We start from the raw sequence: 57,671 nt of genomic DNA on the forward strand, positions 1-57,671 counted from the left end.
ATGGCCCTGGCGGCGATCGATCAGGCCGGCGAGGACGCCTCCCGAGCGGCGCCGTTTCGACTGCTGCTGGCACGCATCTACGACAAGGTTGGGTTCACCGCGGACAAGCGGGCCCAGCTGGCGGTCCTGGTCGGCGAAGCGGCGACCAGCCCCGACCCGGCTGAGGCAGAACCGGCTGAGGCAGAACCGGCTGAGGCAGAACCGGCTGAGCCGGAACCGGCTGAGTCGGAACCGGCTGAGTCAGAACCGGCTGAGTCAGAACCGGCTGAGTCAGGACCGGCTGGGGCAGCCGCGGCTGAAGTTTCGGGGCTGGACGCATCCCAGCGGCAGATCCTGAGCGATTTGCTCGCCGGCCTGCCGGCGGCACAGCCCGCGGCCTGGCCGCCCTACGTGGTCACCAATTGGAATACGCCCCAGGGTCAACGGCTGCGGGCGACACCGGTTCCGGACGTTCTGGAAGTCCTGGCTCGCCGCGGCCGACACCTGCAGGGTTGGCAGGTGATCAGTGAAAGCGGCCGAACGATTTCGCTGCGCGATCCCTATGGCAACGTTTCGTCGATCCCCATGTCGTTGCCCGATGCCCGCAACGAGGGCACTCGCAGCGCGCTGATCGACGGCGGCATTCTGGTGGCGGTGATGCCCTCGGAACTGGTGGCCGTCGACCTGTTGCGAGCGGCCGGTGGCGGCCGCGATGTGACGCTGTGGCGACATCCCTGGCGGAGCGAGCTGGGCGGCCGCATGGCCCGGGCCCGCAGCGTGGCAACACCCTTTGGCGATAATCACAAGACCTACGACATCGTCGATCCGCTGCGCCGCAGCCCGCCGGGTGAGTTCCGCGTCGGTCCGGTCGACGGCACGTGTTTGTACATTCTAAACGGTGCCGAACTACAGGCTTTGGAGGTGACCACCGGTGAGCCGCGGTGGGCCACGTCGGCCGCCCCGCCGCAAGGTCACGTCGTGGCCGGCGACGGCCGCGTTGCCGTGGCATCTCCGGCGGCCGGCTCGGGACGCGTCGATATCTTTTCCGCCGTCGATGGCCGCCGGTTGGAATCCCGTCCCTGGCCCGAGAAGGAATCGATCTGGTTCGCCTGCGGCCGGCACCTGCTGACCTACGAAGTCGCCGAGGGCAATCTTCCCACCGTGGTCCGCCTGCGTGACGTTTTCGAAGATCGGGTCGTGCTCAGTTATCGCCTGCAGACGCCCGAAGACCCCAGCGTCTCGGTCAAGGGACACATCGCCGAAGCCCGCTGGCTCAGTCTGCTGCAGCCCGGCGGCCAGGTCGTGCTGTGGGATCTGCGCGAGGGACGCCAGGTCGGGACGCATCAATTGCAGCCGATCGAGAAACTGAATGGACTGCAGACGGTTGTTCGCGACGACACCATCATCCTGTTGCCCGAAACCAGCCAACGCACCCAACGCGAACCCAATACCATTCCCAATATCGCTCAGTCGCGAGTGCATTACCGCGTCGATGGGCCTGTCCTGTGCATGGACCTGGGCGACGGAGCCGTCCGCTGGGAAACGGCTCTGGAAGATGGACCCTGGGGCTGCACGATCGGCCAAGCCACCGGTTCACCCCTGTTGATCTTCAGCCGCGCCCTGACCATCCATTCAATGACCGCTTCGCGCTCCCGCGAGCAGAAGCTGTCGATGATGGCCCTGGACATCGAAACGGGCCGACAGGTGGTCAACCGTGGCGGTTTGAAATTGCCCAGCTTCAACAGCAGCATCGTGACCGATCTGAACATCGACCCCGAGCAACAGATGATCGCGGCGATGGTCGGCTCGTCGTTCATGCAGTTCGCCTTTACCGACCAGAAACCCCCGGCGCCCAGTGAACCGGAGGACGCGTCCGAAGCAGAGGGGGCTGAGGGCGAAAAGTCAGGAAGTGCGCGAGCGGAACGTGGTTCGCCCGCCCAAAAACCAGCCATGGCGAAAGACAGGGCGGCCATCGACGAGCTCTTCGAACGCGATTTTTTCGGAGGCGGGCAAGAAAAACTCGCCCCCGGCGGCGCTGCCAAAGCCGCGGACCGCCCCAAAGCCGAGGGCGGTGACCAAGCCGGTGGCGGTGACCAAGCCGGTGGCGGTGACCAAGTCGAGGAAGACCAACCCTTCGATCTTTTCGATCCATAGGCACTGCGGGATGTCGTTGTTACATTGATCGGCACAGCCCTGTCATGTAACTCGTCTCTGCTGAGGTGCTTCGATGTCCACACCGTCCGATGGCTTTGGCCCCAACCCCGATGGCTTTGGCCCCAACCCCAACGTCCCGCCGCCCGACTCCGGAGGCTCGTCCAGTGCGGTGAAATGGGTGTTGGGCATTCTGGGCGGTCTGGCCGTGGTGATGCTGCTGTGCTGCGGCGGATGCTTTCTGTTGGCCAAGTTCGGATTGGACCAAGTGGGCAACCAAGTGGCCAGTCAGGTCCGCAATGATCCGGTGGTCGTCGAACACATCGGCCAGGTCGAATCGGTGGAGATGGACTTTATGGAGACCAGCCGCTATCAGCAGGAAACCGGCGATTCCGATGCCGTGGTGTTCACGATCACCGGCGACAAGGGCACCGGAGTGCTGAAAGGTTCCCAAGTCGGCCCCAATCAGATGGGCGATTTCATCTTGGAAACCGGCGGCGAAAGTTACCCGCTGGAGCAGTCCACGTCCGAGACGCCAACGATCGAGGTGGGGGAGCCCCAGCCGCCAGCAGCTGATCCGCAGGCGTCCGAGCCGGTGACTCCCGAGCCGTAGCCGTCGCGCGTGACGGCCGGGCCACGCGGCGGCGCCTGACGACGCTCGCCGCACCGCTCCTTGCCTTCCCTAATTTATTTTTCTCTAACGAGTACGTACTGCTGACATGAAAGTTGCAACTTTTGATACCGAGCGTGGGACGATCCGCATCGAACTGCACGACGACAAGACGCCCAAGACTGTGGGCAACTTTGTCAAACTGGTCGAGGACGGTTTCTACGACGGGCTGACCTTCCACCGCGTCATTCCGGACTTCATGGTCCAGGGCGGATGCCCGCAGGGTACCGGAACCGGTGGCCCGGGCTACCAGTTTGAAGACGAGTTCCATCCGGACCTCAAGCACGATTCCTCGGGCGTCCTGTCGATGGCCAACGCCGGTCCCAACACCAACGGGTCGCAGTTCTTCATCACCCATGTTGAAACGCCGTGGCTGGACAACAAGCACAGCGTGTTCGGCCGCGTGATCGAAGGGCAGGACGTGGTCGACAGCATCCAGCAGGGCGACAAGATCAACAAGATCACGATCGGCGACGAGTAATCGCGCCGCTTCAGTGGCGATGGGTCCAGGCCGCGGTCGCGTAACGCTGCCGGGCCAGGTCGCCGGTCAGCCGCTCGGGAATCGTTTCCAGCGGTGCTTCGGCGGCGAACACGCGGGCCAGTTCCTCGGCCAAGCGTTCTGGGCAGGCCGGTAGATTGGTGATGAACTGGCGGTGCGAGCGGCCCTGGCGGTAATCGGGTTGCCGCGGCGCGGTGGCCAGACAGCCCGCCACCAGGTCCAGGTCCGCATCCAGTAGCAGCGTGCCGTGATACAGCGAATGGTTTCGAGCCATCCGCAGGCTGTTGCCCGAGAACTTGCAATCGTCCAGCGTCAGGTCGCAGGTACCTTGAAACCGCAGCCGCTCCGCCGCGATCTCCGGCAGGCTTCGCTGCACCGCCAGCAGCACTCGCTGCATGACATAGGGGTGCACGTTATCGAGTTTGCGGAGCTGGGGTTGGGCGCGCAGATCGATCACCAGGCTGTACATCAAACACGTCGGCCCACCCACCACGCTCGCTCCGCCGCTGCAGCGTCGCAGCACCGGGATGCCGTGTTGTTGGCAGAACGTCAGGTCGACTTCATCGGCGATGCGCGAGCCGCGTCCCAGAATGACCGTGGGCGTCCGGAACTGCCACAGCCGCAGCACGGGCGGACCCTCATCGGCTTCGGCCGTCATCAATAAAGCCTCGTCCAGGGCCAGGTTCTCGGCCGGTTTCTCCAGGGTGTGACGCAACAGGTGAGGCATAAGGACGGGGGAGGGCAGGGGCAGTGGGTGTTGTGGAAAGGCAACGGTTGTAGCGTCGATTAAACAGGGCCGGGAAGATGGGGCAAGCTTGCCGGGGGTGGGCTTGCGAAAGTGCCGTTTTTACTAGGTTTTTTTCAATTTTCCCTAAGCGCTTGAAGCTACATTAGTTGGAGAGCGGTACGGGGTATGCATGGATTTGCATAAGTGTCGCCGGGTAACCAAACTTAGTAGGTACCGCGGCGTTTGCAGACCACGGCCCGGAAAGCGGAAACGGATCGGAGGCGGACCGGCGGGACCCGTGGCGGACGGATTAGAAATCGAATGCGAGAATACACAGTGAGACAATCCATGGAATATCGATCTCTGCGAGTGTTGCCGTTGGCTGTGGCGTCCGTGATCGCGGCCGGTACCTCCAGCGGTCACGCTAACGCTCAAGACGCCTGTTGTTTTCAGCCGGCTTATAACCTGCAGTGCGAAACCGTGCTCGAGCCGCAGACGGTGGCTCGGTATCGCCTGGAGTATCAAACGCAGTACGAGGAACAGGAAGTGGTCAGTTATCGACCGGTCCTGAAAAAACGCACCGAGCAGCGAACGCACCGCGTCGCCAAACCGATCACCAAAACCACCTACCGCGAAGAACGTTACTACGTCCAGCGGCCGGTTCTGGAAACCAGTTATCGCGACGAAACGGTTACACAGACGCGCTATGTGACCGAGACGGCCGAGCGTGAAGAGCAGGTCACCAGTTACCGGCCCGTCACCGAGACGCAGTATCGCGAAGAACAGTACAGTGTCCAGCGGCCCGTGGTCGAAACCCAGTACCGCGACCAACAGTACATGGTCCAGCGTCCGGTCACCGAGACCCAGTATCAAACCCAGCAGGTCACCGCCCTGCGGCCCGTAACAACGTATCGTCCGCAGGTCGTCGACCAGGGCGGCTACGTCCAGCAGCAGGTCGTCCAACCCGGGGCCTTGCAGTACGGCGTTGGGTACCAGCCCGACGTTTATCGTCCCGGTCCGTTCGGTTTGTTTGCGCGGCGCGTCGCCGGCGGGCCCGTCCTGGTGCCGCAGGTCACCCCGCCCACGGTGCAGACCCAGTTGGCGTACCGGCCCAATTACGTGACCCAGCAGGTCGCGGAAACCTCCTACGTGCCGCAGACCATCCAGCAACAGGTGCCCGTACAGGTCCAGCGGATGCAGACCGAGATGGTCACGCAAAAGGTTCCCGTGCAGGTCCAGCGGATGGAAACCGAAGTGCTGACCCGCAAGGTGCCCGTCGAAGTGACTCGCTACCAACCGGTCACCGAGGTCCGCAAGATTCCCTATCAGGTTCAAAAGCCCGTCACCGAAACGCTGACCCGCAAGGTTCCCGAGCAAAAGTATCGCTGGGTCACCGAAGAGAAAGTCCGCAAGGTTCCCGTGACGACGCAAGAAACCGTTTACGAGACCTCCACGCAGAACGTCGAGGTGCCGTACTACGAGTACGAGCGGGTGGTGAAGAAGGTCCAGGTGCCCAAGCAGGTTCCGGTATGGGTGCGTGTCGAAGAGCAGCGGATGGTGCCCAAGCAGGTCGTCCAGCGGATCCCGTTTGGTTACAGCGATCCGTTTGCCGCTCCGATCATGCAGGGTCACTCGTCCTTCGGCGACAGCATCGTCCAGCCACCGGCCACGACCGAATCGTTCAAGCCCGAGACTCAGCTGAAGTCGGTCGACATCGGTTCGGCCGATGAACAGGATTCGGATCAGCAGGACGACGGCAACGACGCCATCTTCGATGCCCCGGCCGAGGAGCCCAGCGAGTCGGCAGACAGTGCCGTCAGCGAAGTTACCGAGGACGCGGGCGAGGCATCGCTGCAGGGTCCGGATAACGGTGCCGGTGAGGACCAGCCCAGTGGCAACGGGGGCGACAGCGCTTCGCCCAGCGACCTGGACGACTTGGAAGCTCCTTCGTTGAATTCTCCGGCCGTGCACCGGATCCGCATCCTCCGCCCCACCAATCGCCAACCCCGCGAAGCCTAACCCGCACCAAACACGTAGCCGAACTCGCCAGAGTTTGGGACAACAGTGGCATAGGCTTCCAGCCTGTGAATCGCGGCACCCCCGTAGCCGAACTCGCCAGAGTTTGGGACAACAGTGGCATAGGCTTCCAGCCTGTGAGTCGCGGCACCCCCGTAGCCGAACTCGCCAGAGTTTGGGACAACAGTGGCATAGGCTTCCAGCCTGTGAATCGCGGCACCCCCGTAGCCGAACTCGCCAGAGTTTGGGCGCGCGGGCGCTGAGCAGAATGTTTGACCACTAATCTCCACTAATCCGAGTCGGCTGTTGGGATTAAGCACGTCGGCATGAATCTTTCGGTGAAACCCCGCGACAACACCCTCCCGCGCAGCGGGAGAGTGATGCCGAATTAAAGGTTGCGACGTGCTTAGTGTGCGATTAGTGCGGATTAGTGGTCCCAAAGTCTGGCGTCTTCTTTGATTTACCTCTCTTGCGGAACCCCTCATGAACGCCGCTGAACCGCTGCCCATCGAGATCGATGTCCATCAGGTCGCGCAACTGCGCCGCTCCGGCGAGCCCTTCGTGCTATTGGACGTTCGCGAGCAGGACGAGTGGGAGACGGCACGGATCGAGGGTGCCGAGCTGCTGCCGCTGAGCGAGCTGCAGGCGCGGGCCGGGGAGTTGCAGCCGCACCAGGGCCAGCGGGTGGTCGTGTACTGCCACCACGGAGCTCGGTCCTTGCAGGTCGTCAACCTGATGCGGAGCAGCGGTTTCGAGCAGGCGCAGAACATGACCGGGGGCATCGATCAGTGGAGTCAGGAGATCGACGCGGACGTGCCGCGGTACTAGGGTCGGGAAGGGCAGGGAAAACTTAACCGAACCCAGGCAAAAGGGCACTTGTCACAAACCCTGAGGATCGTTAATTTCTTAGCCGTACCACAACACAAGCGGATGTGGCGGAATTGGCAGACGCGCTAGATTCAGGTTCTAGTGCCCTTTACGGGCGTGGAGGTTCAAGTCCTCTCATCCGCACTAGCAAAAAACGGGGTTTTCGCGCCAGCCGCGAAGGCCCCGTTTCTTTTTGGCCTCACATTCCGAAAAGGAACGGGACGGCGGCGTTGAAGGCCAACGCATCAGCGGGCGATCAGGACGCTGCAGGGGCCGTGCCGGAGGACGTGTCGCGAGGTGCTGCCCAGCAGGACTCGCTGGACCATGCTCTGGCGCTGGTCGCCCACAATGATCAAGTCCGTGGCCTGCTTCCGAGCGTGCTCCGCCAAGGCCGCCCCGATATGCGGCGCTTCGACCAGTTCCGCTTCGACGCGGTGACCGGCCGCCGTCAGCGTCTCGGTCACCGTTTCAATGTGCTCGGCGGCCACGCTACGGACCTCTTTCCAGTAGGCGGAGGCGCTGCGCAACAGATCCAGTTCGTACTCCGGTCGCTTTTCCATGACGTATACCAAGTCGACTTGGGTTTCCGGGGCCAGCCGCAACCGTTCGATCCAATCGGTCAGGCGGCCGTCGGTCTCGGCATTGCCGATCCCGACCAGCACGCGCTGGGGCAGCATCGGGCTGGGCGGCTGAGCTTCGGGTGACGCTGCGACGCTCGAGAAGTCTTCGGGCGGGCGGACCACCAGCACCGAGCAGTCGGCGCTGGTGGCGACGTAATCGGAGACGCTGCCCAACAGGACGCGGGCGATAGCCGACCGGCCGATCGCCCCGCAGATGACTAAATCCGGAGGATGTTCGCTGGCAAATTTGACGATTTCCACGCCGGGTGCACCATTGAGAAGGTGGGTGCGGACGCTACGAAAATCCGCCCGGACCTTGTCCGCAATCTTTTCCAAGCGGCGACCGTCCGCGGCTCGTTGCGGTTCGATCAGTTGGGTGCCGTACTGAGCGTGGTTGGTCGCGACCCAAGCGGCCATCGACGAAAAGACGGTCACCGTGACCAGTGACAGATCGACGCGTTCGCGATGCGGCAGACGCCTCAAGGCTTCGATCGCATAGTCGGAATATGGCGATCCATCGTATGCGGCTAGGATGTGCACGACGGTCCTTCTTTCTATGGAAATGGCAGGGTGCGGAACACGGCCCCGTCGGGCTGTGCTGTTCCTCAAAGCATATCAGAGCCCGCGGTGTGAGTCAGACTCTCGGCATCGCTCGTTGTGGACCGCGCCTGGGCTTGGCAAGGCATGGGGGCCGCAAACGCCAGTTCGATGGCTCGGTCCAGTCGCTCGCGAAGTTGTTGCATTTGGTCGACGCTCCAACTCTGGCCCACCAGGCTGGCGAGGTGCAGTCCGAAGATGATCGAGGCACCGGCCGGCAGTGCCAACAAACCCCACGGGCTGCGGCCAAACATCCACTGGACGTAGCCGTAGATGGTCGCGGCGAACATCAGGATCAGCATCACGCCGTAGATCGCCATGAACATCGTCCAGATTTCCGGCCGTGGGCTGTAGCGAGCGTGCAGGCGACTGCCGTCGCCATGGGGTTCCACTTGGACGGAAAGTCGGGGTGACCAAAACCGTTGCTCCGTCGCCACGACCGGGAATTCCAAACACGTGCCAACGGCCATCACGTGCGCGCAAAGTTCATCGCTACGCGCGGCCGTCCGCAACCGTGCCGCCGCCTGCGGGGCGTCCAGCGGCAGGTCGATCGTAAAGGTCGGCTGCATTCTCAGAGGGTTCATGGCTGCGGCCTCGGCAAGCGGATCGTCGGTACGGACCGTGGGTGGATGGCCGCCATCAGTAGGCGGCTACCAATAGGTCGATGCCGGGCTGCATCGCCGCTCGCCACTGCTGTTCGGTTTCCGCCGTGTATTCCGGGTCGTGCTCTCGTACCGCCTGGCAAAGGGCATCGAGCCAGAGGGCGTACAGCGGCGGCGCGACGTCGACATGCTTCCGGTCGTGTCGCCGAGCCAGCTTTCGCAGTTCGCCGCGGACGCCTTCGTTACCCAGGCTGAGCATGATCATCATCAACAGCGACTCCCGGAGGGCGAGTTTCTGATGCGCAAAATCCGTGTGCGCGAACTTGTCGCGGACCGCGGGCGAGCTGCTGAGGAAGCCGTTGTAGAACGTGTCCAGGAAACCGTCGCCGTGCATACAGCGATGGTAGCTGGCGGTTACGGGATCGATATCGTCGGGAATCATGGCAAGCTCCTTCGAAGGGCCGGCTATTGAAATTGTACCACAGGGCTGGAGGCTGCGGAGCGACCGAGAGAGCTGCGAGATTGAGTCAAGGATGATTGCCGGCCGCGGTCGGGCTATCATGGGGCGTCACCGAAGACGATCCTCTGGCCTGTGTAGGAAACCACCAACAATGCAATCAACAATCACGAACCGCGACGATGCCACGGTGAGCTTGCGCGGGCGCGGATTCGGTGTGCTCGCTATCGGGATCGGCTTGATCGGTCTGGCGATTGGGTACGCCTCCACACTACCGGCGACGGCCCAGCAAACCGGAGCCGCAAACGCCGCGGAAAGTTCGGCGGCCGGCTCGGTGCGGCTGGCCCGCGGACCCTACCTGCAGTTGTCCACGCCGCAGTCGATTTCGATCCTGTGGCGGACCATCGGTACGGCATCGCCGCGAGTTGTCGTCGGACGCCGGCCCGATCAACTGGACCAAACCGTTGCGATGTCCTCGATCGAGGTGCGGACGACCGAGCAGGAGGAAGCGTCGGCTGATTCCGCCGGCGCGGTCGGCGGGCCGCCGCTGCACTCGGCACCGGCCGGAACCGTTCAGTACGAAGCGGTCGTGGATGGCTTGCAGCCCGATACTCGCTACTACTATGCCGTCTACGCCGGCGACCAACTGTTGGCCGGTGGCGAGAAGTTCTTCTTTCGAACGCATCCGCAGGTCGGCACTGCGCAGCCGGTGCGGATCTGGGTCGTCGGCGATTCCGGCACCGGCGACTCGCGCCAACGTTCCGTCTACCGGGCCATGCAATCGTTTGTGGATCGCCAGCAGAAACCGCTGGACCTGTTCCTGCACGTCGGCGATATGGCTTATCCGTCGGGGACCGACGACGAGTTCCAAAAGAAGTTTTTCGAAGTCTATCAGCCGACGCTGCAGCAGACCGTCTGCTGGGCGGCCATGGGCAATCACGAAGGCAAAACGTCCAAGGGCATGTTGGGCGTGGGGCCCTACTACGACGCCTACCGCTGTCCTCGGCGGGCCGAAGCCGGCGGTTTGGCGTCCGGCAGCGAAGCCTACTACTCGTTCGACTACGCCAATATCCACTTTATCTGTTTGGACTCGCACGATCTGGACCGGACGCCGGCCGGAGTGATGTCGCAGTGGTTGCGAGCCGACTTGGAAGCGACCCAGCAGGACTGGATCGTCGCCTTCTGGCATCATCCGCCCTACACCAAGGGATCGCACGACAGCGACAAGGAACAGCATCTGATTGAGATGCGCGAGTTGATCATGCCGGTGTTGGAAGCCGGCGGCGTCGATCTGGTGCTGACCGGTCACTCGCACATCTACGAACGTTCGATGTTGATCGACGGGGCGTATCAGACGCCGACCACGGCCGAGGGCGTCGTGCTGGATGACGGCGACGGCGACCCGCAGGGCGACGGAGCGTATCGCAAAAGCCAGGGTCTGCATCCTCATCAGGGAACCGTGCAGGTGGTCGCCGGCCATGGCGGGGCACGCGTATCTCGGCGGGGCACGTCGCCGGTGATGAAACGGGTGATCGTCGAGAACGGTTCCACGCTGGTCGATGTCCAGGGCGATACCCTGACCGGCATCATGGTCGACAGCGCGGGCCAACAGCGAGACCTGTTTTCGATCGTCAAACGCGGCACCGTCGAACCGAAAATCGTCGCGTCGCCCCGCACCCTGCCGCCTTATAGCGTGTCGGTCGACAAGCGGCCGCGCGGCTACAGCGACGCCACGCCGTTTCCGCCCAAATCGGACACGTTGATTCCGCCCAATGCCCAGTGGGAGTACCTGGCGGGAAAGCACCCCGCCGATAACTGGACGGCCATCGATGCGATTCCCGAAGCCAAAGATGGCTGGAAAGTCGGCCGAGTGAGTATCGGCTATGGCGACAACGACGACATCACCGAGCTGAAGGACATGCGGGGCAACTACACGGTCGTGTACGCGCGCACCGAGTTCGAACTGGCACCGGGACAGAAAGAGAACATCGCCGAACTGGGATTGGCGATCAGCTACGACGACGGCTTCATCGCTTACCTCAACGGCCAGGAAGTGCTGCGAGTCGGTGTGGGCGAAGGCCGCGGCGCTTCGGCCGGCGATGTGGACAGTCACGAAGCCGGACCGTACGAGTACTTTCCGCTGCCCGGGGCGACCGAGTTGTTGGTCGACGACGATAATATCCTTTCGATCGAAGGGCATAACACGAGCCGGGGCAGCAGCGATTTGACGATCGACCCGTACCTGTTGGCCGTGCCGAAAGAATGAGCTTTGTCGACAAACCTTTTTGCCGTTTTGCGATGCGACATCTCGCGGTTGTCGCGGGGCTGTGTCTGCTGGGCGGTGCCGGATCGGCTGCTGCACACGAAGGGCCCGAGCGGGTGCTGGAGCGTTTGAACCGCCAGATGGACCAGCAGGGTGTATCGGCCGACGTGTTGTTCCGCCGGGCGAGTATCTATCGTTCGCAGCGGCAGTACCAGTCGGCGGCCGCCGAGCTGAAGCGGGCTTTAGAGCTGGAGCCGGAGGCGGAGCTGATTCGGCTGGAGCTGTTGCGGATTCGGCTGAAGCAGTTCGAAAGGGTTCTGGTCGCCGCCGGGGATCGAGCCGGCATGCGGACGATGGCCGCGGGACTGCTCGAGCGCAGCGAAGCGTTGCTTTCCAGCCGGGACGCGGGCGTGCGAGCGGCCACACTGGCGGTCCGCGGCCAGCTGTACCGGCACCTCCAACAACCGCTCGAGGCCGCCACCGCTTTCGAGGCCGCGCTGCAGATCCAGCCCGATCACGTCCAGTGGGTGCTGTGGCGAGCCGAAGCACAGCAGCGGCTGGACCGCCACGGTGAGGCCGTCGAAGGGCTCGGGGCGACGGTGCAGCGGACGGGGCATCCGGTCCTGGAGGCCGCCCTGTGTGACGCGTTATTAACTTGGGCCGAGCGGGATGACCGGGCGTCCGAGGCGAGCCTGCGGCAGGCGAATCGCATCATCGACCATCGTCTGGCAGCCAGTCGGCTGAAGAGCGGCTGGCAGATTCGCAAAGCCCGAGGGCTGATCATCGCGGGACGGCATCAGGAGGCGGCCCCGCTGCTGCAAGCCGCCACGGCGGAGTTGGACCTGCGGATCAACGACACGCGGCCCGATCCAGAGCTGCTGCGGCGGCGAGCCGAAGTGAACGGGTTATTGGCGAAAACCCACCGCTAAGCTTGATTTGTCGACCCACCCGACGACCATAGAACCCAGCGGCTGTCGAACGACGTGAGGCGGCCCGAGTGTTCATACATCGCACGCATGGCAGGAAAGGGTGGCCAAATGACGCGTTTGCAAAATACCGCACTGGGAGGATGTTTCCTGGCGATCGTCCTGACCGCAACCACGGCGGCAGCCGTCGAGGTGGGTGACTGGGTGGCCGTGCAAAAGGACGCTTCGCTGGTCGCCTCGGGCCGGCCGGTCGATCGCTTGTTGCCCGGCCAGGTGTTGCAGGTTTTGGTGGTCGATCAGGGCCGGATCTGGGTCAGCCGTGGCCGACCGGGTTGGCTGGACGCGGGCAACGTGGTCCCGATCGCCCAGGCCGAACAGTTCTTCACCCAGTCCCTGGGAATCCGGCAGGGACCGCGAGGTTATCTGGCCCGCGGCCGCGTTCGGCTGGCCACCGGCAAGGTTGCCGAGGCCATGGGCGACCTGCGGCGGGCCGCTGAGTTGTCGGGACGTGATGCGGAGTTCCTGCAATCGTTGGGCTTCGGCTACCTGGCCAGCGGCGACCAGGCCGCGGCAATCCGTCAGTTCAGTGCCGCGATCGCCAAGCAGCCGAAGTCGCCGCTGGGTTGGATGGGGCGCGGTTTTGCATACGCGGAATCCGGACAGGTGCAGCGCGCCCAAGCGGATTACAACAAAGCGATCTCGCTGGACCCTCGGCACGCCTTCCCCCGCAAACATTTGGCCGTCCTGTTTCACGAAGCCGGTCGTCCCGAGGACGCCCGCAAGATGCTGGAGAAAGCGATCGAGCTGGACACACACGACGGCTTTGCCCGCAAGGCCATGGGACGCGTGCTATTCGATCTGGGCCAGCTCAACGCCGCCCGCGACTCGTTCACGATCGCACTGCAGCTGGATTCGGATGACCGCGAAGCTCTAACCGGTCGAGGCGTCGTGCGGCACGCGATCGGCGATCTTCCGGGAGCGATCGCCGATTACACGGCCGCCGCGGACGACGCACCCGAGACGGCCGACAACGCGTTTTTGTGGAGCAATCTGGGGCAGGCACAAATGGAAGCCGGGCAGTTGCAGGCCGCCCTGGTGCATCTCGACCGAGCGGTCGGTTTGGACCCGAAATTCACCGACGCACGGGCGCACCGCGCCCTGCTTTTCGCGACCCACCCCGAAGTCGCCGGATCGGCTGGCGAAGCGATCCAGCGGGCGGCCGCCGACGCCGCCGCGATCACCGCGGTCGCGCCACCAGAATCGTTCTGGGCCTTGCGTGCGTTGGCCGCCGTGCGAGCCGCCGAGGGTGACCAAGCCGCCGCCGTGGAGCTGCAGCAACAAGCGGTCGAGGAAGTCAAGCGATCCGGCCCGGCACGGTTCGTCCAGCCCGCCAGCGACGCGCTGAAACGTTATCAAGGGGAGTAGAAACTGCAGCACGGCGCGCGTAGCTGAAGTCGCCAGACTTTGGGCCGGTTCGCCCCCTTGCTCCTCTTAGCCCGGAGGGCGGCATAGCCCCTGCCGGGGACGTGAGTCCCCGGATCCGGGCCCTCAAAAACATGCTTAGCCCGGAGGGCGGCACAGGTGCAGACTGTCTGTATCGCCCCTCCGGGGCTTTTGTTTGTTCGCGGGGGCGTGCACCGGCGGTTGACACCGCCGGCAAGGGCTGTGTCGTCCTTCGGACTGCAGCGCGGCAAGAGTAGCTGAAGTCGCCAGACCTTGGACTGCAGCGCGGCGCGCGTAGCTGAAGTCGCCAGACTTTGGGCCGGTTCGCCCCCTCGCTCCTCTTAGCCCGGAGGGCGGCATAGCTCCTGCCGGGGACGTGAGTCCCCGGATCCGGGCCCTCAGAAACATGCTTAGCCCGGAGGGCGGCACAGGTGCAGACTGTCTGTATCGCCCCTCCGGGGCTTTTGTTTGTTTGGGGTGCTGTGGACAGGCCGTGACACCGCCGGCAAGGGCTGTGTCGTCCTTCGGACTAAAAAGGCCCGACGCTCGCTCGGCCATGGGCTTGGGGCCTACAAACCGAACGGGTTGTCGTCTTCGATTGGGGCTGCGGGCAGGTCGGCTGGTGCGGCCGGTGCGGGGTCGGCTTGCGGCGGTACGTAATAACTGTCGTTGGACGTCGAGGCGGGCGTCTGCGGCTCCGGCTGCCGACGATAGGACCCGCTCATCTTGCGGTCCTCTTTGCCTTCGCCCGCTTCGATCACAATCGCCGAGGCGTCGAGCAACCCTTCGGCTTTGACGTTGATCGCCACGCAGCGCGTCTGGCACAGCCCACAGCCGACACATTTGTCGGCCAGCACGACCGGGGCGGCCATGCCGGTGCCGGCGATGGGTTGGCCGTCGGCGCCGATCTCGGTGCCAACTTGCTTGAATTCGATCGCTCGATAGCCAGCCGCATTGCATTCCTGCACACACAGGTCGCACTCCCCGCGTCCGGCAAAGGGCAGGCAAGTCGACTCGTTGACGATCGCCAAACCCATCCGGGCCGCTTTCTTCTCTTCCAGCGGCAGCTGGCGGATCGCGCCGGTCGGGCAGACTTGCCCGCAGGCGTTGCAGCTGGATTCGCATCCCGCCCAGTCCGCGTTGACCAGCGGTGTCCACAGTCCTTCCAGCCCTTGCTGGAACCCTTCGGGCTGCAGCACGTGGTTCGGACAGGCTTTGAAACACTCGCCACAGCGGATGCACATCTCCAGAAACTCTTTCTCGGGCACGCTGCCCGGCGGCCGCACCGGACGAAAGGCGTCGGGGTCGTCCACGTTCGCACCCCAAGCCTTGGTCACACCGACCGCCACCGACGCGCCGCCCACAGCCGCCGCCGTGCCCGCGGCCAAGGACAGAAAGCCGCGTCGTCCCAAGGCGGTCTCACCGGTCGGCGGCTGGTTCGGCGCTTTTAATTCCACCACGTTCCAGCGGTCGACAAATTTGATCGCGTGCGTCGGACACACCCCGGCGCAGGATTGGCACAGCGTGCAGTCGTTGGTGCGGGTTGTGAAGTCGGGTTTGATCGCATCGAACGGACAGATCTCCACGCATTTATTACAGTGGATGCAGGACGATTCGACCTTCCGCTCGCTGACTCGAAACAGATTGCCCAGCGAGAACACCGCCCCGCTGGGACAAACGTACTTGCACCAAAACCGCGGACGCAGCAGTCCCAGACTGAGCACGGCCAGAAAAAGTCCGATCGAAATCCATTGACCCAGGTTTACCGGCGGCACCTGGTGCCAGCCGCGGGCGATGCCGGTTTGCAGCGGATCGAAGACGAACAACATACCGCGAGTGATCACCGGGATCGCCGCAACGAACCCCGAAACCAAGACGCCAAACACCGCGCACAGCAGCGTGCCTGCCAACAGGTAGTACTTGATGTGGACCCACCAGCCGTCGCCGGCTACGCGAAAGCGTTGGATCCGCCGGCCCACGGCCCAGTCGAACAGATCGATCGTCGTACCCAGCGGGCACAGGTACCCACAGAAGCCGCGGGGCACCAAGACGCAAATCAACAGAATGACCGCGGCCGAGGTCAGCGACCACACCCAGCTGCGAGAGGCGATCGCCGTGGATAGGCTGACCAACGGATCGATCACCAAAAACGTCTCGGCCGGAATCCACTGCTTGCCCGCCACGTTGTCGGCCAGATGGCTGGGCCAACGCTGGGGGTCTCGCTCGCTGAGCGTCCAGGTACCGGTCGACATCATGAAGGTGTCGAACAGGTCGGCGCCATAGTCCTCGGCCGGAGCCAACCGCACTTCGTCGTCGGTGGCCGAAACAAAGGAGAACGCTTCGACCACCGGATCGGGAATGGCCGCCGAGGCCGGTTCGGAAACGTAAACGGTCTGGCCAGCGGCCGGTTGCCAGGGCAGGGCGGTGCGTCCCTGAAACGTGAAGTCGCCGCTCGCCTGGTCGACGGCTTGAAACGTCCAGTCGGCACTGCGCTCGCCCGGTGGTGCGGGGCGGGCGTCGTAGGGCCACAGAACATAGAAGAACAAAATCAGAAACGTCAGCAGCGAGACGCTCTGTACCAACCGCCGGACCGGAGCCGACGACCACGACAGGCCCAGCCACCTGAGGCCGCGGCGCAGCGGTCCGCGGCGTTTGGTTGTCCAGTCCGACTGTAACCGCCCGGGCACCACGCGCCGCACCAGTCGGCCCAGGGCCGACCGCGAAGCCGTCTGGCCGCCACGCAAACGTTTGATCGCCGGCAGGAAACAATCCCAGCGGAACAGGGCGGCCGTGCGGCGATCGAAGTGAGCCAGCACCATCGCGGCCGCGACGACCAACAACACCCCGGCCAGCGTCCCCCGCAGCAGTTGCGAGGGCGTCAGGTCGGCAAACCACGGCAACGTGGAAGCCGCCGGCGAGGGTTGGGCAATCGCGGAACCTCCCGCCATCAAGACCGCCGCGGCCAACAGCGACAGGGCGAGCGCAACAGCCAGACGTCTCATTGGTTTCCTTCAGCCAGAGCTTGAGCCGTGGCGTTGACGATGGCCTGCGCGGTGATCGTCGCGCCGGTGGTGCCGTCGATCCCGCGGACGCTCTGTTTCTCGAGCAACTGAGCCGGTGTGTCGGTGAGCGCCGAGTAGAATTGTTTTTCCTTATGAGCGACCACTTTCACCGCTTCCAGTCGCCCGTCGGCCACGGTGGCCGCAACGGTCAGCTTGCCGTTGTATCCCGTGCTGCTGCCGCGATAGGTGCCGTCGGCGACTTGCGAGACGTCGGCCTGTTCGTACAGGCGAATGGTTTCCATGCTCTCGCGAGCCCGAGCCAGGAATCGTTGCTTGTAGTCTTCGTTGCGAAAGTTCTTGGAATCCAGGACGCGTTGGTAGTAATCGAGAGCTTCATCCAGTCGGCCGGCGCCGCGCAGGGCATCCGCCGCCAGGATGTTGGCTTGGTAGTCGAAGTTCGTGTTTTGGTAACGCTCGGTCAACCGCAGTGCCCAGGCCAGTTCGCCCATGTCGCCCAGCAACTTGATCGCGCCAATGTTGACCGGCCCTCGCCGCAACCGCTTGAGGGCCATCTCGCGATTGCCCAGTCGCCAATAGCACTCGGCCAACTGGATGCCATCGCGAGTGGTCATGTCCGGTCGGCCCTGCTGGTACCAGAAGGCCGCCCGAGCGTAGTCCTGCATCAAGCGGAAGTAGGCCGAACCCAAGGCGTTCATGTCGCGTTTCAAGAGCACCGGATCGTCCTGGTGCAGCGAGACGCAGTGGTGGATCAGTTTGATGCCCGAACGCCAACGCGGCGGGTTCTCGTTGATCACCGACCAGATGTACTGGCCCATGTTCTTGTGACTCTTCCAGCCGGGCGTCGGCGGTTTCAGCGGCCAGGATAGGTCCAGCGTTTTCGGGTAGTCCAGCGGCGTCGATTCAAACCAGTCGGGCGGCGTGGCGCCGGCGGCCGCGATCAGGGCTTTGACCTCCGCTTCGCTGCGCCCCTCTGAACCCTCCGCGGCGGCGTCCGCGGCGACCTTGGGAGTCAGTTCAAAGCGGTTGCCGCGATAGGTCACCGCGTGAACTTTGTTGAACGGGAACACCCGGGTGAACGTGCGGCCGCCCACGTTCATTTCGAAATCGAACTCGCGGTCCGCCTTGCGAATCGATTTGACCGTGCCGGTGGCCGTCGATCCGTTCAGGAACTCGATCAAGTCTTCGGCAGCGGCGGTGCTGGTGCAGACACAGCAAACCAGTGCCAGGGCCCCCAAACCGTCGCGGTACAGTCGTCTCATTGGGTCTTTGTCTCTGGGCGGGAAAAGCACGCGGCGAGCTCGCCGCAGCGGGTGGCTTGTACCAGCATATACATGTTTCGCAAGAACCGGCAACTTTTCGGGGCTCGGATGTGGCATAGGCTTCTAGCCTGTGGGGCGCAATCACAGGCTAAGCACGTCGCAACTTGTATTTCGGTATTACTCTCCCTCTGGGAGAGTCGGGCTCTCAGGCCCGGAGAGGGTTTTTACGCTACGCAGGCCCTTCCCGGGCCTACGAGCCCGACCCGCCCGCTGCGCGGGAAGGTGTTGTCGCTGGGGTTTTCGCCGAAAGATTTGTGCCGACGTGCTTAGTTGCCTATGCCACAGCAAGCGACGCTCACTTGACGATTCGCCAGCAGCGATGGATCCGCTTGTTGCGGTAGTCCTCCGGAACGGTTTGCTTGGAGATCTCGCGGATCTCGCTGGCGGGCACCGCAGCGGGATCGAACTTGAAGCGGCGGAAGTTGTTGGAAAAGTAGATCACGCCCCCGCTGCGGACCAACGGCAGCAATTGATTCAGCAGCGGCACGGCGTCGCGCTGCACGTCCCAATCCTCTTCGGTACGTTTGCTGTTGGAGAACGTGGGCGGGTCGTAGACCACCAGATCGTAGGCTTCGCCCGCCGGATGCTCGGCGATGAAACTGCCGACGTCCTGAGCGACGAAGCGGTGCTGTTCGCCGGCGAAGCCGTTCAGCCGCATATTGTCGGCGGCCCACTCGAGGTAGTTTCGCGACAGGTCCACGGTAACGGTCCGCCGGGCACCGCCGGCCGCCGCGTACACGGTGAACGATCCGGTGTAGGCAAAGAGATTCAGGAACGCTTTGCCCTCGGCTTCCTCGCGGACCATCTGGCGGGTCTGGCGATGGTCGAGGAACAGGCCCGTGTCGACGTAGTCGGTCAGGTTGATGATGAACTTCAAACCGCCTTCGCCGACCACGATCCGCTGATGCTCGTTGGCGATTTTTGTGTGCTGGGTCTTGCCACGCTGGCGCTCGCGACGTTTCAGGTAGACATGGTTCTTGGGAAGTTCAAGCGCCTCGGCCGCCGTGTCGGCCATCAGGTCCAGCCAATTGGCGTGTTGAGCGGGATCGCGGTCGTGGGGCCGTTCGTATTCGGTGATGTGCAGGTAGTCCTCGTAGCGATCGACGACCAACGGGATCTCGGGGATGTCGCGTTCGTACAGCCGAAAGCAGGTGATCCCGCGCCGCGTGGGCCAGCGGCGAAGATGCTTGGCCCGCTTCTTCAGCCGAGCGGTAAACAGGGCGGCCTGCTCGTAAGCCTTCTCGCCCAGATGTCCAAAGGCCGCCGGGCCGACCGCGTGCACGTAGGGTTTGGCCGCCGCAGGGTCGCTGGCCGCTGCGGCCGTCGCCTCCCGTTGAGCTGGCTCGTCCCGTTGAGCGGGCTCGTCCGGTTGAGCGGGCTCGTCCGGTTGAGCGGGCTCGCCCGAGCGGCCCCAGGGATTGGCGGCGGGCGGGACACCAGAAACGGCGGAAGCGTCGGAGCCGGCCGATGGGCTGGTCCCGGCGGCGGCGTCGAACTCGGCGGCGGCGTCGGGACGTTCACCGCGCACCGGTTTGGGGCCGTGGAACTGGTAGTAGGTGCACTCGATCCGGCCGTTGTACAGTTTGCGGCGGCGGTCCGCGCGGCGGCCGACGACCCGTTCAAAACCGGGGTAGGCGGTCAGGAAGTAATGCGACCAGGTGGTGAAGCCTCGCAGGGTGTCGGGCAGGGCGTGATACAGGTGGTCCAGCTGGCGCGCCTGTTCGCGATCCTGGCTGCCGATCCGTTGGCCGTAGGGCGGGTTGGTGATCAGGCATCCGAAGCGGCGGCTGCTCGATGCCTGGTCGACCGCTTGGACCTGAAAGTGGATGTCTTCGGCGACGCCCGCCCGGAGGGCGTTGTCGCGCGCTGCGGCGATCGCCCGGCCATCGATGTCGCTGCCCACCAGCCGCTCCTGGAGGGCCGGCAGCGCGGCCGCATCGGCGCGCTCGCGGGCCTCCTGCCACAGCGCTGCCGGAAACGCAGGCCAGGCTTCGCAGGCAAAGTTTCGCTCGCGGCCCGGAGCCAGGTTGCGACCCAGGCGAGCCGCTTCGATGGGGATCGTGCCACTGCCACAGAACGGGTCGAGCAACGGTTTGCCGGCCCGCCAGAAACTGAGCATCACCAGGGCGGCGGCCAGGGTTTCTTTCAGCGGGGCTTCGGTGATGTGGGTGCGATAGCCGCGGCGATGCAGGCTGCGGCCGGTGGTGTCGATCGTCAGCGTCGCCACGTCCTTCAGGATCGCCACGTCCAGCTTGTACTCGCTGCCGGTTTCGGGCAGGGTTTCGGTGGCGTGATCGCGGCGCAGGGCGTCGACGACCGCGCGTTTGACGGCTCGCTGGCAAGCCGGCACGCTGGTCAGGGTCGACTTGGCCGAGCGGCCGGTGACCGGAAAGCGGGCGTCGGCCGGCAGCAGTTCGCCCCAGTGAATGTCGCGGGTGGTTTCGAACAGGGCGTCGAAGTCGCCGGCGGGAAATTCCGCGACCCGGATCAGCACGCGATCCGCGCAGCGCAGCCACAGATTCGTTTGGCAGATCGTCTCGGCGGTGCCGCGAAAGTGCACGCGGCCGCTGTTGCCGATCCGAGCTTCGATCCCCAGCCCCTCGAGTTCGCGGCGCACGACCGCCTCGAGTCCAAACGCACAGGCGGCAATTAAATCAAACGAGGAACCGTTCACAACAAACAAACCGATGGGGGGCGAGGAGACGAGCGAGCACAGATCCGCAACCATAACCCGTGCACCGCCCCTTGGGTACGGTCCATTGATGGCGAGGGTAGGGTCCGATGGTGGCGCGTTGATGCGTGGGCGGAAAACATAAGGCCTCGCCTGGGCCTGTCCTGGCTATGGTCGATTCCGCATGTGTGGTAAGAACATTTGCGGAACGGTTGGTCGGGTCGCGACGAGAGCGGGCGTATGGAGTTGGTAGAGGGTCTGTGAAGTTCATCAATCGCATCATCGATGCTCTGGATATCCGCTCGTCGGGGCGGTGGTTTTTCTATTCCGCGTTGGTGGGGGTCGCGGCCGGGGTTGGGGCGATCGCGTTTTACCTGCTCAGCCAACTGGTCATTCGCTTTGCGCTCGCCCAGTTTGCCGGATACACCCCGCCGATGCCGGCCGGGGAACAGCCGCTGTTCCCGCCGGCCGAGACGCCCTTGATGCCCTGGATGATCGTCGTCGTGATGACCCTGGGCGGACTGGTCTCCGGGACGTTGGTCTACTGGCTGGCCCCCGAAGCGGATGGTGCCGGGGGAAATACGGCGATCGATGCGTTTCACAATGGACGCGGCGATATTCGCGGGCGCGTGCCGCTGGTGAAAATGGTCGCTTCGGCGGTGACCCTCGGTACCGGCGGCTCGGGCGGTCAAGAAGGCCCGATCGCGCTGATCGGTGCGGGCATCGGGTCGTGGCTGGGCGCCCGGCTGAAACTATCGCATCGCGATCGCCGGATCCTGTTGGCCGCCGGAATGGGCGCGGGCGTCGGCGCGATCTTTCGCGCTCCCCTGGCCGGCGCCATCTTTGCCGGCGAGATCCTGTACAGCGACGCGGATCTGGAAGCGGACGTGATCGTGCCGGCGGCGACCGCTTCGATCGTCGCCTACAGCGTGTTCACCCAGGCGCTGCCGGCCGAGACGCGATTTTTGCCCCTGTTCGGCGAGAACCTGTACCACTCGTTCTCCTCGCCCGTGGAACTGTTGCCCTATAGCGCGCTGGCCGCGGTGCTGATCGCCGGAGGCATCCTGTACGTCAGCAGTTTCGATCTGGTCGGGCGACTGTTCGGACGGCTGCCCGTCGTGCGGCATCTGCGACCGGCCATCGGCGCGTTGCTGGCCGGGTTGGTCGGCATCGGTTTGTGGTACGTCTTCGCCGGCGATATGCGAGCTCTGGCCGTGCTTGGGATCGGCTACGGAACCCTCCACGAGACCTTGAACGCGGCCTCGGGCCTGGGCATTCCGCTGCTGTTGGCCATCGCGCTGACAAAGATTCTGACCACGTCGCTGACCATCGGTTCGGGAGGCAGCGGTGGGGTATTCGGTCCGTCGATGGTGATCGGCGGATGTTTGGGAGCGGCCGTGGGGCTGGTCTTTCAAGCGGCGATGCCGGCGCTGGCGATCGAGCCCGAGGCGTTTGCCGTGGTCGGCATGGCCGGCTTCTTTGCCGGAGTCGCCCGGGCGCCGATTTCGACGATCATCATGGTCCGTGCACTGACCGGCGACTTCGGGCTGTTGGTGCCCACGATGTTGGTCAGCACGTTGACGTTCATCACCTGCAACCGCTGGAAACTGTATCGCATGCAGGTGCCGACGCGGATGGATTCCAAAGCCCACCGCGGCGACTTCCTGGTGGATGTCCTCGAAGGGCTCCGGGTCCGCGACGTGTGCCAGAGCGCCCAGCACACGCTGTTGATCGATGAATCGATGACGCTGGACGAGATCGTGCATCTGTTGGCCGAGAACCAACAGCACTACTTTCCGGTGGTCGACCGCCAACAGAACATGGTGGGCATCTTTACCGACGACGACGTTCGCTCCTACCTCTACAACGACGCGATCTGGCGGCTGGCGGTCGCCGGGGACGTGATGACCAGCCCCTTCGTCAGCGTCGCTCCCGAGGACGACCTCAATACGGCGCTCAAACGGTTCACTTCGCTGAACGTCGACGAGCTGCCGGTGATCGATCCCGAAAAACCCCGCCAGTTGATCGGGATGCTGCGCCGAAAAGAAACCATCGCCGCCTACAACCAACGCCTGATGGAACACAAGCAAGCCGCCGCGGACGCCTGATTCCAGGTAACGCGTGGCTCAGAAATCCACTTGGGCCCGCAGCGCCGTGATGTCCGCAACGCTATGGGTGCCGGTGGGATCGTCGAGGGCGGCGCGGATGTAGTTGAACTGGAACTTGGTGTAGGGATTCAGGTACCAGTTCACGCCCAGCGTGACGTTGTTCAGCCGTCCGCCGCGGATGTTCTGGTCGGTCAGGTCCAGGTAGGACCAGCGTGCGGCCAGTTCCCAGGCGCCGATGCCTCCCTCTTTGCCGACGCTGCGCTGCGGGCGGACGCGTCCGAAGACACCCTTGTCGGTCTTGTAGGGGTGGTGTTCGCCGGTCAGGGTGTAGGCGACTTGAGCATATCCCGAGGGCAGGGTCACCGTGGGGCCGGCTAATTGGTCGATCACGCTGTAGAACATTTCCGACTGGGCGTACCACGCTCCGTGCGAGGCGGCCAGTTCGACGTTGAACTGGTTGATGTCGGCCGTGGGGACGACGCCCGTGTCGACAAAGACGGGAACCGTGCTGGGCACGCCAAGTGGCACGGCGCTGCCGGATTCGCTGACCGAGATCTCGGGTTGGCTGCGATAGCGGACCGCGTCGTTGGCTGGATCGATGTAGCTGTAGCCGCCGCCCAGGTGCAGGACGCCTTGGCCGTCGCCGTGGTTGATCAGCAGCGTGGTCCCGCGAGCGGCCAAGCCGTAGCCGCCGTTGTCGCCGATGTTGCCGGCGTAGGGGCCGGTGGGAAAGCGAAAGGCGGACACGGCCCAGGTGCCGACTTCCTCGTCGCTGCTGCCGTACAGCATCAACCCCGTCTGCCGAAACGGCAGGATGGCAAAGGGCAGGGCACGCTCCAGGAAACGCAGTTCCTTGATACTGGTTTGCCCGTCCATCCCGAACGGTTGCCGAAAGTATCCCACGCGCAGGTTACTGGAACCGACCACCTGGTCGATGTCCAACCAGTTATCCATAAAGGTCGGCCGGCCACCGAGCCCAAAGTCCATCTCCAGAAGGTACCGCACGTTGTCCCAGGCTCGCCCGGTGGCGCCGATGCGAGCTCGGCGGATGTCAATCCCGTCCTGGATGTCTCCCAGGGGCGACCCGTTCACGATCGCGTTGCGGTTGGCCGCGTCCTGATGAAACCAAGCCACGTCGGCTTGGATCAGCCCGGTGATCCGAACCGTCGGATACTCGGGCTCCTTCTTCGGCGGCGGACAGTAGACCACCGTGGATGGGGACTGCTGGGTCGCCTGAACCTCTGTTTCCAGTCGGTCGATTTGCTGCTGCATCTGCTGGAGCCGATCTTGGACATCGACAAAGATGTCTGGCGACTGCCCGCGGGCCGGGTCCAAGGAGTAAAGCGAGACGGCTATTGCCACCAAGAGCAACCGCAGCGGTGGAGTTGGACGGGCGACCGTGCGGCAGTTCGGGTGGCAATCCATCGCCTTGATCTTTCGGAGCTTGTCGAAGCGAGCCGGCAGCGTGCCTTCCCTGGCGACGCCAATACGATAGAGATAATTCGGTCGCTGCCGGACCCCGGGGCCAACAGCCCGCTGCTGCGCCGCACAATCGTAGCATCCGGCAGGTTCGCGCCCTACAAGCGGAATGGATGTTAGATGGGCCCCGTAGCTGGACTCGCTAGAGTTTGGCGTGCGAAGCTCGGGTGCAGCAGCCACTCCGTGGCTACTCGCCGATAGGAAGGCTCCGACGGCCCTCGCCGATCCCCAGCCCGAATGGAACCGGCATGGGGCTGGCGCTGTGCGACAAGATCGTTCGTCAGCACGACGGCAGCATCTCTTTTTCGCAGCGACGGCGAGGGCACCGAGTTCACTGTTCTGCTGCCCCTCCCTTGAACCGGCGGAAAACTTTAGGGTGAGTGCCGATTACTCGCGTCCCAGCCATTTGCGTCCCAGCCATTTGGAGCATGCACGATGTCATCCGATCCGCCCGCCGAAGACGCCGCGTCTGGGGAAACCGCTGTGGCGTCGCAGCGGCCCTGGGAGCAGGTGCTGCGGCTGTCCCTGGAAAACCGTCCGCAAGAATTGATTTCGCGGCTCGACGAGCTGTCGACGGCGGACCAGGCCCTGGTGCTGAGCCGACTGGATGAGCGGCAACGTCAGCAGGTGCTCGAAGCCCTGCCGCCGGACGGAGCGGCCGAATGGATCCAGAACCTGAATGAAGCCCAGGCTGCGGACGTGATCGGGACGCTCGAGGCCAGCACGGCCGCGGCGATTGTTCACAGCCTGCCCAGCGATGATCAGGCCGATGTGCTGGGCGACCTCTCGGCCGAACAGGCCGAAGCGATCCTGGATGCTTTGCCGCAGGACGAAGCTCTGGCCGTTCGCGAGCTGACTTCATTCGCCGACGACGTGGCCGGCGGCTTGATGATCCGCGAAGTGCTTCGCTTTGACGTCCAGATGACCGTCGCCGAGGTCATCGAGCAACTGCTTGCCAACGAGGAAGAGTACCGCGATCTGGATGTCTGGTACGGCTATGTTTGCGATGGCACCGGCCGGCTGATCGGTGTCCTGCCGATGCGCAACCTGTTGTTCGTCAACCGTTCGGCCGCCGTCCGGGACGTGATGATCGCCGATCCCTTGGCCCTGCCCGAAACGGCGCCCCTGGAGGAACTGGTCGAGTTCTTCGACACGCACGCGTTTCTGGGCGTGCCAGTGGTCGACAGCCGCGGCATACTCAAAGGCGTCGTCCACCGCGAGGCGGTGGATCACGAGTCGGTGCGAGCGGCCGAGAGCGATTATTTGAAAAGTCAGGGGATCGTCGGCGGCGAGGAACTGCGGACGATGCCGGTCTGGCTGCGAGCTCGCCGGCGACTCAGCTGGCTCAGCATCAACGTCCTACTGAATATCGGCGCCGCAGCCGTGATTGCGCTGTTCCAGGATACCCTGCAAGCGGTGATCGCCCTGGCCGTGTTCCTGCCGATCATCAGCGACATGAGCGGCTGCAGTGGCAATCAAGCGGTCGCCGTGACCATGCGCGAGCTGTCGATGGGCTTGATTCGTCCGGCGGAGCTGCTGCGCGTCTGGGGGCAGGAGTTAAGCGTGGGGCTGATCAACGGAACGGCCCTCGGGGCCCTGGTCGCGGCGGTCGCCGTGGTATTCAAGGGCAATCCGTATCTGGGGGTCGTCGTGGGGGTAGCTCTGTTCGCCAATACGATCATCGCCGTCTCGATCGGCGGTACCGTCCCGATGGTCCTGAAACGCTTCGGCTTCGACCCGGCCGTGGCCAGTGGCCCGTTGCTGACCACGGTCACCGACATGTGCGGTTTCTTTTTGGTGCTGGGCTTGGCCACGATGATGCTAGCCCAGCTGACCTAACGGCCGCATCCCCATTGGACCGTCGCGCAAGGACGTAGCTGATATCGCCAGACTTTGGACCTGGTTCGCCGCCTCGGTCCAACCGCTCGGTCCAATCTCTGGCGAGATCGGCCCTCCCCAAACGCCGCGACAGGCGACAGCAAGCGTAACCCGCGATAGCTTGCGTCGCTGCCGTTTCGAACGCCAGCAAGGATACCCCTCTAGGCGGCATCCTGGGCGTGATTCTTCAGTCCGGCTTGCCGCTTGCTGGCAGGAGCCTGGTTGATTGCACCCTGTTCGCGGGCGGCTTTGTCGAGCGGTTCCAAATCACCGCGGCGAATCGCCACTTCCTGAGGTGCTTCGATACCGATCTGCACGCGTCCGCCACGAATGTTTGTGACTTTGATGACGACGTCCGAGCCGATCTGGATCGTTTCACCTGCTTTGCGACTGAGAATCAACATGGTTCCATCCGTGTGTTTTGAGGACAAGTAAGACTCAAGTATTGGCCGTTGCCAGGGATCCGGCACCGCAGTGCCGCGATCTGGCTCGCCAAGTCAAGCAAGTGGTGGGCCAAACTGGCAGCAAAATTGCTAGAGTTTGCGAAACCTTAGACAAACCGGCGTTTTTTGCCGATTTTCGCAGGGTGCGGACGTGAGCCAGCGAATGCTAGCGTAAACCCAGGTGGTCGCTGACTGGTCGAGAAATTTTCAGCTTGGACGAATGGCGACCATTGGGGATGGCCCATTTGCCGTCATCTCCTTGTTCTACGCGGTCGACGCGACTTGCCCGAATCCAAGCGGCAGGCCCCGCCGACCCCCTTCCTGATTGGACGTTTTATGCAGCCGGAAATTGATGTCAGTGCCTTTGAATCCGAAGTGGTCGTGCGGCCGATGCGGCTGGAGGACTACCCGGAACTGGTGGCCCTGCAGCACAAGTGTTTTGCCGACATGGAACCCTGGGGACGCGATCAGATCGAGAGCCAGCTGGAACACTTTCCCGAGGGTCAGGCGGTGATCGAGTTCGACGGGCATGTCGTCGCCAGCAGCAGCAGTTTGCTGCTGAACTACGACGACGACCTCGAGTGGCACGACTGGAAGAAGACCGCCGATGGCGGCTACATCCGCAACCATCGCAGCGATGGCGACACGATGTACGGGATCGAAATGATGGTCGATCCGCAGTACCGGGGGATGCGGCTGTCGCGGCGCTTGTACGACTATCGCAAAGACCTGTGCCGCCGGCTGGGCATCCGCCGGATGATCATCGGCGGCCGGATCCCGGGTTACCACAAGCACGCCGACCAGCTGAAACCGACCGAGTACGTCGAGCGGGTGATCAACAAGTCACTGTACGACCCGGTCCTGACCGCTCAGATCGCCAACGGCTTTGCCCTGCAGGGATTGATCCCCAACTACCTGCCCTCGGACGTGCAGAGTTGCGGGTATGCGACGTTTCTGGAGTGGAAGAATCTGGACGTCAGTCTGGTCAAGGGACGGCGCTTCCGCCGCAACGTCCAGCCGGTGCGGATCGGCGCGGTGCAGTACCAGATGCGGCCCGTAGCGAACTTTGACGAGTTCGCCAAACAGGCTCGCTACTTTGTCGACGTCGCCGGCGACTACAAGTGCGACTTTCTGCTATTCCCCGAGCTGTTTACGACCCAGTTGCTGTCGTGCCTGCCCGCCCAGCGGCCGGGGATGGCCGCTCGCACCCTGGCCGAGTTCACGCCGCAGTACCTGGAGCTGTTCGCCGAACTGGCCGTCACGTTTGACTGCAACCTGATCGGCGGTTCGCAGTTCGTCGTCGAAGAGGACCGGCTGTACAACGTGTCCTTTCTGTTTCGCCGCGACGGCAGCATCGAGAAACAGTACAAACTGCACATCACCCCCAGCGAACGGCGTTGGTGGGGAGTGATGGGAGGCAGTGCGATCGAGGTGTTCGACACCGACTGCGGGCCGATCTCGATCCAGGTCTGTTACGACATCGAGTTCCCGGAGCTGAGCCGCATCGCAGCCGACAAGGGCGCGAACATCCTGTTCGTACCCTTCAACACCGATACGCGTCACGGGTACGTGCGAGTCCGAACCTGTGCTCAGGCGCGCTGTATCGAGAACCATGTCTACGTGGCGATCGCCGGATGCACGGGCAATCTGCCGTTTGTTGAAAACGCCGACATCCACTACGCCCAGACCGCTGTGTTTACTCCGGCCGATGTGGTGTTTCCCCGCGACGGGATCGGTGCCGAGGCGAATCCCAACATCGAAACGGTGATCATCCACGACGTCGATCTGGAGGTGCTGCGGCGGCACCGGCAGACCGGGGCGGTGCAGAACTGGCGCGACCGCCGCGGCGATCTGTACGGCGTCACCTACCGCGACGGCCAGCAGGACCGCCGGGTGTGAGGCGAGCATGGAGGTCGCCTCAGGCAGCCGAGTTTGCCGGCGGGCGATCGCAAGCGATTGCCAGTTGCGAAGCAACGACCGTCGATAGCCTGGGATGCAAATCCCAGGTCGGCGACACCCCACCCATTGAAAGTCGCGGAGCGACGACATGTGGTAGCCCCGGGTGCGAACCCGGGGTAGCGGGGACTGTTGCGCCTCCAAGCCTCCCGTCTTACACAACCTCGCCTTACAGCGTGCTGCGCAAGGCGTCGTTGTCGGCCCAGTCCAGCAGCAGTTCGTCCTCGTCTTCGTCGTCGGCGAAGACCGCGTCGACGGCTGCGGCGTAGCTGGCGGCCGTTCCCACAGCGGCTTCCGCTTGACCGCCCTCGCCCTGGCCGCCGCGACTGCGGCGATTCAGGTCGTTGATGATCTGCAGCACATCGGTCGGATCGATCCGGCGGTTGCCGTCGACGTCCAAGAAGTGACCGTCGAAGGCCTGCTGGACGCGCAGGGCCTGGGAGGGCTGGGCGGAGGTGATTCCGCGGTTCAGCGCGTTGACGACCAACAGGGCGTCGTAGGGCGTCACGTCGCCGCTGCCGTCGACGTCCAGCGGATTGTCCAGGTTGGTGAACCAACCGGTCGTGTCCAGCGGGGTGACGTCGCCGACCGGCGGGTCGAAATTGCCCAGGATCGGCAGGGCGAATTCGTCGCCGAACTGCGAGATCAGGTCGTTGCCCAGCGGGGCCGGGCTGTAGTCGTCGAACACGTCGCTGGGCAGGGCGTTGACCGCCGGCGGCATGACGGGCAGGGCACCGAAGGCGGGCGGATTGTCCGAGGCCAGGAAGTGGAACTCGCCCGATTGCTGGGGCAGTTGACCGTCGCGGTTGGGAACCCACAGAACGATGTCGTCGATGCCGTCCAGGTTGACGTCGCCGGCGACCGGCTTTTCGCCAAAACCGCTGAAGAAGAACGATAGCGTGTCGTCGACGGTGCCGTCGCGATCCAGGTCGAACTGGAACTGGCCGGTGTCGTTGTTGAACGTGGCCAGATCGTCGTTGCCGTCGCCGTTGAAGTCGCCGACCACGGGGATCCCACGCAGCTCCGTAGCAAAACGCTCGGTGCCGTCGATCATGTTGTCGCCGTTGACGTCCAGGTACCAGTTCTGGCCGTCGAAGCCGCCGATTTCGTCGCCGGGATGCGCGGGATCGAAATCGCCAGCGACCGGCAGCACGTTGACCTGGAAGAACATCGCGCCGACGGTGTCGCCGATGCCGTCGTCGTCGGTATCGATGAAGAACTCGTACTGGCCGTTAAAGCGACCGAAGGTTCCCATCTTGTCAAAGCCGCTGGCCGTCGCCGCACCGGCGGCGGCAAAGTTGCCGGCGAAGTAGGCGTCGGTCGTGGTGCCGAAGTGATAGATAAAGTCGCGGTTGGTTGCGTCGTTGTCTTCTCCTTCCGGATCCCAGACCATGTTGCCGTTGATGTCGACGTACACCAATTCCTGGCTCCACACGCCGACTTCCGGACGGCTGTCGACGGTAAAGCGAGCGACGAAGTCACCCCCGGCCAAGCCGTCGCCGGAAGGAAACAGCGGCGTGCCGACCGGTTCGGCGGCGTTGGATTCGCCGTCCAGAGCGTTGCCGGCCGGGTCGATGATGCTGTCGAGAAGCGTCAACGTGAAACGATCGTCGGGCAGCGGCTGGGCGAACTGCATGGTGATAAATCCGGTGGCCGGATTACCCGGCACCAGCGGCTGGACACCGGGCGCGTTCAAATCGCCATCGGAGGTGAACGTGACGCTGGTGGCCGCAATGACGCCCGAATGGTCGCCGACCAACGTCACCAGGCCCAGCGGAAGGACGTTGGGAACGACGGCCAGATTGGAAATCGCCGGGTACAGGAATGCGGCTACGCGGTCTGGCAGATCCTGGACGTTGATCGTCAGGCTGTCCACACGCGGCGTCGGTTCGGGCGAATCGGGCTTGAGCGTAAAGATGTCGAAGTCCGGCCGATCGGTGATGAACACGTCGGTGACCTGCGGGCCGCGGGTATCGATAAAGATGTCCAGTTCAAACGCCAAGCCGTTGCCGGACAGGTTGCCGGCCTGGTCTTCCGCCTGCACCAGGATCTTGCGGTCGCCGTCCACGCCCAGAACGCCCAAGCGATTCGGGTCGTTCATGTTGACCGTGCTGGTGATCTGCCACTCGCCATTGGGCGACTGGTTGGTGCCATCGGTCGGGACGGCCACCGTCTGGCCGATCAACACATCGGGCGGGCTGATCACACTGTTGCCGTCGATGTCGACGTACAGTCGGACGATCGAGTTGGCTTCGGCGCGGCCGAAGAAGGTGGGCGTGGTGTCGTTGGTGATCCGGTCGACCAGGGTGGCGGGCAGGGCCGCATCGCCGCTGTCGCTGTCGGGATGTAGGCCATCGCCGGCGACCGCCGCGTCGCCGAAGGAGACCGGCGGCGTGGCGGTGTCGACGATGATCTCCATCGACACACTGCGCGGTCCGAATCCGGTGGCCGGCGTCGTGGTGCCGTTGTCGGCATCGTTGTCCGCCGGGTCGATCATCTGCACGCGGCTGCTGATGAAATGGCTGCCCTCGGCCAGCGGCGTGGTAAAGGTAAAGGAGTAGACACCGTTGAGGCCGGCGATCGGCTGGGCGAAGCCCAACAGGACCGGGTTGTGGGTGTCGGTCTCGTCGTAGATCGCTACGCGGTAGCCCGCGGGCAGACCCACCGGACTGGCGGCCGTGGAGGCGATGTGGGGAATCGAAATCACTTCGTCCGGCGGAGCGGCACCGGGCGTGCCCGCGGCATTGCCCGGCAGGTCGTTCAGCAGCAGAGCGTCGTCCAGCCGCAGGAGGATCGTGGGCGTATTGTCCTGAGTGACGTTGTCGAACTGGCTGCGGCCGCTGTCGCTGACGCCCAGCACGTTCTGGATCGCGATCTGGCCGCGGACTTCGCCGCCGGGGTTGGCCGTGCTGTGCACGTTGATGTACGTGTCGCCGGCCAGCAAGGCCGCGATGTCGGCCGCGGCGCCCGAGAACGGTGCGTCGTCCAGCCGCAGCCGGATGCCGGAGGGTTCTTGAACCCAGCCGCCGACCCCGGCCGAAAGGGTCACGATAACCGGGCCGTTCGCGCCGACCGCACCGCGGTGGATGTGAGCGAACAGCAGTTCGGGGTCGTCCGTCGTGTCGGCCAGTTCCAGGCCGGCGACAAACAGGTCCAGATCAAAGGTGTTGGCCGCCGCGTCGTACTGGAAGTTGGCCGTGCCGTTGGCGTTGGTCGCCACCGCGGGGACTTCCTGGTCGCCGGTCAGGATCGTCAGGTTGTCGGCCAGTTCCAGGTCGAACGGTGTGGCCGGGGCATCGTTGACGACCGAAACGTTGTAGGCGTTGATCGCTCCGCTGGCGTTCAGGTTATCGCCAGCGGGCAGGCCGGCTCCGACCACTCGCAGATAATACGTCTGGCCCGCGACCGCGGGGATCCGCACCCGTTCGTCGTCGTCGGTGTCGTTGGTGCCAAAGGCGCCGCTGCCGGCGATTGCCAGCGGGACACCATTGACCAGGCCGTCGGCATCGAACACGGCGATGTCCAGGTCGCCGGCGCCGGGCAGGCCCGCGCGGCCGTTGGCCAGGGCACCTTGCTGGTGGAAGTAGACCTGGAAATCCAGCGTGCCGGTCCGCTCGGCCACCACGCGGTACCAGTCCTCGTCGCCGGGGGTGCCGAATTCGGCATCGACGCCGGGATCGATGTTGGGATCCAGGTTCAGGGCGCTGTCGGCACCGAGGAAGGTCGCCGTCGGCAGGGATTGATTCTGTTCGAAGGGATCGTACTTGAACACGAACAGGCGGCCATTGCCATCGTCGCCCGTGCCGCCGGTGACCGGCAGGACCGGATGCAAGCTGGCGTATTCGACGTCGCTGTACACGACCGGTGGCAGCGGGATGATGGGGTTGGCCGGGTTGCCGCCTTGGTAGGCGTACATCGTGAAGGAGCCTTCGCCATCGGTTTGGCCGAGGCGTTGGACCGTGGTGTCGCCGTCGCCATCGTCGACGACGGTCAGCCGATCGCTGGCCCCGGGAGCTCCGCCCTCGACGGTGATCCGCAGCATGTCGGCCGCCACCCCGGCGGCGACCAGGGCGTCATCGTGAGCGACGCGAATCGTATCGTCGCCTTCACCGGCGACGATGCGAACCTGTTCGACGGTGTTGATCACCAGCGTGTCGGTTTCCGTTCCGCCGCCACCCAGGACGCCATCGAAACCGTTGATCGTATTGCCGACTTCGTGCCGCAAGGTGGTCGCATCGTCCTGCCGCACGTCGATGCGATCATCCGAAGCGAAGCCTTCGACCAGGATGGTGTCGAAGCCCATGCCGCCGTCGAAGGTGTCTGCGCCCGGGCCGCCGACCATGGTGTCTTCACCGGTACCGCCGAAGAACAGTTGGTCGCCGGTCGAACCGCGGAGGAAGTCGTCGCCGTCGCCACCATCGGCCGTGTTGAACGCACCGCTGAGGTGGTCGTCGCCCAGGCCGCCTTCGAGCGTGGTGACGATGACCGCTTCGACACCGTCTTCGACTTCGATCAGGTCATCGCCTTGGTTGCCGTCGACGGTCAGGCTATCCGCATCGGTCGTGTTGCTGCGCAGGATGTTGACGTCGTACTGCAGTCCGGTGACTTTGATCGGACCCGAGAGGGCGACCGCTCCCACGCCACCGGCTCCGCCGCCCAGGGCGGTGATCAGCTCGTCGGTGGTCGTGAACTGGAAGGCCGCCGGATCGATGATCTGCAAGTTGGGCAGGCTGGATCCGGTACCCACGCCATAGGCTTTGATGTTTACACCCATGCCGCTCAGCGTGGCGACTTCATCCGCGGTTCCTCCGCCGCCATCACCGTCGGACAGGAAGATCATGTTGCCGTTGCCCGGCGTCGTTCCCAGCGTCGTAAAGGTACTGATCGCAGCATCGAGGGCATTCTCAAAATCGGTGCCGCCACCACTGACCAGGCCGCTGAGGGCTTGTTCGACGTCCAGCACGCCATCGGCATCCGCGTCGGCACTGGGCGTGGTAGATGTCTGCACGCCGGGGGCGACGGGATCGAGATCGATGGCCGTTCCCGTACTGTTAAAGGCCACGATGGACACATCCGCGACCGTTCCCAAGCCGCGAGCGATCAACTCTTGGTTCAGCCGGATGAAGCCGGCGATTTCCGCGTCCAGAATCGTATCGGACGTACCGTCGCCATTGAGGTCGCCGACGGGCGTGCCGGCAAAGCCACTGCTGGTGCTGCCCGAAACGTCGATCACGAACACCACATCGGGCTGGTTGCCCAGGATCAGTCCGCCCGGTTGGCCGATCACGGCCAAGTCATCGGCGATCCCGCGTCCTTCGACGCGGATCGATTCCGTATCCCCGTCCGGGCCGTTGTCGACGTTCAGGATCTGCAGATCGGTGTGGGTCAGTTCATTGACCTGGACGTTCTCGACGCCCGTACCACCGACGATATCGATCTGTTCGACGCTGCCGATGTCCAGCTGCACGCCGCCTTGGGTGCGATCGAGCAGGATGCGAACGCTGTCCAGGGCAGGGGTTTGAGCACTGAGCGTAAAGTCCTCAACAGCCACTTCGGCCGCGGTGGCTCCGTTGAAGACGACCACGTCATTGCCGGTACCGCCTTCGTTCAGGTCGCTGCCGTCGCCCTGATTCCAGATCAATCGGTCGGCGTCCGCGCCGCCGAACACACGGTCGCTGCCCGTGCCGCCGGTGATCGTATCGTTGCCGTCGCCGCCATCGATCGTGTCGTCGCCGCCGAGCCCGGAGATCGTGTCGTTGCCGCTGCCGCCGAAGATCAGGTCGGCCAGCGGGCTGCCCACGAGGATGTCGTCGCCCAGGCCGCCGAAGATCGTCGCGTCCTGCATGGCCGACGCGTCGACGTTGTCATCCCCGGCACCCGCATCGATGACCTTGCGGACGCCCGCCAAGTCCAGTGCCAGCGTGATGCTGTCGTTGCCGCCGAGCGATTCGACGCGGACTTCGGCAAAGCCCGTGTCGCCGGCCGTCACGTCGATGCCGTCCAGGGTGATCGTGTCGGTGTCCGAGGTGAAGCTGTCGTCCGCTTCGGTGCCGACGACGCACAGCACATCCTGGCTGTTGCCCGCGGACCGTACGATCAATTCGTTGTCCAAGCCGACCAGATTGGTCGGGTGGATGCTGAACACATCACTGCCGAAGCCGTTGTCGAGCGTGACGTCGTTGAAGCCAACAAAGTCGATGGATTCGCGGTCGTCGATTTGAATGCGGTCGCCAAAGATCGGTCCCGCATCGACCGTCCACTGGTTGTCCGATGCGTCCTCATTGACGGTCAAGTTATCGGTGTCGCCGCCATTGGCTTGCAGGAGCACGTGTTCGATGCCGACGTAGGGAATCGCCAATGCGCCGCCGCCGGCGACATCGACTTGTCCGTCACCGCGATCGAAGGCCGGGGTGACCGTGAATTCCTCATCCGTGCCGGCTGCGCCCACCACCGTCAACACGTCACTGCCGCCGGGGCCACCGCCGAACACGTCGACCCCCGCGTAGGGCTGCGGAGCGTTGATGTTGAAGCGGTCATTGCCATCGAGGCCGTCGAGCTTCAGATTTTCAACGCCGGTCTGGGTCAGCGCCAGGAAAGTGGTCGAGGGCGTGACCAGCGAGATCGCTCCGCTGGTCGCGGCCACGTCGAACACATCGTCCGAGGCGGTGCCGTGAGCCACCAAATTGTCCGTGCCTCCGGTGTCCGACACCGTCAACGCAGCGCCGCTGCCCAGGTTTTGATAGTGGACGGCCAGGGTCGTGTTGACCCGCAGCGAACCCTCGTCGAATCCGTTGCCAGGCGTATGAGTGATCGTATCGTCACCGGCCGGGGCTACGATTGAGAAGCTGTCGCCGGCCGCTTCGCCGTCGTACTCCAGTCGCTCGACACCGCCGGGATCGGACGTGTAATCCAGTCCCGGGCAGACCACGTTGAAGGGGCCGATGGTGATCAACGAGTCCGCACCGCCGTTGACGCCATCGTCCAGGCCGTCGTTGTTGTCGTCGATCAGCAGCGTTCCGGTATCGCTGCCGGTGGGGGTGTAGAGGATCGTGTCGGTGCCGGGGGTTTCCAGCACCAGCCGATCGCCGTCACCGGGTTCGCCGTCGGAGGGCGCGCCACCGGCGACGTACACATCGACGTCCCAGGAAGCGTCGTTGGGGGCGGGGGTTCGCAGCACGATGTCGTCGTCGCCGGCAGCCGCATCGACGTACAGCTCCGGAGTGTCCAAGAACAGTACCATCGGTCCGGCGTTCACCGATACCGTAAAGTCCTGGACGCCGTCGGCGAGCGCGTACGTCGACGCGTCGCGGGCGATGACGGTGATGTCGTCGTCGGCGTTGGTGCCGAGGATCAGGGCCTTCATCGCGGCGACCGCTGCCAGAGCTTCGATGTGGTCGTAGCTGATCCGGGCCGAACCGGCGACCAGGATGCCGCCTTCGTCGTTCTCTGGTCCCGATTCGAGCGTCACCGCGGCACCGCCTGCGTCGACGTTGATCGTGTCGCCGGCCGAGCTGCCGACGGGATCGCCGCCGTCGATAAATACCGGAATTTGGCCCGGCGTGACGTCGAAGGTGTCGTCGCCTTCGAGGCCAAAGACGCCTAGCGATTCGTTGTTGACGTAGGTGACCGTGCCGTCGTTGCCGGCCAGCGGAGCGTCATCGATGGCGACCGTGCCGGTCGTGACATCGACGTCGAACGTCTGCGCCAGGGCGTTGCCGACCACGTTCAGGGTGTCCTCGCCGCCGGCGAGGTCGACGTTGATCGCGCTAGCGCCGGTGTTGGTGTAACGGACCAGCGGTGCGGCTGGGTCGGCCAGCGGTTGGCCCAAGCGGTTCATGGTGTAGCCGTGTTCGAGGCGGCCGCTGTTTGCATCCAGTACGGTCACCGTCACGTCGTCGTCTTCGCCGGTGGCCACCACGTTCAGACCCACGCCGCCGGCGTCGGCATTGAGGGTTTCGATGCCGCTGTAGGCCACCGCGCCGAATCCGGCTTCGGCAACCGTTTGCAGCCCCAGATCGACCGTCACGGTCGCCCCGGCGCCGGTGAAGTTCAACACATCGCTGCCGCTGCCGGGATTGCCACCTTCGACAAGGATGCCGGGACCGCCAAACACGCCTGGGAAGAGATGGTCGCCGGGAATATTGAAAAGATCGTCGCCGCTGAGCCCATGCAGCAACACGGCGCCGCTGGCCGAAAGGTCGATGGGAACCGTATGCCGATTGGCATCGGAATCGGTAATGACCAGCACGCCCGAAGCGGCGAGGTCGAAGACGTCGTTGTCGCTGGTGCCACGGATCTCCACGGAGTCGTTGCGTCCGCCACCAGCGTCGAGAATCGTTACCAAACCGTCGGCATCCAGGCCGGCAAACGCCAGCGGCATGAAGCTGACGAAGGGAACGCCTGCTTGGGAATGCCCACGGATCGTGCCCGCATCGGGCGTCGCTGCGGGCTGGTACACCAGGTTGTCACCACCTGCCGGCGAAGTGTAGGTCAGAATGTCGCCGTCCCCCTGACCATCGATGAGGGCCGATTCGATCGTGTCCAGCGTGATGGCGACGGGGCCTGCGCCGGTAATGATCGCGTCGTTGTCGCTGCTGGGAGCGAAATCGATCACGTCCGGCCCCGTGGTTCCGCTGACGATGACCCGATCGCTGCCGCTGGTCGGATCACCGCCGTTGACCGTGATGCCGGTCAAGCCGGTCGGGGTGGCCGGATTGTTCAGGCTGATCGCATCATCACCGGCCCCGGCGTTGATCGTCAGCGTCGTCTTGTTGGCGAACTCGATCGATTCGAGCCGATCGATCGTGACTCGGCCCCAAGCCGCATTGTTGGGGCTTTGGTCGTAGGTGATCGCGTTGTCGGCTGGGTTGGCATTGACGACCAAGGGACCACCAACCAGGTCGATCACCGGTTCGAGTCCGGTGAACGAGACCGTTTGCGTGACGCCGCCGATCGTGATTTCGCTGAGGCCCTGGCCGGGATTGGGGCCGGGCGAATAGGTCGACGAGGTCGCCATGCCGCCGAGGAGGGTGAGGGCATCGAAGTCCTGGTCGCCGTCGTAGTGGATTGCAATCGGGATCGCTCCATTGACACTGTCGACGGTCAACGTGTCGTCACCGAGGCCGCCTTCGACGACGATACGGTCGATCCCCGACGTGTCGATCGATCCGCCGACAAAGTCGGTGTAAACGGTGGTGTCGCCGTTGACGGTGACGACCAAATGACCGGCCGGGTTCAAGCTGATGTCGATCGCATCATCGCCGGGCGTGCCCGGCACGTGGATCGCATCGCCGATCATTCCGGCCCCGGCACCCACGGCGTCGGTGCCGCCGTTGCCGATGAAGCTGTCGTCGCCATCGCCGCCGTCCATCGACTGGTCGATCGGTGCCCCGACGAACGCATCGTTACCATCCTCACCGCTCGCCCTGTTGAACCAGCCGCTCAGCGTGTCATCACCGGCGCCGGCGAACAGTTCGGTCGTGATCAGGGTTTCAACGCCTTGGTTGACATGGATCGTGTCGCCACCGGCGTTGCTGGCGATGGTCAACCGGTCGGCGGTGGTGGCGTCATCGAGCGCGACGTCATAGGACAGGCCTTGCACGCTCAGACGAGTTCCGTCGGGCGTGACTTGCAGCGTGTCGGCGGTGTGGCGGCCTTCGATCCTGACGGCTTCGGCGTCTGCTCCATCCAGATCGATTCGAACGTTGATCACTTCGGTTGTGAACAGGTCGCCGACCAGATAGCTGTCCGTGCCGCCGCGACCTTGAACGATCACGTCCTCGACGCCATGGTTGTCGATCAGCGTGCCGCCGATGAAGGCATTGAAGTGGGTGGGCGTACCGCCGGGGACCAGTCGGAACGCGTTGGCGCCTGCGCTACCGAAGAAGCGGAAGACGTCGGCGCCGTCGTTGCCGCCCTGATTGAAGTCAGTGCCGTCGCCTGGTTCCCAGATAAAGTTGTCGTCGCCCGCGCCGCCGAAGTTGTAATCGGTGCCGGGATCATCGGCCACACCGTTCGGAGCCAGTCCGGGGTTACCGAAGATGTCGCGGCCGTCTTCGCCGTGCTGGGTATCGCTTCCCAGACCGCCCATCAGGATGTCGTTACCGGCGCCGCCGTAGATGACGTCGTCCAGGTCGGAACCGCGGACCGTATCGTTGCCGATCCCCGCATGGATCTCGACATTCATGGCCGCACCGCCGTTGGTGAAGCCCGTCAAGTTGATGTCGTCGTCGCCGCCCAGGGTGTGCAGTTTCAAGGCTTCCAGGCCAGCGCCCAGCGTGACCGTGCTGCCATCGATGGTGATCGTCGAAGCGGTTGCGGTGACGGTGTCGACCACTTCGTCACCGTGCAGTTCGATCGTATCGGTACCGCCGCCGCCGGCCACGTCGGCAAAGTTGACCGTGGTCGCGCCGTCGTAAGTGAAAGCGATGCCCGGCGAGAGATTGTGCGTAAAGCGGCCATCGTTGCCGGCGCCCAGCGGGGTGACGGAGAAGATGTCGTTATCGGCGGTGCCCGTCACGGCAAAGGCCCCGCCGGCGGTGTCGACGTTGACGTGTTCGATGCCCGTGTAGGCAACCGCGCCCAAACCGGCTTCGGTCAGGGTTTTGGCGGTTAGGTCCAATGTGACCGCTCCGCCGGTCCCGGCGAAGTCCAGCGTATCGCTGCCGGTGCCGTTGTCGCCGCCGATGACGGTGACCGCTAGGGCGCTCGGCGCCACCGTGATCGCGTCATCGCCGCCGAGCGCATTGATGACGATGGCGGTAAAGGCCGAGACGTCCACCGTATTGGCAAAGCCCAGTTCGTTGGTGACCGTAACGATTCCCGCGGCACTGACGTCGATCGTATCGTCTTCGGCCGTGCCCTGAATGACCGCGGTTGTGCCCGTGACGGTGGCCGCTTCCATGCCCGCATACGTGGCCGACAGCAACGGCTCGCCGATCGCGGAAACGGGGTCGACGACTCCTGTACCTGGATCGCTGCCCGGCGTGATCGTGGCATTGGTGGTGGTCACGGTCATCGCATCGGAGGCGGCTTGCCCGACTCCATCCATCGCCAGCGATTCCACGTCCGACAGCAGATAGGCCATGGCGATCGCGCCGCCTTGTGTGACGATCCCACCGTTGGCAGCGGTGGGCGTGTAGGCAAACGTGTCGTCCGCCGGGGTGCCGATGATCTCGACCGAGTCGCTGCCTGCCGAGGGGGCACCGCCATTGACCGTAATCGACGCTAGGCCCGTGGGCACGATCGAGTTGTTCAAGCTGATCTCGTCGCTGCCGCCTAGGGCATTGATGGTCAACGCCGTGGCGTTTGCAAAGTTCATTAACTCAAAGCCGTCGATGGCCACGCGGCCAAGCGTCGCTGTGGGGCCTTGCGAGTAACTGATCGCGTTGTCCGCATCGTTGGCATTGATCACCAGGTTGGCGGTATTGGCTGTCCAGGTAATCGGCTCGAGGTTCTCAAAGTCGATCAACAGCGGTGGCGCAGCTCCCGTACTGGCGACGATCTGGCCGCTTCCTTCGTCGTGGCCGATGGTGTATTCAAGCAAGCTGGCCGGAACGGTCGGCGTTCCGGAGGCATCGATGGAATCCCGGCCGCTGCCGCCGTCAAAATCGATCGAAACACCGCTCTGCTCACTCGCGAGAAAGCCCAGCAGCAAACGGTCGTCGCCGCTTCCGCCCCGGTAGTTAATGTGACGCACCGGGACGGTGTCGAAACCAGGAGTCACGTTCGACGCGGGGCCTACGAAACGCAGGTCGTCGTTGCCGTCGCCTAGATCAAAATTGACCGTTTCGATACCCGTGATAGTGCGTACTTGGTAGAGGATGGCCGAGGTATCTGCATCGAAGACACGGACGGCGGGAACAATCAGCGGATTGGTTGTATCGAAATCAACCAAAACGTTTTCATTGCCGCTGGTTTGTGGCGTCGTGCCGTCGGTGCCATGCAGCGTGACCGTGTCGGTATCGTTCAGGAACCCATCGTTGTCGTTGATCACGATATCGGTATTGCCGACGTAGTCGATGTCGACGATCAACGACCCGTCGCTGGAATTGGTGACGACGATCTCGCCGTTGTCCGGACCCGAAGGTTTGACTTCGATGTGTTCGCTGACCATCCCACCGACGAGGGCCGTGTTGTAGATGATCAAGTCGGTTTGGGCACCATCAACGCCCGTTGGGTTGCCTTCATCGAAGAACACGTCGATCCCCCAGCCGCGCGGGGTGTCGTCGGCGTAGGGTGTGATTTCGAAGGTGTCGATGTCGTTGCCGGCGCTGGGTGTGCCCGGCGGTGGGTTTTGGTCGTCACCGAAGGCGTTCAGGTGCGTAACATCGTTGAATAATCGCGGCGTGCTGCCGTTGATCTCCAGCGTGCCTTCGCCCGTGCCTCCATCGGCATCGCCGGGAAAGTCGATATTCCGGCCGACGACCACGAAGTTGTCGTTTTGGTCCACGGCCGGTTCGTTGTTGTCGCCCACCAGGTTCAGCTTGCCGTTGCCGGGCGTCAGCACGACTTGCTCGATCGAGCTGTCGCGGATGCCGAAGACGTCGGCGCCGAAGGTGGTGGTGACCAGCGGCGGGGTGGCTTTGTCGCTGAACACATTCAATGAGCCCGGCGAAGCAAGGGTCAGGCGGTCGCCGACGGGCAAACCGTTGGGACCGAAAGCCAATCCCGGCAGGTTGCCGTTCAGCTGGATATGGAAGTCGGGCGAGGGCAGGGCGGTAAAATCGTCGGCGACGCCATTGGGCTGAGCCATCGCTTCGTCGCCACCGTTGACGATCAGGGCCGCTCGCTGCGAACTGGTCGCCGGACCGACCTGGACAAAGCTGGCCGCTGCCAGGCGAACATCGACCAGCGGACCATTGGCATTATTGGTCACCCGCACGCCGTCGGCGATGGCGGTGTTGGTTTCGATGTCGTCAAACGCATCGCCGGCTCCGAAGCCGGGAACCAGCACGCCCGGCCCGAAGCCGAAGTAGTCCAGCGTTCCGCCGGTCATTAGGTCCATTTCGGACGCGGCGTAGACGATCGCGCGATTACCTTGTCCGACCGTCCCCGTGTTACCGGTGCCATCCAACTCGATCCCGGCCGGTCCGATGCCGTGGATCGAAAGGTCCGGGCCCGTACCACCCCCGGCCACTCCTGGAAGACTGCCCCCGATGGATTCCGGAGGAAGGCTCACGTACGGACTGCCGCCCAAAAAGACGAGTGCCGCACGATCGCTATCTCGCAGCGCGACCGTCAAATCGTCGTCCGCAGAGGTGCCTTCGATGGTAACCAGGTCGTTGTCCGGTCCCAGCGAGTTAAAGACCAGCGTCTCCATCGTACGGACCCCAACCGGGATCGAAAAACCATCGCGGAGATCCAAGTCGCCCGCGGAGCCCAGGTAGTCATAAGTAAACGACCGCGCCGCAGCACTGTCGTCGTTGATGGTTAAACGATCGCGATTCTCGGAGTCGAGGCCTGGAGCATTGCCTTCGATCATCAGGTTCGACAACGGGGAATAGCTTGCAGCGGCCGAGCCCAGTTCGGTCGTAATGTTCAGTTCAAAGCTGTCGTTGCCCTGATTGCCTTGGAACGTATTACGGCCGCTCAGGCCGTCCCCATCGATCGTAAACACCTCCTCGCCGGAGTTACCAAAAATGGTTGTGCGGCCTCCGCTGAACTCGTCCGCCCCGGTGCCCTGCACATCGATCGTGTCGCTGCCGGTTCCCAACGCCAGTTGGATGATGTTGACATCGCCGTTGGTGTCGTAGCCAATGGTCGCCGGGGCGGCACCGATGATCTCTGCGTTGGTGAACGTTACCACGTCGGCATCGGTATCGCCGGAATCATCGACGTAAAGCTCGCCCACAGTTCCAGCGTCGTCCACATTGATATCGCCGAGAATAAAGTCTAGGGTGCTGACGCCGGTATTGAATTGAGCGAACGCCGTCGCAGTGTTGCCTCCGCTTCCCACAATCGCTCCGACGATCAACAGATCCAGTGGCACGCCACTTTCCGTGTCGACGTTTGTCGTAGTGCCTGCGGGCGTGGCCGCAACACGAATCTCATCGGCCGAACTGTCGCCGTTGAGATTGATCGTGGGCGCCGTCCAGCCCGCGTCCAGGTTGATCATCGAGATCGTGTCGGCGCTGGTATTGCCGTTAACCGTCAGCGACGTGGTCGGGTTGGTGAACGAGGTGTACTCGAAGGTAGATCCATCGATCGCCGACGTATTGGCTGTGGCCAGGCCGTTACCGGGGAAGTTCGTCGCCGTATCGTCGCCTAGCAATACGTCCGGATTGACGCCGGCGGGCAGATTAAAGATCGCGTTCGCGACCGTGCCCACGTTCAGCAACACCGGTTCGAGCCCGGTGTAGGTGATCACATCGCCGTCCAGGTTGACGCTGCCATCGTTGGCATTGGTGTAACCGGAACGAATGGTCGTGAATGTGCCATCGTTAACAATCAAGGTGTCGCCGTTGGTCTGTCCGCCACCGTCGTACGTAATCCCGCCGGCAGGCATGGGATTGCCGTTGACGTAATCCACGGTCAGCGTGTCGTCCCCGCCCATCGTCTCGACATCTAAAACAATTGTGTTGGTTGCCAAGACAGGAACGACTCCGGTGCCACCATTGGTCGTTCCTTGCACGCGAGTTGCAGCGCCGGATCGATCCACACGTAGACTGTCCACGCCGTTTCCGCCGCTGACGCGAAACGTTCCAACGTCGTCAATGACTACCTCACTGGACAGCTCAAAGTTCCCAAAGGTGATCTGGGTGCTGCCATAGCTAAGCTGTCCGCCGAAGTCGGTAACTTGTGAATTGCCAAAGAAATTGGTTTGATCTACACCGCCCATGGCAAAGCCATTCGGAACGTAGTTCCCAACGGCTGCCCCCCCGGCGTCAATCGACAAGTTGTCGGTCCCGAGCATTCCGTCGACAATAATGTCCACGCCCAAATCGCCAACAATCTCGATGTTGTCATCTGAGGTACCGCCGTAAACCAGGATGGGTTTGTCCAGCGGGATGCTGTAGTTGTATGACGTGCCACCAAGGCCGGGAACGGTGATCGCCGTGGTGTAGGTGCTCTCCTCAAAGGCAGTGACGGAAACATCGGCCATCGCACCGTTTCGGGTGATGGTAATGACGTCGTGAGCGCCGGTTCCGGAGACGAAGTTGAAGTCTGGATTGGCCCCCACATTGGCATCTGCGGCTAGCTGGTCGAACGGTGTGCTTGTGCCATTTCTGGCTTCTAAGTCGTTGTAATCGACTAAGCCAGCTTGCGGTGAATTACCATCGCCACGGATAACTGGATACCGCGAAAAGGCAATCGACGAGGTCGTGCTGTTTGTGTTCAAGTAGGACATCACTTCTGAGCGATGCAGCAAGTCGGTAGCGGCAGTTCCCGACCCGTTGGTCAAAGAGTGTCGCAGGCCCAGGTTGTGCCCCGCTTCATGAGCGATGTTGTTCATTACATTAAAGTTGAATCCGCTGTTGATTCCCGTGAACACAACGGCAACATCATCGTGAGCATTGCTTGCCGCATTGAGGTCTGAGGTATCCAAGCCGTTAACTGGCGAAGTGCCGCCCCCGCTCGGTCCGTAGATCCTTTCGTTTGGACCACCAGGATCCGCGACGAACTGACCCACGAAAATGTAAGCATCTTTGAAAGCAGCATTGCCACCTCGAAGTGTGGTAACCACGTCCGCCATACCAGTGGCGGCGGCTACGTTTCGTCCATCCGCGGTGGCCTGGGCTGCGGCTGTTAGTTCAACAACCTGTACATCGAGAGGCAGGTAAGCGCGGCGCACGCTAGCCATCATGGCCTCCCGTTCTGCCGCCGTAAGCGTAGGGGCCATGATGTCCAGCGCTGTTCCGGCATTGAATCCGCTGGAATCCTCTAACTGCGGCCCGAGGATCCTGTTGCCCGGAGTGGGATCATTGGCGACGTCCCGAAATGCGCCTTGCGTTGTGGATAGCACACCGTTTGGGAAACTGTCACCGAAATCGACAAACATGTATGCCGTCAACAACCGGCGGTCTTCCAGGGTTTCGTGCCCGAGCAAACGCTGGCGGAGGGTGTTGCGGCGGGCGGCCTTGCGGGTTTCGTTGCGGCGGGAGTGCTGGTTGCGCGCGGCGCCGAAGATTTTGCGAATGCTCATGGCACGGTCCTGGTGATCAGCTTGGTGTTGGAAAGAGAAGAAAAGACGTTCGGCGGGTGATCGACCGACCGGACTTAACCGCTGTCACGCCACAAGGGCTCGACGCGTGCATGGCAACCGCAAACCAGCGTTGCCTGAGAGATATTGGGCCCGAAGGGCTTGGGCTCAGAGCGGAGCCGCAAAGAAGAAGACGGCGAAGGCCGCGCTGGCTGGTCGTCGAGCGTCCCTGTACCGGTTCGGAGGGACGCGGTGGGGCCCGGCAGGAGCGCCGGGGGGATCGTTCGGCCCGGCCACCGAACCGAGGGTTCGCTGCCAAACAACTGACGACGCTGCGTCATGTGATTCCCCCAGGTTGTAGGTCGCCTTCCAGTCTTCCGAGGTGTCAATATCGGTAGAATAGGCAACGCCTGAGGGGGTTGCAACGAATATGAGGGGGATTCACCCAGAATTCGGGAACTTTCTTGACCTTCGCTGCAGCCACGAAAAAAGGCGGCCGACTGAAAAGTCGGCCGCCTTGGCGGTTGATCAGGGAGATGATCGGAGTGAAGTGTTCGCGAAGCAGCGACTTAGAACAGCATCGTCAGCCGGGTGGTCAAGCCGCTGAAGGTGATCGTTTCGTCGACATCCAGCAGGTTGTTGCGGCGGACCGCGTCGACGTAGCCGCGAGTGCTGATCGAGTCGTACCAGCCGCTCATCAGGTAACCGATCTGGGCCCGCACGCGGCCGCCCTGCTTCTGCCAACCGAGGCCGATTTCGCCTTCCAGGATGGGCGTGGCACGGAAGTCTTCAAAGTCGTTGCCGACGCGGCCGCCACCGAACTGGTTGACTTGGCGGTAGTTGGCTTTCCATTCACCGGCCAACAAGCTGACCATGCCCTTGCCGTAGCAGAACAGGCCGGTCTCGCAGCTGTAGCGTTCGAAGTCCAAGCCGCCGGTGATGCCGAAACCGTCGAAGTCGATGTCGGTGGTGACGGTGGTCAGGCCGGTGGCCACCTGCACGGTCTGGGCGCCGATCAGGTTCTGTTCCATGTTGCCGTAGCGAACGCCGCCCGACCAGTTCAGGGCCATGGTGTTGCTGCGTTTCCAGAGGTGACGGTAGTTGACGTCCAGCGTCTGGAAGCTCATGTCGTGCTGAGCCGAAGCCTGCAGGCTGGCCGCTCCGGTGGTCAGCAGGCTGGGATGCAGGATTTGCGAATTGAGGACGTTGGTGCCGGTGGCGTTCAGCGTATCGGTGTCGCTGCCGCTCCAGTAGCTATAGCCCACGTGCAGGCTGCTGCACTGGCTGGCCGCCAGCGAAGCACCGACGCGGAAGCCGGCTTCGGCGTCCAGGTCGACGATTCCCAGCGGGCCGGTGGGCGTGTCGGCGGCCGTCGGTCCGGTGTATTCGGCGGCGTGGATGATGTCGCTGCTACCGGCGGTCAGCAGCAGGAATTCGCCGTAGGCGCTGTTGCGGTGCGCCCACCAGGGTTGCGGGCAGCGATCGGTTTCGCACAGCCCACCCAGCAGGGAACCGCTGCGCTTCGCCCGCCGCTTGAACTTGCGGCCGCCACCGCAGCCGCCATCACACACCGGCGCCCCGCAGCCGCAGCTCTCGCCGTAGTACAGGCCGACGTCGCCGGCAGGGCTCTGCGGCTCGTTGAGCACGTACCCGGCTTCGTGCGAGACCGCTTCGACGCCGCCGTACAGGTGTTGGTCGATGATCTCCTGGTATGTCTGTTCATCCAGGCGAGCGGCCGCTTCGGTTTGGCCCGGCTCGTCGGCGTGAAGAACGTCAACGGCGCAGGTGCCGCCGAGGAAAGCCAATCCTGCTGCGGCGACGCCGCGTCCCATACGTGATAGCAAGCTTCTGGACATCTTGATCGCCTTCTGTAGTTTTATGCGAACGGATCGTCTGCGGCTGTCAGCCACGATACATCTGGCATTTCCGCGACAACTGGGATACTCCCCTTTTCAGGGTTATTAGATCGACCCGCGGGGAACGAAATTCCGCGATTAATCGAACCACCCGGACGTCCTTCGCAATCGTTACAGATTCTCACTGCAGGGCGATCGTGTCCATCACGTGGTAGCTGGGCCCGTGTTTGTCCAGATAACTGGCGTAGACGCAAACCTCTCGGGCCTGCATCCAGCCCAGGTCGCGTGAGGCGTTTTCGGCCAGCCGCTGGGCCAGCTGCTCCGGATGGCGGCCGCCGCGGCGGGTACGGCCGAGCGTCAGGTGGGGCATCCAGTCGCGCGGCTCGCGCTTGAAACCCAAGGCCGCGAATTCTTCCTCGAGCTCCGCGACCAGCTGCGCAAATACTTCGCCGCCGCTCTCGATCCCGGCCCACACAACACGGGGCCGCCGAGCATCGGGAAAGCCGCCCGCGCCGACCAAGTGCAGCGGCGTGACCGGAACGTGCTGACAGCAACGACGAACCACCTGACAAACCCGAGGGATCATCGTGTTGTCGACGTCGCCCAGGAACTTCAGCGTCAGGTGCAGGTTGTCCAGCGGCACCCAGCGGACGCCGTCCCCCTGGTCTTGAAGTTTGCGAACCAGTTCCTTGGCGGCTTTCTGAACATTGGGTTCCATGGGAACCGCAATAAAGGTACGAATGTCTTTCATGCCCGTACTATTGCCGGGCCAGCCGATCCATACAAGCGCCCGCGGCCCGGCTGTTCTCTCCCTTTCGGTGACAATCCTCGCATGGCTTCGACCTCTTTCCCCGTGCCGTTTCGCCCGCCCTGGCTGTGGGCCGGCGGACACCGGCAAACGATCCTGGCGGCCCTCGAGCGACCTCCGGCGACGACCTACCGGGCGGTCGCCACGCCGCTCGAAACCCGCGACGGCGACTGGTTGGTGCTGCACGACGACCGGCCCGACCGCTGGCAACCGGGCGATCCGACGCTGTTGCTCCTGCACGGCCTGTGCGGTTGCCACGCGGCCGGCTACATGATCCGCTGGGCCGAACGCTTTACGCGGGCGGGCGTGCGCACGTTTCGGCTGGACATGCGAGGCTGTGGCGCGGCGTTCGAACGCTCCCGCCAGTTAACCCACGCCGGCCGCAGTGACGACGTGGTCGACGCCCTCGACGAGATCGCTCGGCAGACCGGGTCCGGACCGCTGTGGGCGCTGGGCGTGTCGATGGGCGGCAACCAATTGCTGCGGGCCTGCGGCCGCGGCGACGCGAGCGAGGCGAAGGCATCGAGCGGCTCGAGCAGTCCGGGACTGCAGCGACTATGCCGCGTGGCGGCAATCGCCCCCCCGATCGATCTGCCCTGCTGCAGCGAGAACATGCAGCGGATAAGCCTGCGGCCTTACAACTGGTACTTCATCCGGGCGCTGCTGCGCCGGGTGCCGCCGAAGGTGCAGGCCAGTACCGAATTTCGTCAGCTGTCGCTGGACCGGTTGCCGCGGACACTGCGTGAATTGGACGGGCGGGTCACGGCGCCGCTGGGCGGCTTTGCCGACGTCGACGATTATTACCGCACCGCCTCCTCGGCGCCCTACCTGTCGCAGCTGCGGCGGCCCACATTAATTGTCGCCGCCGAAGACGACCCGATCGTGCCGGTGGAGATGTTTCGCAGGCGGCCGTTGTCCGAGCAGGTGGTCACCACGATCACCCGCCGCGGCGGCCACGCCGCCTACATCGCCCGCGACCGCACGCGGTGGCTGGACGAGACGCTGATGACATGGTTTCAGCAGGCAGCCGTGACATAGCCCGAGGGGCGGCAGAGCCTTGGCCGAGGCCGGTCAGCCCCCGGGTATCAACCAGCAAAACAGTTCACAGCCTCGTCGAGCGATCGCAGGCGATTGCCAGTTGCGAAGCAACGACCGTCGATAGGCTGGGATGCCAATCTCAGGTCAGCGATACCCCGCGCCACCTGCCGTCGCTCCGCGACTCCCGGCATGTTCTGAGGGCGTCCTACCTCGGATTGGCATCCGAGGCTATCAACTGCCATCGCTTCGCGATTCAGCGCCGCTGGCGTGCTCGTGCTCGTGCTCGTGCTCGTGCTCGTGCTCGTGCTCGTGCTCGTACGCGTGCACCGTGACCGTTCGAGTTCGGGGGGCGGCAGAGCCTTTGCCGAGGGCGGTCAGTCCCCGGGTATCAACCAGCAAAACAGTTCACAGCCTCGTCGAGCGATCGCAGGCGATTGCCAGTTGCGAAGCAACGACCGTCGATAGCCTGGGATGCCAATCCCAGGTCAGCGATACCCCACGCCATTGAAAGTCGCGGAGCGACGGCAGGTGGCTAAGGCCACCTGCCGTCGCTCCGCGACTCTCGACATGTTTTGAGGGCGTCCTACCTCGGATTGGCATCCGAGGCTATCAACTGCCATCGCTTCGCGATTCAGCGCCGCTGGCGTCCTCGTCCTCGTACGCGTGTACCGTGACCATTCGAGTTCGGGTACCGCTGCGCTGAGTTCGAGGGGCGGCCGAGCCTTTGCCGCGGCAAAGACGCGTTCGCTCAGTGGACTTTGCCTTTGGCTTGCATCTTGCCCCAGGTGTCGCGGAGGGCGACGGTGCGGTTGAACACCGGAGCCGAGGGCTGGCTGTCGGGATCGGCACAGAAGTATCCCGTGCGCTCGAACTGGACGTTCTCCCCGGCGGCCACTTCCAGCAGCGCCGGTTCCACCTTGGCTTGCGCAGTTCGCAGCGATTCCGGATTCAAATGATCCAGGAACGAGCCTTCTTGGGATGCCACATCGGGTTTTTCAACCGTGAACAGGCGGTCGTACAGTCGCACTTCGACGTCGCCGGCGTGCTCCGCGCTGACCCAGTGAATGGTGCCTTTGCATTTGCGCTGCGAGTTGCCGCTGCCGCTGTGCGTGTCGGCGTCGTAGGTGCAGAGGATCTCGGTCACGTTGCCCTCGTCGTCCTTGATCACGTCGTGGCAATCGATGATGTAGGCATACCGCAGGCGAACCGCGCCGCCCTTCTTCAGGCGGAAGTATTTGCGGGGGGCTTCCTCACGGAAATCCTCGCGGTCGATGTACAGCGTGCCGCTGAAGGGGACCTGCCGTGTGCCGGCCGCCGGGTCTTCGGGGTTGTTGACCGCCTCCATCATTTCCACCCGACCCTCGGGCCAGTTGGTCAAAGTTAATTTCACCGGATCCAGCACGGCCATCCGTCGCGGGGCGACCTCGTTCAGGTGGGTGCGGACGGCGTTCTCCAGCTTGATCACGTCGATCGTGCTGTTGAATTTGGCGACCCCGATATCGTCGCAAAAGGCGCGGATCGATTCGGGCGTGTAGCCGCGGCGGCGGAGTCCCACCAGGGTCGGCAGCCGGGGGTCGTCCCAGCCACTGACATAGCCCTCCTGGACCAGTTGCAGCAGTTTGCGTTTGCTCATCACCGTATAGGTCATGTTCAACCGCGCGAATTCGATCTGCCGCGGGTTGTGGATGCCCAGCGTCTGGCAGAACCAGTTGTACAAGGGACGATGGTTCTCGAATTCCAGCGTGCAGATCGAAAACGAAATGTTCTCCAGCGAATCACTCTGGCCGTGCGCCCAGTCGTACATCGGGTAGATGCACCACTGGTTATCGGTGCGGTGATGCGGCGTGTGCATGATCCGGTACATGACCGGGTCGCGAAGGTTCAAGTTGGGCGACGCCATGTCGATCTTGGCCCGCAGGGTTTTCGCCCCGTCGGGAAACTCGCCGGCGCGCATCCGCTGGAACAGGTCCAGGTTCTCCTCCGGTGTGCGGTCTCGGTAGGGGCTGTTCTGGCCGGGCTCGGTCACGCTGCCGCGATAGCGCCGGGTTTCTTCGCCGTTCAGATCGCACACGTAGGCGTGCCCGCTTTGAATCAGCTGCACCGCCCACTGATACAGTTGTTCGAAGTAGTCGCTGGCAAAGTGCAGGTTGTCCCAGTCGAAGCCCAACCAGCGGATGTCGTTCTTGATCGAATCGACGTACTCGGTCTCTTCCTTGCTGGGGTTGGTGTCGTCGAAACGCAGGTTGCACGTGCCGCCGTACTTCTTGGCCAAGCCGAAATTCAAACAGATGCTTTTGGCGTGCCCGATGTGCAGGTAGCCGTTGGGCTCGGGCGGAAAGCGTGTCGCGACGCCGTCGAAGCGACCGGCCTTGAGGTCCTGCTGGATGGCCGTCTCGATGAAGTTCAGTTTCTCGGTAGCCGATTCTTTCTCGGCAGCCGGATCATGGGACGGATCGGGAGCAGTGGACATCCGTGGTTCCTGTACAGGTTGTGTTTGGAGCGGAAAGGCAGGGAAGGGTGTCGATGGGAATCCCCCTCACCCCCGACCCCTCTCCCCCGAATTCTGGCTCGCTTAGGCTCGCCAGAATTCGGGGGAGAGGGGAGAAATCGGTTGGGCTAGGTCTGGGCGTCGGCGGCGGGTTGTTCCGCCGCGGGCGGCTCGGTCGGAGCCGCTTCGGACTGGCCGGATTCGCTGTCCTTGCCCAGGAAGCGAACGAAGTTGATCAGGTGCCAGACGTCCTCTTCCTCGAATTCGCCCGGCACGTAGGTGACCGCCGGCATGGGCGTGCCGGCGATGCCGACGGTGATCCGGCGATACAGCTCTTCGGGGGCCGAGCCACCGTGGAAGACGCCTTCGGCAAAGTTTCGCGGCTGGATGTTCTTGGGTTCCAGCGCGCCGCGGGCCAGCAGCGGGATCAGGCTCTCGCGGTCCTCGGGTTTGAGGTTCACGCGGGTCGTCCAGTCCTTGGTCCAGTCGTCATAGTCGGCGGTCTGGCCGTCGCCCTTGCCCTCCTTGCCGTGGCACTTGGCGCAGGCGGCGATCTTGCCCTGAAACGCTTCGCGTCCCCGCTCGATCGACGCCAGCAGCGCGTCGGCTTGGGGTCCCTCGAGCATGGCGTTCATCTCTTCGCTGTTGGCCGGCACCGGGATGTCCTCGGGCAATTCGACTTCGACCACATCGTCCGGGGCGTCCAGCCAGTCTTCGGCGATTTCGATCGCGTACGCTTCGGCGTACTCCCAGGCCTCTTCGAAGTCTTCACGAGCTTCTTCGTCTTCGGAATTGCGTCCGGCCGGATCGATCAGCCGTTCGTCACCGGCCACGTCGATGCCTTCATTGATGACGTCGTCGATCAGCATCCGTTCCAGCTCGCCCCGCCAGGACAGATAGATCACGTAATCGACCAGGGCCTGGACCTGTTCGTCGGTGATCTGCGGCACGGCCGTCATGGTCGTACCCGGAATGCCGTCGCGAATTAATTCGGCCAGATCGTCGCGGGTGGGTTTGGCCGAACGCTTGGTGCTTTTGAATTTGAACACCCCCATGCGGTAGTCGCGAGGGTAGGGGGTCGAGAGTGTGGAGTTGATGCCGCGGCCGCTGCCGTTCTCGCCGTGACAGGTCACGCACAACTTCTCGCGGTACAGCCTCTGGCCTTCGTGCAGGCGGTCGACCGAGACGACGTCCGCCAGGTCTTCGTCCTCGGTGATAAACTCTGGCAACTTGGGATTGGCCGGCGTACCGAACATCTCGTTGACCGCCCAGTTGGCATCCTCGAGGGACTGCTGCATGGGCAGTTCCTCGGTCATCTGGTACTTGTAGGCGTGAACGTAGTTGGGTTCGAATTGCAGCTCGGCCTGCGGCTGGCGGTCGCAGCCGGTCAAAACGACTGCGGCTAGTCCGACCACAGCAAAGCGGATGCAGAGATTCATGGAAAATGTGCGTACCAGCTGGAGGAAGTCCACGGAATTACCGCGGATCCAGGGCGGCACTGCCGAGCCCGCGACCTCGCGGAATGTACTTACACATTAATATACCGAGAAAGTACAAAAAGATCAGTGGCACGGCCAAGGCAACCATGCTGGTCACATCCGCAGGCGTCAGGATCATCGAGGCCACGCAGATCACCAGGATGGCGATTCGCCAACTGCTGACATACGACTCGACCGTGAACATCCCCAGTCGCTCCAGGAACAGCATCACCAGCGGCAGCTGGAACGCCACGCCAAAGCCCAGCGGCAACAGCAGCACAAAGTTCATGTAGTAGCTGAGCCGTGGCTGGATATCGACGCTCATCCCGGCGTTGAACGTCAGCAGGAAGCTGAGCACGTAGTACAGCACGCCGAAGAACGCCAGGCACACCCCGGCGGTGAACAGGATCACGCTGACCGGCAGGTACACGTACACGTACTGCCGCTCGTGCGGGTACAGGCCGGCCGACACGAACCCCCACAGGTGGTAGAAGATCATCGGGCTGGCCAGCACCGCTCCGATCATCAAACCGGCCTTGATCCAGATCATGAAGCCCTCTTCGGACTTGTGCGAGTTCAGGCCGGCTTTGGAAGGCCGCAGCATGACTTGACGCGGCAGGTTTTCGACCGTCTGGCCGCTTTGCATCAAGGCCAACAGGTCCTGCTGCTCCTGGAGGATGTGTTCGGGCAGCTCGTAATTTTCGACTTCAAAACTCTGCGGTGCCGGCGGCTCCGCGCCGGCCAGCGGTTCGTTGGCGGCCACGTCCGGCACGACCAATTCGTCGCTCTCCTCCACGGTGCTCTCGTCGTTGTCCGCCGCGGGGGTCGGCAGGGCCGACGCGACTGCGGGAGCTTGCGGGACCAACAGAACGGTTTCGATCTCCAACGAGTTGTGGACCAGGAACTGCCGCAGCGGTTTCAGTTGTTTGGCGTCGGGCTCCAGGCCGCGGCGAGCGATCTCGCGGTCGGCTTGAAAGGTCAGGATGGCTTTGCGCAGCGGCTGCTGGACGTATTCCACCAGCGAATTGGCGAAGATTAATCCGATGCCCAAGCCGATCGCCAACCACAACACCGCACCGCGAAGCGCGCTACGCAGCTCCTCCAGGTGCTCGCCGAAAGTCATCGTCGAGTCGTCGAATAGGCTGTCCTTGGGACGCGATGGCAGTTCCACGGTGGAGCCGGTTCCTTGTGATTTCGTTGGAAAAAGGCGCCGGTATCCCGGCTGGTCTGACAGACGCGAACCAGTTTAACTACGAAGCAAGACTTTGGTGAGGTGCACCCGGCGGATTGGATGTTTCTGACGCCAAAACGACGGTTCATTCGGTGCGATTTCTGCAGGTTTTGTGATTTCTGATGGTTCTAAGGTTCCAAAGGTTCGAAGGTTCGGGAGCGTAGCATGCTGTATCCGCTGGAGTTTGTGCCGGTCATGCAGGATTACCTGTGGGGTGGGCGGCAGTTGGCCGAGGTGCTGGGCAAGCCGCTGCCGGACTCGCAGCGGGCCGCCGAGAGCTGGGAGGTGGTCGATCACGCCGAGGCGCAGAGCGTCGTGGCCTCGGGGCCGTTGGCCGGGAAAACGCTGGGAGAATTGGTTCGCCAGCACGGCCGAGATCTGCTCGGGGCGGCTGGTCAGAGCACGACCGAGCGGTTCCCGCTGCTGTTAAAGTATCTGGACTGCAACCGCGATCTCTCGGTACAGGTCCATCCCGATGATCGCTACGCCGCCACGCTCGATCCGCCGGATCTGGGCAAGACCGAAGCCTGGTACATCGTCGACGCCCAGCCCGGCAGCAAGCTGTACGCGGGGCTGAAATCGGGCGTCGATCGCGAGGCTCTGGCCGCCGCGGTCCAGGCCGGCCAGACCGACCGCGTGCTGCACGAGCTGCAGCCCCAGCCCGGCGACTGTGTCTTCATCCCCGCCGGAACCGTCCACGCCTTGGGAGCGGGCTTGCTGGTAGCCGAGATCCAGCAGGCCAGCAACACCACGTTTCGGCTGTTCGATTGGAATCGCGTGGGCCCCGACGGCCAGCCTCGTCCGCTGCACATCCAGCAGGCCCTCGAAGTCACCGATTACGACCGCGGGCCGGTGGACCGGCAAACGCCGCAAGCGGAAGAGGGCGGCTGGCAGCGGTTGGTCGACTGCGACAAATTTACGCTGCAAAAAGGACAGGGCGAAGACGCTCTGGAAGTGTCCCAGCGAGACGCGTTCTCGCTGCTGACCGTGCCCGCCGGCAAGGCCACGCTGGTCTGGCAGGGGGGCCGCACTCCGCTGGCCGCCGGGCGATCACTGCTGGTGCCGGCCGTGTGTGGCGGCTACGAAGTGCGGCTGGACCAGCCCGGGACGGTCGTGCTGCGGATCGACCCGTAGCCGAACTCGCCCGTCGCCGCATGCGCCCGTCGCCGAACTCGCCCGTCGCCGAACTCGCCCGAGTTTGGGGGAAGCGGCCCCGACGTCTCTGCTCCAAAGTCTTGCGGCTTTCGCGTGGAGCCGGCTATGAAAACCCAGGCCGTTGGCCTGGGCTGACGTAGGGTTGCCCCGTTGGGGCGAGGGAATGCTTGTGTCATTCGGGGGCGTTTCTCCCGGTCGACGGCGGAAACGTTTTGGCTAATGCTAGCAATGTGATTTGTCGATGATGGGAATCGTGGGCGGATGCTCTTGGCCTGCCGCGCCCGGTTTGGCTAGGATCCACCACGGGTTCTTGTACATACACATGTCGATTGTTCTGCGGCTGAGGATACCATGCGAAAACTTGCGTTCTGGATGTGCTGCGCCGGTTTTGCGTGTGTATCGGCCGTGTCTCTGGGTTGTCGCGGCCGTTCGCTGCTGCCGCCGCCGGGGCCGATCGATTACCAGCAGGGCAGGGCGGTGCTGCACGATCCGTTTCCGCAGAACGACATCGGCGTCGAGGAAAAAGCCGCTCGGCCGCCCTCGTACCAGAAGCCGCTGGCGGAACCGGTCCGCGATCGGCTCTACCGCGACGGGTCGCCCTGGTGGTTTTTCGGCCAATAGCGGCCTGAAGGGCAGGAGGCAAAAAACGCGGGATGTGTTAGTCTGGGCAAGCGTCTGCCGACGACTTTGTCCTTCACCACCCCCGCTAGTGCTGCACCGCTATGGCCGCTCGAAAGAAAACCTCCTCGCCCGCTCCGCTGCCTTCGGGCAAGCAGCGGGTGCAACGCGTGTTGGCTGCCGCCGGACTGGGCAGCCGCCGGCAGTGTGAGGAGTACATCACGGCCGGGCGGGTGGAAGTCGACGGCGAGGTCGTCGACCGGCTGGGTTCGACCGTCGACCCGGCGACCAGTGAAATCCGTGTCGACGGCACGCCGCTGCGGATGCCCAAGCCGGTGTATTTTCTGCTGAATAAGCCGGTCGGTGTGGTCACGACCAACCGCGATCCGATGGGGCGACCGCGAGTGATCGACCTGATCCCGCCCGAGTACCGCGTGTTTCCCGTGGGCCGGCTGGACCGCAGCAGCGAAGGGTTGATCCTGTTGACCAACGACGGCGCCCTGGCCGATCAACTGACCCATCCTCGCTACGGCGTATTGAAGGTCTACCACGTGACGGTCGCCGGCGAGGTCAGCGCGGAGACGATGCGCCAGATGCGGCAGGGCATCTTCATCGCCGAGGGACGAGTGCGCGTCGAAGGGGCCAAAATCCGCAAGGCTCGGGGCCGCGCGACCGATATGGAGATCACGCTGCGAGAAGGCAAGAACCGCGAGATCCGCCGCATCCTCGCTCGGCTCGGCCACAAAGTCCAACAGCTGCGGCGGGTCGCGATCGGTCCGCTGAAGCTGGGCCAGTTGCCCAGCGGCGCCTACCGCCAATTGAGCTTTGAAGAGGTCAAGAAGCTGAAGGCCGAAGCTGAGGCGGGTCGCGACCGAGCGGCCGGTAAAGGACCCGTGGCGGGCGGCCGACCCGCTCGCAAGACCGTCTCACGCGGCAAGCCCGGCGGCGGCAAAGCGGCGGGCAAGAGCACGGCTGGTAAAAAAAACCGGGGCGGGCCGGCGGCAACAGGATCGGACACGCGCAAAAGGGGCGGACGACCGCCAGCGGCAGGCGGCAAGCGGACGCCGCGACTGGAGTTCGATCTGTCGGCCCCGCCGCAAACCGGTGCGGTGATCGGCGACGACCAGCCCGCCGAGACGCGGCCGCGTAAAGCAAAACCGAAATCCAAGCCCCACCCTAAAACCGCACGCGGCGGCGCCAAGGGTTCGCGGCGCGGAGGCCGTTCGGCCGGCGGTTCGGCCAAACCGTCGACACGCAAACACTCCCCACGCAAGAAGAAGGGTCGATAGGATCGTGAGCAATCCGTTGCAGGCGGCGTACTATGCCGACGATGCCCAGCAGGTCGACGCAAAGATCACCGAGAACCGGTTGCTCGCCCGAGAGACATTCCTGGTGCGATTGGTTGCACCGGAGATCGCTTCGAGAGTGGTTCCAGGCCAGTTCGTGATGATTCGCATCCACGGGTTGGACGATCCGCTGATCGGTCGCGCGCTGGCCGTCTACGACGTCCACTCCGGCGCCGCCGGCGAGCCCGAAGCGATCGATCTGGTTTACATCCGCAAAGGGAAATTGACGCGTTACCTGGCCGGCGCGGCCGTGGGCAGTGTGGTGACCGTCTGGGGGCCGCTGGGCAACGGTTTTGCCCCGGATCCCTGCGAGCACTTGATCATGGTGGCCGGAGGCATCGGCCAGACGCCCTTTGTGGCGGTCGCCAAGGAGGCGCTCGGGCATCAGCGTTTCGGCCAGCGGCAAACCGGCTGGGCGAAACGCGTGTCGCTGGTCTACGGGGCTCGCAGCGCGGACTTGCTTGCCGGGCTGGATGATTTCGCCGCCGCCGGCGTCGACCTCCAGCTGTGTACCGACGACGGCACTCGTGGCCGCAAAGCGTTGGTGCCGACGGTGCTGGAAGAGGTTTTGCAGCAGTCCTTGCAGAACACTTCGGCCGCGGCGATTCGGGTCCTGTGCTGCGGCCCCGAAATCATGATGGAGAAAGCGTCGGAGGTTGCCGCCGCCTGCGGGGTGCGCTGCGAGGTGTCGATGGAGACGCCGATGGCCTGCGGGATCGGCATCTGTTTTTCGTGCGTCGCCAAGGTGCGTCAGAGCGACGGCGATTGGGATTACAAGCGGACCTGTGTTGAAGGTCCCGTGTTCCCGGCCGAAAAAT

At 63.7% G+C, this 57,671-nt stretch carries 33 protein-coding genes, 1 tRNA gene and 1 pseudogene (2 of these 35 cut by a window edge); 18 read left to right on the forward strand and 17 right to left on the reverse strand.

Annotated features, from left to right (window positions below):
- The 3 genes from GE027_RS04550 to GE027_RS04560 form a co-directional block, all read left to right on the forward strand.
- Positions 1-2,133 carry the 3' end of an outer membrane protein assembly factor BamB family protein gene (locus GE027_RS04550; RefSeq protein ID WP_162006569.1) on the forward strand. It extends 2,952 nt beyond the left edge of the window, so only the last 2,133 of its 5,085 coding nucleotides appear in the window; its start codon lies beyond the left edge, outside the window; the stop codon is at positions 2,131-2,133.
- Between the two features lie 73 nt (positions 2,134-2,206).
- Positions 2,207-2,743: a hypothetical protein gene (locus GE027_RS04555; protein WP_153555998.1), complete on the forward strand. Its 537-nt coding sequence runs from the start codon at positions 2,207-2,209 to the stop codon at positions 2,741-2,743.
- A gap of 106 nt (positions 2,744-2,849) precedes the next feature.
- On the forward strand, positions 2,850-3,281 hold the full coding sequence (locus tag GE027_RS04560) for a peptidylprolyl isomerase (protein ID WP_153555999.1): 432 nt from the start codon (positions 2,850-2,852) through the stop codon (positions 3,279-3,281).
- Between the two features lie 10 nt (positions 3,282-3,291).
- Here GE027_RS04560 and GE027_RS04565 read toward each other — a convergent pair whose 3' ends face one another.
- Positions 3,292-4,026, reverse strand: a complete 735-nt coding sequence (locus GE027_RS04565) for a lipoate--protein ligase family protein (RefSeq protein WP_153556000.1) — start codon at positions 4,024-4,026, stop codon at positions 3,292-3,294.
- Between the two features lie 348 nt (positions 4,027-4,374).
- Between GE027_RS04565 and GE027_RS04570 the strand changes: the two genes are divergently transcribed.
- The 3 genes from GE027_RS04570 to GE027_RS04580 all read left to right on the forward strand — a co-directional run bounded on the left by GE027_RS04570 (position 4,375) and on the right by GE027_RS04580 (position 7,053).
- Positions 4,375-6,045, forward strand: coding sequence for a hypothetical protein (locus GE027_RS04570; protein ID WP_237607269.1), 1,671 nt, complete (start codon positions 4,375-4,377; stop codon positions 6,043-6,045).
- 480 nt (positions 6,046-6,525) lie between these two features.
- Positions 6,526-6,870, forward strand: a complete 345-nt coding sequence (locus GE027_RS04575; protein WP_153556002.1) for a rhodanese-like domain-containing protein — start codon at positions 6,526-6,528, stop codon at positions 6,868-6,870.
- Positions 6,871-6,968: 98 nt separating this feature from the next.
- A tRNA-Leu gene (locus tag GE027_RS04580) sits at positions 6,969-7,053 on the forward strand.
- Positions 7,054-7,154: 101 nt separating this feature from the next.
- Here the strand turns inward: GE027_RS04580 and GE027_RS04585 are convergent.
- The 3 genes from GE027_RS04585 to GE027_RS04595 all read right to left on the reverse strand — a co-directional run bounded on the left by GE027_RS04585 (position 7,155) and on the right by GE027_RS04595 (position 9,170).
- The gene (locus GE027_RS04585) at positions 7,155-8,069 is read right to left on the reverse strand and encodes a universal stress protein (RefSeq protein WP_162006570.1); all 915 of its coding nucleotides are present in this window, start codon (positions 8,067-8,069) and stop codon (positions 7,155-7,157) included.
- A 65-nt stretch (positions 8,070-8,134) separates the two neighbouring features.
- Positions 8,135-8,710: a hypothetical protein gene (locus GE027_RS04590; RefSeq protein WP_202617329.1), complete on the reverse strand. Its 576-nt coding sequence runs from the start codon at positions 8,708-8,710 to the stop codon at positions 8,135-8,137.
- Between the two features lie 55 nt (positions 8,711-8,765).
- On the reverse strand, positions 8,766-9,170 hold the full coding sequence (locus GE027_RS04595; RefSeq protein ID WP_153556004.1) for a globin: 405 nt from the start codon (positions 9,168-9,170) through the stop codon (positions 8,766-8,768).
- A 169-nt stretch (positions 9,171-9,339) separates the two neighbouring features.
- On the opposite strand from GE027_RS04595, the gene GE027_RS04600 reads away from it, so the two are divergent.
- The 3 genes from GE027_RS04600 (at position 9,340) to GE027_RS04610 (ending at position 13,799) form a co-directional block, all read left to right on the forward strand.
- Positions 9,340-11,451 carry a purple acid phosphatase family protein gene (locus GE027_RS04600; protein WP_162006571.1) on the forward strand — a complete coding sequence of 704 codons (2,112 nt, stop codon included), beginning with the start codon at positions 9,340-9,342 and terminating at the stop codon, positions 11,449-11,451.
- Positions 11,452-11,483: 32 nt separating this feature from the next.
- On the forward strand, positions 11,484-12,377 hold the full coding sequence (locus GE027_RS04605) for a tetratricopeptide repeat protein (RefSeq protein WP_162006572.1): 894 nt from the start codon (positions 11,484-11,486) through the stop codon (positions 12,375-12,377).
- A 108-nt stretch (positions 12,378-12,485) separates the two neighbouring features.
- Positions 12,486-13,799 (forward strand): tetratricopeptide repeat protein, encoded by a 1,314-nt coding sequence (locus GE027_RS04610; RefSeq protein ID WP_153556007.1) that lies wholly within the window; start codon positions 12,486-12,488, stop codon positions 13,797-13,799.
- A 587-nt stretch (positions 13,800-14,386) separates the two neighbouring features.
- Here GE027_RS04610 and GE027_RS04615 read toward each other — a convergent pair.
- From GE027_RS04615 to rlmKL, 3 genes are all read right to left on the reverse strand, one after another.
- A complete protein-coding gene (locus GE027_RS04615; RefSeq protein ID WP_237607270.1) occupies positions 14,387-16,819 on the reverse strand; it encodes a 4Fe-4S binding protein in 2,433 nt (810 codons plus the stop codon).
- On the reverse strand, positions 16,816-18,099 hold the full coding sequence (locus tag GE027_RS04620; protein ID WP_162006573.1) for an FMN-binding protein: 1,284 nt from the start codon (positions 18,097-18,099) through the stop codon (positions 16,816-16,818). Before GE027_RS04620 ends, GE027_RS04615 begins: the two co-directional genes overlap by 4 nt.
- Before the next feature lie 355 nt (positions 18,100-18,454).
- A complete protein-coding gene (gene rlmKL, locus GE027_RS04625; protein ID WP_237607271.1) occupies positions 18,455-20,833 on the reverse strand; it encodes a bifunctional 23S rRNA (guanine(2069)-N(7))-methyltransferase RlmK/23S rRNA (guanine(2445)-N(2))-methyltransferase RlmL in 2,379 nt (792 codons plus the stop codon).
- Between the two features lie 257 nt (positions 20,834-21,090).
- Between rlmKL and GE027_RS04630 the strand changes: the two genes are divergently transcribed.
- The gene (locus tag GE027_RS04630) at positions 21,091-22,938 is read left to right on the forward strand and encodes a chloride channel protein (RefSeq protein WP_237607273.1); all 1,848 of its coding nucleotides are present in this window, start codon (positions 21,091-21,093) and stop codon (positions 22,936-22,938) included.
- An 18-nt stretch (positions 22,939-22,956) separates the two neighbouring features.
- On the opposite strand, the gene GE027_RS04635 is transcribed toward GE027_RS04630, so the two are convergent.
- Positions 22,957-24,363 (reverse strand): OprO/OprP family phosphate-selective porin, encoded by a 1,407-nt coding sequence (locus tag GE027_RS04635; protein ID WP_153556010.1) that lies wholly within the window; start codon positions 24,361-24,363, stop codon positions 22,957-22,959.
- Positions 24,364-24,852: 489 nt separating this feature from the next.
- Between GE027_RS04635 and mgtE the strand changes: the two genes are divergently transcribed.
- A complete protein-coding gene (mgtE, locus tag GE027_RS04645) occupies positions 24,853-26,256 on the forward strand; it encodes a magnesium transporter (protein WP_153556012.1) in 1,404 nt (467 codons plus the stop codon).
- A gap of 200 nt (positions 26,257-26,456) precedes the next feature.
- Here the strand turns inward: mgtE and GE027_RS04650 are convergent, their stop codons facing one another.
- Positions 26,457-26,699 (reverse strand): carbon storage regulator, encoded by a 243-nt coding sequence (locus GE027_RS04650; RefSeq protein ID WP_153556013.1) that lies wholly within the window; start codon positions 26,697-26,699, stop codon positions 26,457-26,459.
- Positions 26,700-27,074: 375 nt separating this feature from the next.
- Between GE027_RS04650 and GE027_RS04655 the strand changes: the two genes are divergently transcribed.
- Positions 27,075-28,637 carry a bifunctional GNAT family N-acetyltransferase/carbon-nitrogen hydrolase family protein gene (locus tag GE027_RS04655; protein WP_153556014.1) on the forward strand — a complete coding sequence of 521 codons (1,563 nt, stop codon included), beginning with the start codon at positions 27,075-27,077 and terminating at the stop codon, positions 28,635-28,637.
- Positions 28,638-28,863: 226 nt separating this feature from the next.
- On the opposite strand, the gene GE027_RS04660 is transcribed toward GE027_RS04655, so the two are convergent.
- Positions 28,864-43,797 (reverse strand): CHRD domain-containing protein, encoded by a 14,934-nt coding sequence (locus GE027_RS04660; RefSeq protein WP_237607275.1) that lies wholly within the window; start codon positions 43,795-43,797, stop codon positions 28,864-28,866.
- A gap of 228 nt (positions 43,798-44,025) precedes the next feature.
- Positions 44,026-44,694, reverse strand: a pseudogene (locus GE027_RS23700) (reprolysin-like metallopeptidase); the annotation flags it as partial.
- Between the two features lie 36 nt (positions 44,695-44,730).
- Here GE027_RS23700 and GE027_RS22790 point away from each other — a divergent pair.
- Positions 44,731-44,898 carry a hypothetical protein gene (locus tag GE027_RS22790; protein WP_162006575.1) on the forward strand — a complete coding sequence of 56 codons (168 nt, stop codon included), beginning with the start codon at positions 44,731-44,733 and terminating at the stop codon, positions 44,896-44,898.
- Between the two features lie 506 nt (positions 44,899-45,404).
- On the opposite strand, the gene GE027_RS04665 is transcribed toward GE027_RS22790, so the two are convergent.
- A complete protein-coding gene (locus tag GE027_RS04665) occupies positions 45,405-46,691 on the reverse strand; it encodes an Lpg1974 family pore-forming outer membrane protein (RefSeq protein WP_153556016.1) in 1,287 nt (428 codons plus the stop codon).
- Between the two features lie 181 nt (positions 46,692-46,872).
- Positions 46,873-47,442 carry an RNA 2',3'-cyclic phosphodiesterase gene (thpR, locus tag GE027_RS04670; protein ID WP_153556017.1) on the reverse strand — a complete coding sequence of 190 codons (570 nt, stop codon included), beginning with the start codon at positions 47,440-47,442 and terminating at the stop codon, positions 46,873-46,875.
- A gap of 81 nt (positions 47,443-47,523) precedes the next feature.
- Here thpR and GE027_RS04675 point away from each other — a divergent pair, with 81 nt between their 5' ends.
- Positions 47,524-48,537 carry a YheT family hydrolase gene (locus tag GE027_RS04675; RefSeq protein WP_153556018.1) on the forward strand — a complete coding sequence of 338 codons (1,014 nt, stop codon included), beginning with the start codon at positions 47,524-47,526 and terminating at the stop codon, positions 48,535-48,537.
- 231 nt (positions 48,538-48,768) lie between these two features.
- Here the strand turns inward: GE027_RS04675 and GE027_RS04680 are convergent, their stop codons facing one another.
- From GE027_RS04680 to tatC, 4 genes are all read right to left on the reverse strand, one after another.
- Positions 48,769-48,936: a hypothetical protein gene (locus tag GE027_RS04680; protein ID WP_153556019.1), complete on the reverse strand. Its 168-nt coding sequence runs from the start codon at positions 48,934-48,936 to the stop codon at positions 48,769-48,771.
- A 349-nt stretch (positions 48,937-49,285) separates the two neighbouring features.
- Positions 49,286-51,007 carry a glutamine--tRNA ligase/YqeY domain fusion protein gene (locus tag GE027_RS04685; RefSeq protein WP_153556020.1) on the reverse strand — a complete coding sequence of 574 codons (1,722 nt, stop codon included), beginning with the start codon at positions 51,005-51,007 and terminating at the stop codon, positions 49,286-49,288.
- Between the two features lie 146 nt (positions 51,008-51,153).
- Positions 51,154-52,464: a cytochrome c gene (locus tag GE027_RS04690; protein WP_153556021.1), complete on the reverse strand. Its 1,311-nt coding sequence runs from the start codon at positions 52,462-52,464 to the stop codon at positions 51,154-51,156.
- A 37-nt stretch (positions 52,465-52,501) separates the two neighbouring features.
- Positions 52,502-53,674: a twin-arginine translocase subunit TatC gene (gene tatC, locus GE027_RS04695; RefSeq protein WP_153556022.1), complete on the reverse strand. Its 1,173-nt coding sequence runs from the start codon at positions 53,672-53,674 to the stop codon at positions 52,502-52,504.
- A 225-nt stretch (positions 53,675-53,899) separates the two neighbouring features.
- Here tatC and GE027_RS04700 point away from each other — a divergent pair, with 225 nt between their 5' ends.
- The 4 genes from GE027_RS04700 to GE027_RS04715 all read left to right on the forward strand — a co-directional run.
- Positions 53,900-54,868 (forward strand): type I phosphomannose isomerase catalytic subunit, encoded by a 969-nt coding sequence (locus GE027_RS04700; protein ID WP_237607277.1) that lies wholly within the window; start codon positions 53,900-53,902, stop codon positions 54,866-54,868.
- Between the two features lie 372 nt (positions 54,869-55,240).
- Positions 55,241-55,510, forward strand: a complete 270-nt coding sequence (locus GE027_RS04705; protein ID WP_237607279.1) for a membrane or secreted protein — start codon at positions 55,241-55,243, stop codon at positions 55,508-55,510.
- A 101-nt stretch (positions 55,511-55,611) separates the two neighbouring features.
- Positions 55,612-56,796 carry a pseudouridine synthase gene (locus GE027_RS04710; RefSeq protein WP_153556023.1) on the forward strand — a complete coding sequence of 395 codons (1,185 nt, stop codon included), beginning with the start codon at positions 55,612-55,614 and terminating at the stop codon, positions 56,794-56,796.
- 4 nt (positions 56,797-56,800) lie between these two features.
- On the forward strand, positions 56,801-57,671 hold the 5' portion of the coding sequence (locus GE027_RS04715) for a dihydroorotate dehydrogenase electron transfer subunit (RefSeq protein ID WP_153556024.1). The gene runs 14 nt beyond the window's last position; the window shows 871 of its 885 coding nt (coding positions 1-871); its start codon is at positions 56,801-56,803; its stop codon lies off the right edge, out of view.

The organism is Roseimaritima sediminicola (assembly GCF_009618275.1).
Classification (GTDB): Bacteria; Planctomycetota; Planctomycetia; order Pirellulales; family Pirellulaceae; genus Roseimaritima; species Roseimaritima sediminicola.

Excerpts from the sequence above, each read along its gene's own strand:
- GE027_RS04555 (WP_153555998.1), top strand. The coding sequence starts at position 2,207 with ATGTCCACACCGTCCGATGGCTTTGGCCCCAACCCCGATGGCTTTGGC.
- GE027_RS04560 (WP_153555999.1), top strand. The coding sequence starts at position 2,850 with ATGAAAGTTGCAACTTTTGATACCGAGCGTGGGACGATCCGCATCGAA.
- GE027_RS04565 (WP_153556000.1), bottom strand. The coding sequence starts at position 4,026 with ATGCCTCACCTGTTGCGTCACACCCTGGAGAAACCGGCCGAGAACCTG.
- GE027_RS04570 (WP_237607269.1), top strand. The coding sequence starts at position 4,375 with ATGGAATATCGATCTCTGCGAGTGTTGCCGTTGGCTGTGGCGTCCGTG.
- GE027_RS04575 (WP_153556002.1), top strand. The coding sequence starts at position 6,526 with ATGAACGCCGCTGAACCGCTGCCCATCGAGATCGATGTCCATCAGGTC.
- GE027_RS04590 (WP_202617329.1), bottom strand. The coding sequence starts at position 8,710 with ATGAACCCTCTGAGAATGCAGCCGACCTTTACGATCGACCTGCCGCTG.
- GE027_RS04595 (WP_153556004.1), bottom strand. The coding sequence starts at position 9,170 with ATGATTCCCGACGATATCGATCCCGTAACCGCCAGCTACCATCGCTGT.
- GE027_RS04600 (WP_162006571.1), top strand. The coding sequence starts at position 9,340 with ATGCAATCAACAATCACGAACCGCGACGATGCCACGGTGAGCTTGCGC.
- GE027_RS04605 (WP_162006572.1), top strand. The coding sequence starts at position 11,484 with ATGCGACATCTCGCGGTTGTCGCGGGGCTGTGTCTGCTGGGCGGTGCC.
- GE027_RS04610 (WP_153556007.1), top strand. The coding sequence starts at position 12,486 with ATGACGCGTTTGCAAAATACCGCACTGGGAGGATGTTTCCTGGCGATC.
- GE027_RS04615 (WP_237607270.1), bottom strand. The coding sequence starts at position 16,819 with ATGAGACGTCTGGCTGTTGCGCTCGCCCTGTCGCTGTTGGCCGCGGCG.
- GE027_RS04620 (WP_162006573.1), bottom strand. The coding sequence starts at position 18,099 with ATGAGACGACTGTACCGCGACGGTTTGGGGGCCCTGGCACTGGTTTGC.
- GE027_RS04635 (WP_153556010.1), bottom strand. The coding sequence starts at position 24,363 with ATGGATTGCCACCCGAACTGCCGCACGGTCGCCCGTCCAACTCCACCG.
- mgtE (WP_153556012.1), top strand. The coding sequence starts at position 24,853 with ATGTCATCCGATCCGCCCGCCGAAGACGCCGCGTCTGGGGAAACCGCT.
- GE027_RS04650 (WP_153556013.1), bottom strand. The coding sequence starts at position 26,699 with ATGTTGATTCTCAGTCGCAAAGCAGGTGAAACGATCCAGATCGGCTCG.
- GE027_RS04655 (WP_153556014.1), top strand. The coding sequence starts at position 27,075 with ATGCAGCCGGAAATTGATGTCAGTGCCTTTGAATCCGAAGTGGTCGTG.
- GE027_RS04660 (WP_237607275.1), bottom strand. The coding sequence starts at position 43,797 with ATGGCCGATGTTTCCGTCACTGCCTTTGAGGAGAGCACCTACACCACG.
- GE027_RS04665 (WP_153556016.1), bottom strand. The coding sequence starts at position 46,691 with ATGTCCAGAAGCTTGCTATCACGTATGGGACGCGGCGTCGCCGCAGCA.
- thpR (WP_153556017.1), bottom strand. The coding sequence starts at position 47,442 with ATGAAAGACATTCGTACCTTTATTGCGGTTCCCATGGAACCCAATGTT.
- GE027_RS04675 (WP_153556018.1), top strand. The coding sequence starts at position 47,524 with ATGGCTTCGACCTCTTTCCCCGTGCCGTTTCGCCCGCCCTGGCTGTGG.
- GE027_RS04685 (WP_153556020.1), bottom strand. The coding sequence starts at position 51,007 with ATGTCCACTGCTCCCGATCCGTCCCATGATCCGGCTGCCGAGAAAGAA.
- GE027_RS04690 (WP_153556021.1), bottom strand. The coding sequence starts at position 52,464 with ATGAATCTCTGCATCCGCTTTGCTGTGGTCGGACTAGCCGCAGTCGTT.
- GE027_RS04700 (WP_237607277.1), top strand. The coding sequence starts at position 53,900 with ATGCTGTATCCGCTGGAGTTTGTGCCGGTCATGCAGGATTACCTGTGG.
- GE027_RS04705 (WP_237607279.1), top strand. The coding sequence starts at position 55,241 with ATGCGAAAACTTGCGTTCTGGATGTGCTGCGCCGGTTTTGCGTGTGTA.
- GE027_RS04710 (WP_153556023.1), top strand. The coding sequence starts at position 55,612 with ATGGCCGCTCGAAAGAAAACCTCCTCGCCCGCTCCGCTGCCTTCGGGC.